Genomic DNA, 57,671 nt, shown 5'->3' on the forward strand with positions numbered 1-57,671 from the left:
ATCTATACGGTTCATTTCTGTCACTATTTGCTTGGTCGGGTCGACCTGAAGGCGATGGAAAAACGCACTGCACGAGGTTACAACCGGATTTTCTAGATATGCAAAACTGTTACCTATGTCCCCGAACGTACTGTTAACCATGTGTCCGGTCTGTACACTAAGGAGGCTGATGCAGTTACGCTCGATTTCTCCACGTGCGCTTGCCGGGCCGGCTGCATCTTCAATGTCGAGAAATAAAACTGACATGCGTCCAATTGTCTCGCTGACCTTGAGTTCGAGTGGCATTTCTGCTTTGCGCACTTCGCTCGTGGCGGTGCTGCCGCACCCCCAAGTAGGAAATTCCAGGCCATCTCGTGCAATGAGCGATGCCCCCACGAGAAGGCGAAATATGGATCCCCGATGGTTTCCCGCCCTTAAACGGGCCACTCCCTTATGTTGTGAGAGTCGTGTCCACAATGTTGTTTTGGCGCCCGCTTTCAAGGCATGGGTGCCGACCCGGACAACACGTGGGCCACTTCCGGAATGTAATCGCGTTTCGCCCCGTTCCATAAAGAAATAAACACCACGTCTAGGCCACTGCATGCGACCGGAACATTCATTCAGGCGTCGACCACCCTCAATGCTTTTCTCTAGCTCATCCAACAGCTCATAAAACCGGCGCAGGTCCAAAGCGCGATCAACGTCATACGATCGTAAGTTCGTTTTCATCGCTTGGTGTTTGGATCACGGGCAAAACGATCTAGGTTGAATGAATTTGCGAGCGGGATATTCGGTCAAGGGAAACACTCCTTGCTCCATCCAGGTCCGCTGGTTGACGATACCAAGTGATCCGGCCCACGCTCGACTTCGTGATTTGACGTATTTAGCACAGGTCACGGCGCGAGCTGACGATTATCACGAACGAGTTCGGCTTGGTGGTTGTCTTGCAACGAGGGCGGGGCGCCACATATTTCGGTTTGTGGGAAAGTGGCAAGCTAGTTACTACCGCAAGCGCGCACTTGCATTTCTGTTCAAAGAGCGATGTAAACATCGGCCCTAGCAGTTACGTAAAGGTATATTGTTATCTTAGCTCAGATACAATCCCTTGCCATGCCCGAAGTCGTTCTAAAGCTTATCTTTCCATTGCTTCTGCTTGGTGGCTTGATTCTATTTTTCTGGATTTTGGTTAAGAGACAGCGTGCAAGAAAGCGCTTTTCACCCATTGTAGAGAATATGCTCCGGACACCGGCTCAACACCTCGAAGCCGAGTTAGACGATTTATACGAGCACATGGTGCTGGGCATCAACGCCATTATCCTGCCGTCCACGGTGGCGTTCCTCACAGCTTACTCCAATCCTGTGGCGTGGATCATCGCTGGACTGATTGCCCTGGGCGGTGCATGGATTCTGCGTAAGACGATTCACAAGTCAATGCAACTCCGCCTGGCTATCGATGGCGAGCAATACACCGGTACGGAACTCAACTATTTGATGCGCGCGGGTGCATGGGTTTATCACGACATCCCGTACCGATACGGCAATATCGATCACTTGATCGTGTCGACCGGCGGTATCTTCGCAGTCGAAACCAAGACTTTTCGCAAGCCAGCGAGAGAACGTGAATTAAGCCGGCAATCAACTGTGGTTTTCGAAGGCAAGCAACTGTTGTTTCCACATTTCCAAACTGCCGCCCCGCTGAATCAGGCCTGCCGCCACGCACGGTATGTACAAGAAAGCATCGTGCGAAATCTGGGGCTGAAAGTGCCAGTGACGCCGGTAGTCGCTTTGCCCGGTTGGTTCATCGATCGCCGGACACGCTCTGATGTCTGGATAATCAACCCGAAGCGAGGTGGGACGCTAGCCACCCAGGTGCGCAAAGGTGTCATATCTCCTGAGCACGCGACTTTAATTGCAAATTACGTCGAGTCGGTTGCGCGCTCCGTCCCGGCCGGGTCAAAAAAAATGGATCCAGACGCTACAAAATACTACGACTTCTGGAACAACCGTCGTTTCGAAGATCGGAAACTCGGCTAATGAAGCACTCACCACCCCAAGGCCCGATTCAAGTAGCCGGCGTGGACGGATGTCGCGGTGGTTGGCTATTTTTCATCCTGAAGGAGCGTAAGAATTTTGAGGTTGGTATCGAAATTAGCGTAGAAAATCTGTTCCAACGCCTGAACTGCGCCGAGCTTGCGCTAATCGACATGCCCATCGGCCTACCCACGCCTGACTGTCCCATCCGCGCTTGCGATACCGAGGCACGCCGCACCCTGGGTACTCGCCGATCGTCAGTATTTCCGGTTCCAGCGCGCTCGGCGCTCAGTGCTTCCAGCTACGCCGAGGCTTGTGAGGAGAATCTGCGGGTTCTCGAGCGGAGCATGTCCCGGCAGTCCTGGGCCATCGCGCCGAAGATTCGCGAGCTGGATGATTATCTGCGCCAATGTGCGCCCGATGGACGTATCCGCGAAATGCATCCCGAAGTGGCGTTCTGGGCGCTCAACTTCGAGCAACCACTGCGGGAGACCAAGAAAAGCCGGGCCGGCGAACGGGAGCGGTTGGCTATTCTTCGTCACCATTACCCGGCGGCGCAGGAGTGTTTCGAAGCGTGCTGTCGGGCTTATCCCCGTGCCCAGGTGGCGCGGGACGACATTCTGGACGCCATCGCCGGTGCCGTGTCCGCCCGGTTCGCGCCCCACCTCGCCACACTGCCGGCGACTCCGCCTGCGGACGATGCCGGCCTGCCCCAGGAGATCGTCTATCCGGTGGTCCCCCGGGCATCGATGAATGATCCGGGCCCGCTGCCAGGCGATTTCCAGGCCGAGGCAGCGGAGTTGGTTGGGCGCATCGTCTTCGCGTGGTCGCGCTTCGAGCGGAATCTGGGTCTTACTCTTCAATACGCGCAGGGCGAACCCGACGAAGATACGTTCAAGAACGGGGGCTTCAAAGGAAGTGTTGGTGAGCAGTTGAAAGCCCTGGGTCGCATGGTCCGCGAAAATCTGGCCAATGAACCGGAGGGCATCGGCGCGTTCGAGGTTTGGCTGAAGCATGCCAGCAACGTTCGAATGAAGCGCAACGCGATCGTCCATGGCCGCTGGACCCTGTTGTCCGGTCAGCGGCTAATGCAGTTGGAGTCCACGGAGCTTCCGGGTGTGGATGCCAGCGGTAAAACCCGCTTCTCTCTGGCCAAGCTGGAAAATGAACTCCGCGATATCGAGTCGATGGACCAGGATCTGTATCAGTTACGCGTGCGCTGGCTTTCTTTGCAGGCGCCTCGTGTCCCCGCACGTGGGGGCACAAGCTGACCGGCCCGATTGGTTGGCTCTTCCAGCTTTTCCAGGCGGATCAACATTTCTGGTGAGATTCCGGCATTCTCTTTCACCACGTTGTTCAGTGCCTGTCGGCTGACGCCAAGCGCTTTGGCGCCGGCCGTCACCGAGAGACCGAGGGGGTGGAGGCAGGTCAGGCACACGTCGCGGCCGGGGTGAAGTGGGACTTTCATCAACATTGCCGAGATTCCTGGATTAACGATGGCCCACAAGGATTCGGATTCCCAGGGTCGACGCCGGTCGCGTTTTTTGGTCGGGTTCATTTCATTCGTTAAAAGACGTTCCCGCGGAAACGCGAAATTCGTGCCAAATTGCGTAATAAAGCAAGACCCGGAGGGAATCGCGGTCACGGGTTAGTTCTTGCATATCACTACGCCATGATCCTGGAGCGTCCGGTCCTTGCCGCCGGTAATAATCGCTGACTCTTCCCGCCCCATGCCGGCAAATCTCTGCGCTCGCAGCAGACGAAACTGAAAGCGCCCTGGCTCCGGCAATGCGGAGTCATTTCAGTCGTCCCGACCGCAATGAGTCGCGCAAAGTTTTGCGTAAAGCGTGATCCCGATGTTTGGGAAAGCTCGTGTCTGGACTCCGCAGCTTCAAACCCCACCTTGACATGCCATTTAAATAGATGGACTATCTATCCATTAAATAACCATCCTTTGGGTTTTCAAAAATGCAGGTCGTCCTGCCGATATCGGAACCCGCCGTGGAGGCCGTACTAACAGCGAACGCCTGAAATTCGAGTCGTCATTCGTTATCCGCCGTCGGGGGACCCCATTCGTGCGAGAAAAACCGTTGGATCAGTTGGCTGGCCTGCAGGGTGACGACCCGACGAGAGTCACGGGTGTCTTCATCAAGAATCTGACGGGACTTCGCTCGTACCTGGCCGGTTTCCTGAGCACGCCACAGGATGTCGAAGACGTGTTGCAGGACACGTACATTCGCGCGCTGGAAAGTGAAAAGCTTCAACCCATACGCTCGCCCAAGGCGTACCTGTACAGGATTTGCAAGAACCTTGCGCTCAATCACCGCCAGAAGGCGTCGGAGCGCCTGAATAGCTATATTGAGGATCTGGAAGACGTCAGTTTTCATGTCGGCGGCCGTTCATTGGACGAACAGGTGGAGAACGAACTGCAGTTCTCGCACTTCTGCCGCGCGGCCAAGTCGCTGCCTCCGCAATGTCGCAAGGTATTCGTGCTCAAGAAGGTGTACGGTTTTTCCAACAAGGAAATTTCCGAGCGGCTGGGCATAGCCGTGAGCACCGTTGACAAACATCTGGCCAAGGGGCTCATTGCGTGCCGTGATTATCTGAAACGCAAAGGCTATCGGTTTCTTTCCGCCCCCCTTGCCTCACGGGACTGACTTCGGCTCCGAGGCGCGCCCGCGGAGCCTGGAACAAGGCATCATGAGCATGATTCGTTTCACGCGAAAAATCGAAATCCAGGAACAGGCGAGTGAATGGGTTATTCGTCTGGAGAACTCCGACCTCAGCCAGTCGGACGTCGACGAATTCCTGGCCTGGCTCGACCGCGGTCCCCATCACCGCAAAGAGTTCTATGAACTGATCAGCGTTTGGGAGGGCCTGGAATCGCTCTCCAATCTCGCCGATATCATTCCGCTTGATGACCTTCGAGAGCCGCATCCACGCCAGGTCCGATTTGGCTGGATTCCTGCGCGCATGGCCAGCGCGACGGGCGCTGTCGCTCTACTCGGCGTGGTCGCCGTAGCGGTTCTGCTTGCCTCGTTGACCGGTCATGATTCGGTACCCCGTGAGCAGGTGTACCGCACGGAAGTCGGTGAATTTCATACCACCCGCCTGGCGGATGGTTCCACCCTTCATCTGAACACCAATACGCGGCTCCGAGTGGATTATTCCGACGCTTTCCGGCGTATTTACCTCGACCGCGGTGAAGTTTATTTCGATGTGGCCCGCGATGCACAGCGTCCGTTTGTCGTCAATGTGGCCAAGGGCTCGATTACGGCCGTGGGCACCGCGTTCAATATTCAGTACGAGAATGAAATTGTCGATGTAACCGTCACCGATGGCATTGTGGAGGTGAACACGTCCGCTGCAAGTGAGCTTCCGATACTGACACCGCCGCGACAGGATCGCCTCGTTCGGGAGCCAACGAAGACGTCGCTGCAGGCCGGGCAGAAACTGGAGTTCGACGCCAGTGGCATACGAACCATCGACCATATGGATTCCGAGGCAGTCGATCAGCAACTGTCGTGGCAAAGAGGCGTGCTCATCTTTGATGGCGATCCCCTCGAAGACGTCGTCAACGAGATGTCACGGTATACCGCCACGAAAATACGGATCGAGGACCCCGAGATTCGCCAGCTACAGATTGGTGGTTACTTCAGAACGGGTGAAATCGACGCCATGCTGGATGCCCTGGAATCCAGTTTCGACCTGACGGTAACTCGTATCGATCAAAACGAAGTCATCATATCCCGCTCGGATGCAGGAGACGGCTCGGGTTCGACGTTTCGATAGTTGAACCCCGCGTCCGTGCCTGAGCCACTTCAGATTCGGATAAATCAATTCGAGTAGCAGACTTTCCTTCCTGCCTTGTCTTACCTGTTAAAGCCACCGAGTACACCGCTTTATCGGGTCAAAAATCTGCGGCTGTGTACAGGGACTGAAGCGATGAGGAAAGCACTCAATCGTGCTGCGCCACGTTGGGTGGTCGCGATGCTGCTGGCTGCTTTTCTCTGTAATGCCGCCGTCGCCAGCGACAGGCTGCACCGCTTCAACGTTCCACGACAACCAGCTGCATTGGCATTGAACGCCTTTGCCCAGCAGGCGGATCAGCAGGTGCTGTATCCACTGAGCCGGGTGAGTGGCATCACGACCAACGCGCTCGTGGGTCGCTTCACGCCGACACGGGGCATTGAGATTTTGCTCGAAGGAACGGGGCTCAGGGCTGAGTTTGGAAAACACGGTGTCATCACGATTGAAAGTCGCACCACCTACTCTGCCGAGTTCGAGGAAAGCCATATGCAAAATTCTGCCACCAAATCCGGGTTGTCTAAACTCCTGGCCATGCTGTTGGGGACATTGGGCGCACAGGGCGTATCCGCCCAGGCGCCCGATGACGATCTCAGCCTGACGATCGAAGAGGTCGTCGTCACCGCCCAGCGTCGCGAACAGAACCTGCAGGACGTCCCGGTCTCGCTGACGGCGTTTACCGCGGAAATGCTGGATCAACAGAACATCGAGGAGGTCAAGGATTTCGCCAAGTTCACGCCCAACGTGAGTTTCACCGAAGACGGTGAAGTGGGTTCGAGATCCGTGGGGATCAGTATCCGCGGTGTCAGCGACTTTGCGAATACTTTTACCGGAGTCGGGGGGCTGGCCAACAGTTTCGGTATCTACCTGGATGAATTCAATATCGCCAATAACGCAACGAAGACGGCCAACCCGAACCTCTACGATCTGGCGGGTTTGGAGATACTGCGGGGCCCCCAGGGCACCTACTTCGGAAGCAACGCCACCGGCGGCGCCCTGAACCTCACGACCAAGCTTCCCCACGAGGAATTCGAAGCGGAGCTGGTGGGCGGCTACTCCCGATTCAACACCTGGGAGCTCAAATCCATGGTGAATCTGCCCGTTACCGACAGTCTGTTCCTGCGGGCGGGTGTGGCGTACACACAAAGCGATGGTTTCATCGAGAATCTGAGTCCGACCGGAAATGATGCTTCATTTGAGCACACGAGCGTGCGCGTTGCGGCAAGGTGGCTGGCTACCGATGACTTCACCGCAGACCTGTCCGTCATGCGGACCATCGAGAACGACGGTACCGACTCCAACGTGAACAGCGGCGTGCTGGATTTCAATACGCCCCGCTCGACACCCAATATTCTGCCGGTCGACCCGCTGACAAATCTGACCGACGACACCGTATTCGCGCCGGTGGAAGACATTATCCCGGTGGATTCGGGCGGCGGCTTTTTCCCCGACAACCGGCGCATCGTCAACAAGGATTTCTATGAACTCAACAAGAACCGCCAGACCATCGTCAACCTGCGCCTGAACTACACCGGCGATGGCTGGGTGTTGCGTTCGATCACCGGGTTCATGGACACGACCAGCCGGCGCCAGTTCGACCAGGATGTGACCCAGTACGCCTTTGCGGAAACGTACAACGGACGCACTGGAGATACGTTCAGCCAGGAACTCAGGTTCTCCGTTGAACGCGATACCTGGGACTGGGTCGTGGGCGCCATTTACTCCAACGATGACGCCGATGCCTTCAAGGTCAGCCCGATCGGGCGCACCGGTTTCTTCCGGTTGAATGATCGGGACAATGATCTCCTTCCAGATGGCACTCTGGCGCCGGGCCTTCCGGGCGGCTGCTTCTGCCTGAATCCGGGAGACATTATTTCCGGACCCCAGGTGAAAACGTTCGACTCCGAAAGCTGGGCCGTTTATTCGGAAGCCAACTGGCAGTTCCGGGACACCTTCACGCTGACCGTCGGCGCCCGTTACACCGAACACGACGTGAAAGTACAGGTGGCGGAGTGGAACCGCAGTCCATTTCAGACACTGCCCTTCGATCGCATCAGTGACTTCGAAGTTCCGGACGCATCGGAGTTGCGCAGCCCGCTGCGTTCGGGTTCGGCCAGTTTCAGCAGCGTGACCCCCCGGGTGGTGCTGATGTGGCAGCCCGCCGACACCCTGAACGTTTATACGTCCGTTTCAAAAGGCTACAAACCCGGTGGCCTTGTGTTCTCCGACCGAACCGGCGAACGGATACCGTTTGAAAAGGAATCGCTGTGGAACTATGAGCTCGGCGCCAAGTGGCGCGGATTCGGCAACAGGCTGTCCATCAATGCAGCCGCCTTCTACATGGATTGGCAAAACCTGCAGATGCCGTCTGTCGAGATCTTTTTCGAAGATGGCGTGATGTTCAATAATTTCCAGATCAACAATACCGAGGCCCGGTCGCTTGGCTTCGAGCTGGAGGCCCAGGCCATTCTGGGCAACCACCTGAGCGTCGGTGGGGGTGCCGGATATCTCGACGCCGAATTTGAGTCGTTCGGCGCGGATGATCCCTTCATCATTCAAAACATGGGTTTCGATATCGAGGGCGAAACGTTGCCCCGCTCGCCGAAGTGGACCCTCAACCTGTTCGCGCAGTATGACTTCACGATTCGGGGCCTGGACGGCTGGGTGCGGGCGGAATGGCTGTACCGCAGCGAGTCGACGTCGGACATCGAGGCAACGGTCTCCGGTCTGCCCATTCTGGACAACGAAGTGACCAGAGCGGCCGGGCTGGATACCCAGTTCAGCGGCGATGGTATCTCCAATGGCTTCGCGTTTCCCTGGCCGCGTGCAGATTACCCCATCCAGATCCCGAGCTTCGACGTCGTCAACGTTCGTGCCGGGCTGGCTTCCGGCGACCGCTGGAGCGTGGTCGCCTATGTCGAAAATCTGTTCGATGAAAACTACTACACGGGCACCCAGGAAAACTTCGGTTTCGGCGGGTTCCGGATTCGGCCGCACTTTCGGGTGGCTGGCATCAATCTCAAGCTGACCAGCCGCTAGCCAGCGGATCAGGTTCTCCCATTCACGACAAGAACGAGGTAATCGCCATGCATGCACTCAAAATCAAGTCGGCAATGTTCCTATGCGCCCTGTTTGCGTCCTGGCCGCTGCTGGCCAGCGATCCGGAACTCTACGGAGTCTGGGAACCCATTGAATACGTCGTGGACGGAACGGTGACGCCGCTGCGTGGCGCGATGATCGTGACGCCAGGCTACCTCGTAGCCAATGCCATATACGATGGCGATGGTGACGGCGTTCTCGAGGCCAATGCCACGTCGGGACCGATCACCGTGGCGAATAACACCATTACTTACATGCAATGGGTTCAGCTCCACTACCGGCCCAGCGGTGAAGGAAACGAGCTCCATGAAAATGTGGAGTACGACATCAACTACACCATTGAAGATGACCGCCTGATCTTCCATTTCCCGAGCGGGAACCGGTACATCAGTAAGCGGCTCGCCGGGTTGGAGGAGTAACCCGGTGCCCCGGATCAACGGCAAAGACGCTTTCAATCCGAACCTGGGGTACTTCGCATCCACGTTGACCTCGGTCCTCACGTTGGCAGGGGTCGCCATTGGGCTCGGTAACGTATGGCGGTTCCCGTACATGATGGGAGCACATGGCGGCAGCGCCTTCCTGGTGATCTACCTGGTCTTCATGCTGATCATTGCGATTCCGGCCCTGATGGCGGAATTGTCGCTCGCCAGGGCTCACCGGGGCGCGACGATCCGGGTGCTTTCCATTTCGTTCGGTCCGTTCGGCCGGGCCCTGGGTTATGCGCTGGTAGCCGGGGTTTTCATCGGAGTGTCCTACTACACTCTTATCGTGGGCAATGTGTTCTACACCACGGGCTATTCGATTCTGAACGGATTTTCAGGAGCCGATCTGGAGGAGTTTGCCGGCGGCATGCGCGCTCCCGGAACCCAGTACGCGCTGGCACTGGCCATCCTGTGGAGCGCGTTGTTCGTGATCAGCCGTGGCCTGAAGCAGGGCATTGAGCGAGTCAGCAACCTTTTCGTGCCGTTCTTCTTCGTGGTGTGCGTTTACCTGGTGTGGTTTTCGCTGAGCCGGCCAGGTGCAACCGACGCCGTGCTGACCTACCTGAAGCCGGACTTTTCGCAGATCGGCATGACGGAAGTGTTCGCCGCTCTGGGCCAGTGTTTCTTTTCGGTCGGACTGGGCGCAGCCTACGTGCTGGTTTACGGGAAATATCTGCAGGATTCATCGCGCATTCGTTCGGTCGCCCAGTACACGGCACTCAGTGACCTGGGCGCATCCCTGCTGGTCTCGCTGTTCATCGTGCCGACTGTGCTGCTGGCCGCGCAGCCATTGGACGCCGGGCCCCACCTCCTGTTCGATACCCTGCCGCGTCTGTTTTCCGTCCTCGATGGAGCACGATTCTCAGGCTCGCTGTTTCTGTTGGCGCTGTCACTCGTGGCCTATCTGTCGGTCATCGGTCTGGCGAACGTCATTATCGTGAGCCTGGAGGAAGAGCCGCTCGGAGCGAAATTGGGCCGCCAACGCCTCCTGGTTCTGATCGGTGTGCTGGAATCGATCCTGTTCATTCTCCCGGCCTGGAACACGGGCATGATCGGCTGGCTCGATCTCGTCATTGGTTCGGGGATGCCGGTGCTGGGATGTCTTTTCGCCGTATTGGCGGTGGGGTGGCGGGTCCAGCGCTCCGAAGCCTGGCGGCAGCTTTTTGCGGACGATCGGGAGCGTGCCGGAAGAACCGCTTTCTTCTTCTGGCTGCGCTGGGTCATCCCGCTGGGTCTGATTAGCGTTCTGCTGGGAACCGTATTCGATGCACTCTTCGCCTGAAACACATGTGACTGACCCCAATGCAGACGTCCAGGCCGAAGCGTCATTCGACCTGGACGGGGTACGCGACCAATTTCCGCTGTTGCAGCACGCGACCTACTTGAACAGTTGCTCCTATGGCTTGCTCAGCAAGGCAGTCGACAGCGCATTTCAGGAGTATCTCGCGGCGCGTCATCAAAAGGGCGCCCATTGGGGTTTGTGGGTCGACAAGATGGTACAAACCCGCCTTGCCCTGAGCCAGCTGCTTCAGTGCGCCCCCGAAGACGTCAGCCTGTCCTCTTCCTTGTCCGATTCGGTCAATTCGCTGGCCAGCGCTCTCGATTTCAGCGGCCAGCGCAACAAGGTGGTTGTTACCGACTTCGATTTCTCGACCACCTCGCACATCTGGCTGGCACAGCAACGGCGCGGTGCACAAGTGGTGCGCGCCCAGACGGATGCATCAGGTGTCAACATTCCGCTGGAACAGTTCGACGCCTTGATCGACGAGCAAACCAAAATTGTTTCGATCCCCATCATCTGCTATCGAACCGGGGCCAGCCTGGATGCCCGTGCCGTCGTGAAACTGGCGCACGAGCGGGGTGCGTTGGTGTTCGTGGATGGCTACTCCGTCATGGGCACCGCCCCCATTTCCGCTCCCGAACTGGGGGCGGACTTCATTGCTGGCGGGTGCCTGAAATTCCTGTTGGGGACTTCGGGGCTGGGATACATGTACGTGCGGAACAGTGAATCACAAGCGCTCACCCCAACGGCTACCGGCTGGTTTGCCCAGGAGAACCCGTTCGCCATGGACAACCAGTGCCACCAGCCCGCCAGCAATGCCCGCCGGTTCGAATCCGGTACGCCCAGCGTCAGTGCGATGTATGCCTGCACCGCCGGAATTCAGCTCCTGCTGGATGCATCTCTCGCAGCGGTCGAGCGTCAAATCGGTCGGCTCGCCGAGCAGATCGTCACAGGCGTTCAGGGTCGGGGGTGGCGCCTCGTCACCCCACCGTCGCCGGACCGCCACAGTTCGATTCTGGCCGTTGCCTCGAACGACGCGGCCGGCCTGGTGCAGAAACTGGAACAGGACCAGGTCTACGTGTCCAATCGGGAGGGCAACATCCGTATCGCTCCGCATTACTACAACAGTGACGAGGACATCGACATCCTGTTCCGTTCGCTGGAACGGAATGCCGGTCTTCTCGAAACCTGAGCTTTGGTGATTCCCCGCCGCGCTGCGTTGAGCCTGCTGTGCGCGCGGCAACCCATACGTCCAACCCCCCAAACGCAAAACGGCCCGGTAACCCGGGCCGCTCCACATCAACGCACGTCGCCAAACGCTAGAACGAATAGGTCACGTCCAGCCCATACGACCGCAGGGCGGAAGGATGGATGAAGGACCCACCGAACTCGGGTGACGGGATGACTTCCTGCAGGTACTCCTCATCGCCGAGGTTGCGGCTCCACAGGGTGAACCGCCAGTTTTCATTGCTGAGCTCGACGCGCGCATTGATGGTGCTGACGGAATCACGTTGTGCGCGGCTGAGGTCCTGGGTAATGCCGGGGCCGAAGAACACCTGCCAGATGGTCGGTGTCGCTTCGCCCTGCATCGTGTGGAACCACATCTCGCCGATGTACTGCCAGTCGACCCGGGCCATGAATTCCCAGCGCTCGCTGATGGGGAAATTGATCTGGCTGCCGAGGTTGAATGACTGCTCGGGCGCCTGCGGCAGGTCATTGCCCACCGACAGGGGCCGGTTGATGTTCTCCTTGATCTCGCTGTCCAGCAGGCCGAGGCCGCCGTACACGCGAAAGCCGTCCGAGATCTGCCAGTCGAAGTCGGCCTCGAAGCCCCTGACCTGGGCTTCGTCGATGGTGGTGACCACGCGCAGGAGGCCGTAGGGGCCGGCAAAGAATTCAAAGAACTGGTTGTCGTCGACGTCGTTCTGGAAGATCGCCGCATTGAGTCGCAGCCGGTTGTCGAACAGCATGGACTTGATGCCGATTTCAAACGAATCGGTCACCTCTTTCTGGTATTCATCGGAGATTGTCAGTCCGGCGCCAACCAGCTCACCGGGCCCGCCGAAGCCCTGGTTGTACCAGAAGTTGATCAGCGATTCGCTGCCGATGGAGTTGAAGCCGCCGCTGCGAAATCCGCGGCCCCAGCTGGCGTAGACGTTAACGCTGTCCAGCGGCGACCAGCGCCAGGTGATTTTGGGCTGCCACTCACTGAAGGTGCGGCTTCTGTCGGGGATGCCTTGTGGAAACTGCATGAACGCCGGGTTGATGGGCTGGCCGGCAAGGTTGAGGTTCAATCCCGACGACAGGACGTTGGGGACGGCATTGCTGACCGACCGATCCTCCTCGTCGTACCGCAGGGCGAACGCCATTTCCATGGTCTCGCCCAGATCGAACTCCACCTGCCCGTACGCGGCCAGTACCTGGGTGTCGTAGATGTCCCAGAACAGCGAGTCGGTCGGGTTCGGTTCGGACGGCGGAATATAGGGGGTGTGCGCATAGGGCGCGCCCTGGTCGGCGCCGTATGCGGAAACCACCTCGCGCTCGATATCCAGGTAGTACGCGCCCGCGATCCAGCGAATGGACTGGTCTTCCGATGAAGTCACGCGCAGCTCCAGGCTCAGGTCTTCCTGGTTGCGCTCCTGGTATTGATAGCCATCGCAGCGGGTCGGGCCATACGGTCCGTAGATGCCGGCGAAGTCCTCGCCGCCCGCGGACGGTGGCGGCAGGACCAGAAACGGTGCCAACGGGTCACCAAACAGGTCCGGGCGGGTGAAACTGTTGAGTACAACGCGGTCGGACTGACATTCAGGTGTCAGTTCATACGGATAGAACGACGCGCTCGAGCCCACCGAGAGCAGGTTTTCGTCCAGGTCGTTGTAGGCCGCGATGGCGGTCACGGAGATGCGGTCCAGGTCCCAGTCCGCCTTGACGGAGAATTCGCGGGTCTCCTGTTCGTTCTCGCCCGGCACGTTGAATGCATACCGCATCTCGTGCTCGTTCACATCCGCGAAATAGGTGGGGCTTCCCAGGAAAGCCACGAAACCCGGAATGCCGAACACGGCATTGAAGTTGATCGCGCCGCCATCCACCTGCCGGGTACCGGCCCGGAAATCCAGGGTGGTGCGGTCACTGACTTCCCAGATCACGCGCGCCCGGCCGCCGAATTCTTCCAGGTAGTCAACCGCATCGTCTTCACCGGTGAACACATTGTCGTAGTGTCCGTCGGTGGTTGAGTAATGCGCCGTCAGGCTGGCCGAGACGTTGTTCGTCAGCGGCCCGCTGAGATAGGCCGATGCCTTGTAGGTATCGTTGTTGCCGACCCCCGCCTGCGCGATGCCCTCAAATTCTTCACCGGGTTGCTTGGTGTTGACGATAATGGCGCCGGCCACGGCATTGCGGCCATACAATGCGCCCTGTGGCCCTTTGAGTACCTCGATCTGGGCCACGTCGATCAGCTCCCCGTTGAAGGCATTCGGGTTGGTGATCAGCACGCCGTCCACCACGTAGGCGAAGGTGGATTCCGCATCGCGAGTGGATACGATTCCGCGGATGCTCAACTGCGTATCACCCACATTGGCCGTATCCACCAGCGTGACGTTGGGGATCAGCGCGACAAAATCGCTGGGACGTTCGATGCCGCCATCGCGGATGTCCTCGGCGGTGAATGCCGACACCGCGATGGGAACTTCCTGGATGTTTTCGGCCCGCTTTCGGGCCACGACGACAATTTCTTCGAGAACTGTCTCAGCGTACGAGCTGACACAGAAGCAGATAAGAATGATAAAAACCTGGGCGCGGACGCCAGTTCCTGTCTTCATGAGACCTCCCTAACCAACCGTGAAACTGGCGAGTAGCATGGTGTTGGTCTTCGCCAGTAAACAATCTGGATTGACTTGCCTTCCCGGTTCGTTACAAGGCCTATCTTTCCGTCTGTGTACAGACCGCCAGCCTCCCGAATCTGGCGTTCCCGAATGCACTCCGCATGTGTGTCTGAAATTCCCTCGTCCGCCGCCTGATTCGCATCCGAATGACCGTGCATTCAGGTCCCGGCATCAGGGGCTTGAAGACGATCCGGCTGCGGATTGCTTGGGAATAACAGCACATCATGTATACAATTTGAAGCCTATTTAGTGAGTTAATCGCCTTCTTCGGCCTGATCTGGCCGGATGAATTGGAAAGTCGTATACAATAAAGTAGTATTAATACTGAATTTTTTGATGGAGTGCAAGGCGTATCGGTCGATAGGTTTTGCGGCAGACCGCTGTGCCTGACCAGTACTGCTTCATGACACATCTACGGAACAATTCACCCGCAACAAACCCACACATCTCAATAGGCGCCCCATGACGAATCTGCACGAACCCAAGCGAGTCTCTGCTGACCCGGATATTTTCGAGGCCTTCTACATTTCCCAGGCCTTCAAGGTCGGCAATCTGGTCTATACCTCCGGGCAGGCTGCCCTGGATGAGCGCGGTAATGTGGTCGGCCCGGGTGATTTCGATGCCCAGGCGGAGCAGACCTTCAAGAACCTGCGGCTGGTTCTCGAAGCCGCCGGATCTTCGCTGGAGCGGGTGTTCAAAGTCACCATTTACCTGACCGATATGCAGTACTTCCCGCGCATTCTCGATTTGCGCAAGAAGCACTTCACGCCGCCCTGGCCGGCCGACACCATTGTGGAGGTGCAGGCCCTGGCCCTGCCGGATTTGATGATTGAAATCGAAGCCATCGCCGTCATCGGTGAAGTGCATGACGTTTGAAGGGGGTGGCCATGACTGACCCGGGCGGCGCATCGGAAATCAGGCAGATCAAAACCGTTTGTCCCCGGGATTGTCCCGACGTGTGTGGGATGATCGCGTCGGTGTCGGGTAGCAAGGTCGTGCAAGTGAAGGCCGATCCCGAACACCCGATCACCCGGGGCTTTCTGTGCATCAAGTGCCGTAATTACGAGAACTGGATCAACCACCCCTCGCGACTGCTGCACCCGCTGGTGCGGGACAGGAAAAGTGATGATTTCAGGCAGGCCACGTGGGACGAGGCGCTCAGCCTGATTGCCGACCGGTTTCGTGAAATCTCCGACAGCGTGGGGCCGCAGGCGATTCTGCCCTATTCCTACCTGGCCAATATGGGCGTTGTCGCCAACCAGTTTCCCGACCGCCTGTGGAACAAGCTGAACACGTCCCGGGTGGGGCTGGAAATCTGCGCAGTCGCCGGAGCCGAGGCCATGGTGAGAATCCTTGGCCGTGTGCGCGGCACCGAACCCCAGCACCTGGAGAAAACCCGGTTGTACGTCGCCTGGGGCAAAAACCCCAAGGAATCCAATGTTCATCTCTGGTCGATGCTGTCCGATGTCGAAACCACCGTGGTCGTCGATCCGTTCAAATCCCGCTCCGCTGCGGCGGCGGATCTGCACATTCAGCCGAAGCCGGGTACCGATGCCATTCTGGTAAGCGGCCTTCTCAAAGTCATGATCGAAAAGGGCTGGGTCGACCGGGCGTTCATCGACGATTTCACGGTCAACTACGCTGAGCTGGAAGCCCAGGTTCGTGCGGTTTCCCTGGCGGAAGTCGAGCGTGTCACGGGGGTGCCGCGCTCGCAGATTGAAGAATTCGCCGAGCTCTACCACACCCACCAGCCCGGACTGCTCCATATCGGCGTGGGTTTGCAGCGTAATCTCAATGGCGGTGCCATGGTGGCGGCCGTGTGCATGCTGGGCGCCCTTTCCGGCCAAATCGGCACGAAAGGCGGTGGTGTTTTATATGCCAACTACGACTGGCAGCTCAACGACATCAGCTACGCAGACCTCAGAACGCAGGTTCCGCGCATGTACAACATGGTCAAGCTGGGTCGTGATCTCACGTGCAGTGATGAGATCAGGGCGCTGTACGTGTACAACCAGAACCCGGCCGCGACCTGTCCCAACCAGAATCGGGTCAGGCAGGGCTTGATGCGCGATGACCTGTTCGTGGTGGTGCATGACCTGTTCCTGACCGATACGGCGCAACTGGCAAACGTCGTGCTGCCGGCCACGTCCTTCGCCGAAACCTTCGATTTGCAGCTTTCCTACTGGCACGACTACGTGCAGGTGAGCAATCAGGTGATCGATCCCATCGGCGAGGCGCGGTCGAATCACTGGGTGATTCAGCAGTTGGCCGAAAAGCTCGGTTTTACCGAACCGTGTTTCCAGCAGACCGGAGAAGAGGTCATCAGGGAGGCCCTGGCCGGAACCGGCCTGGATTACGATGAACTGAGAAAAGGTCCGGTGCTGTGGAATGACATTGACCGGACGAGTTTCGATGACCGGAAATTTCCCACCGCCAGCGGCAAGATCGAGCTGTTTGCCTTCGATACCACCTTGCCAGACGCCGACGAGCACGAGTTTCGCTTCATCACGCCCAAAACGTACCTGATGCAGGCCAGCCAGTACGGCAACATGCCGGAGAAGCTGGGTGAATTGAAGCAGCCCTGGTTCTTCATTCATCCGGATGATGCCGGCCGGCTGGACATCGAAGAGAACATGGAACTCGAACTCTGGAACCGGCGCGGAGCGGTCAAGATGCGTGCGCGAGTATCCGAACTCACGCAGCCGGGCCTGCTGGTTAGCTACATGGTGCGCTGGGGCGCCAATGCCAATGCGACAACGCCCGATGCCGAAGCCGACATGGGCGGGAATTCAACCTTTCATTCCAATTACGTGAGTATTCGCAGAACCCCTGCGGGGTTGTGACCTGGCTGGCTCGACCGGGCATCATCGGCCCTGCGGATCATTGCCCGCATTGACTTCCGCCTGGGTGCAATTTTGATGCAATTCAAGCAAGAAAAACTGAAGTGAATGCCGCTTCCCTTCCCATTGACTTCCCGCCGCCCGAATTACTCCGACGATTTCGCATAAAACCCTGGAATATGACTGTTTACCGCCTTTTGCTTCACGCCGTATTCACGTGTTTCACCGCACACTACACGCTCCTCAATCATCACAGTTGGAGCGGTAGTCATGTTAACCAAAACCGTATTCGAATCGCCCCAGGGTCCGGCCGGGATGAATGCGCCGACCGGGCGGTTGGTAGTGCCCTCGCTGGACGCAGCCGTGGCGGCCAATTCCGCGTCTTTCGAACGCGATGAAGTGCTGGCCCGCAGACTGCGCCGTCAGCGCCGCCAGGAGCGCGCGGCCAGGCGCAGGCCCGGCGGCTGGACAGTGCGGATGTGGTGAACCCCGGTTCCCAACCGCAAGCCGGGCACTTACTCCCGGAATAAATCCACAGGGGTCCCGCTCTTCGGCTTTCGAAGAGTCTGGACCCCTCATGCTGTCGTAATCCCCCAACGGTCTGATCGACCCTGCCCGTGGAACGGGTGACGGACCGGCCTGCCAGCGGCATAATCCATTCATCCTTTCCAAGCATGAGGTGATGCCGATGCGGGTAGCGTATGTTGTCAGCCGGGTTGCTTTCCCCCTCACCGCAGGCCGGAGAACATCTCCGCAAGTCCGCGGGCCTCAGGCATGACGGGTCAGCCCGGGCGTCTGAGCCAGGCCAAAGGCTCGACCGATGCGCCGCTGCTCGAATCCACCATTGGCCATGTGCTCAACGAGGCGGTCTCCGCCTACCCCGATAACGATGCCCTGGTCTCGCTGCACCAGGGTTTGCGCTACAGCTATCGCGAATTCGCTGCAGAGGTCGACCGCTGTGCCCGCGCGCTGATCGCCATCGGGCTGCAGCCGGGGGACCGGGTGGGCATCTGGTCCCCGAATCGTGCCGAGTGGACGATTCTGCAGTTTGCCACCAGCAAGCTGGGCGTCATCCTGGTCAACATCAATCCAAGTTATCAACGCGATGAACTCGAATACGCCCTGGGCGCTTCGGGCTGTGCCGCGCTGGTGCTCGCGCCTGGTCTCAAGCACTCCGATTATCTGCAGATCCTGCGCGCCATCGCGCCCGAGCTGGACGCGTGCGAGTCCGGCCGGCTGCGCTGCCAGGCTCTGCCGGCCCTGCGCACGGTCATCCGCCTGGGCGATGAGCCGGCGGACGGGGTGTGGCGATGGGCCGACTTCCTGCAATTCGCCGATGCGGCTGGCGCGGCCGACCTGGCGCGCATCGAGCAGGGCGTGGCGGCCGGCGATGCGGTCAACATCCAGTACACCAGCGGCACCACGGGCCGGCCCAAGGGCGCCACGCTGAGTCATCGGAATATTCTCAACAACGCGTTTTTCGTTGCCGAGCTGATGCATTTCACCGAGCGCGACCGGCTGGTGATTCCGGTGCCGCTGTACCACTGCTTCGGCATGGTGATGAGCAATCTCGCCTGTGTTTCGCATGGCGCCACGATGATTCTGCCCAGCGAGTCGTTCGACCCCGGCGCGGTGCTGGCCGCCGTCGCGGCCGAGCGGGCCACCGCGCTGCACGGCGTGCCCACCATGTTCATCGCCGAACTGGAACACCCGGAGTTCGACCGCTTCGATCTTTCCACCCTGCGCACCGGCATCATGGCCGGATCGACCTGTCCGGAGGAGGTGATGCGGGCGGTGATGAAGAAGATGCACCTGGAGGAAATGCAGATCGCCTATGGCATGACGGAAACCAGCCCGGTTTCGACCCAGACCCGCGCCGATGCCCCGCTGGAGATGCGGGTCGCAACCGTCGGCCAGGTGCATCCGCACGTGGAGATCAAGATTATCGATCCCGACACCGGCCAGACGGTGGAGCGGGAGGTGGCCGGGGAGTTCTGCACCCGCGGTTACAACGTGATGCTGGGCTACTGGAACGACGAGGCGCAGACATCGGCGGCCATCGATGAGGACGGCTGGATGCACACCGGTGATCTGGCCAGCATGGACGATGAGGGCTACGTGCGCATCGTCGGCCGCATCAAGGACATGATCATCCGCGGCGGCGAGAACATCTACCCCCGCGAGATCGAGGAATTTCTCTACACCCACCCGAAAATCCGCGAGGTGCAGGTGATTGGCGTGCCGGACGCGCGTTACGGCGAGGAAGTGATGGCCTGGATTGCCCTGAGCCAGGGCGAATCGGCCACCGTGGAGGAGATCCAGTCGTTCTGTCGCGAGCGCATCGCCTATTACAAGGTGCCGCGGTTCATCAAGTTCGTCGATGACTTCCCGATGACCGTCACCGGCAAGATTCAGAAGTTCATAATGCGCGAACAAAGCATCCGCGAACTTGCCGGTCAGTGACGTTGAATGCAGGTGTTGGCGGGGCGGGCTGTAGACCTGTTAACCGCCACGGCGTCGACCCCTGGGTTGACTCCGTTGGTCGTGCCGCATGAGCCATCGCGGCGGAGTCGATTGATCGTGGCGCGAGTCACCCGACAATTGAGTTCGTAATCGTCATTTGACCCCCATAATGTTTATATAAGATCTGATAAGTCGTCTTAAGCACGACTTTATCAGGTTGAAATGAACTATCCCTTGGTTTATAACTATCTGTAATTGTCACGTAAGAATGGTCATTTGGCGACAAAAATAAACCAACTCCTGAGGAAATGGCCTCCTGGCACGGTAGCTGTGCAGTCCTGGCTGGATGAACAGGGTGTCGACCGACGCCTCTCGCATCAGTATGCGAAGGCCGGCTGGTTGGAGCGCATAGGGCACGGCGCTTACATCCGCATGGGTGACACGGTCACGTGGCGCGGCGCGGTGTTTGCGCTGCAGAAGAAATCGGTTCGTTCGGCCATCAGGCCGGGTGGCGCAACGGCGCTGAGCCTGCAAGGCTTTGGCCATCACCTGCCGTTGGGCAAAGAGACGCTCTGGCTGTGGGCCGAGCCCAGAAGTCAACTGCCCAGTTGGTTTCGGCATCACGATTGGGGTGTCGTGGTGCGTTTTCGCGCGGCCCGCTTGTTCGCGCATCCTGTCGCCGATCAGGCTTCCCAAAAACGCGACAACTTCATCATCGAAGTGTCATCCCTGGAACGAGCCGCCTTTGAAGTTGCCTACGAGGTCGATGACACTTTGTCGTTTCTGTGGGCTGCCGAGCAGCTCCAGAGCCTGGTCAGCCTGCGGCCGGAATTGATGCAGACATACTTCGAAGCATGCGTGTCGATAAAGGTAAAAAGGTTGTTGCTGTATCTCGGATCGCATTACGGACTGCAGTGGTTCGAACGCCTGAATCTATCGAGAATCGATCTTGGTAGGGGTAAGCGCCAACTGGTTAAGGGCGGTCGTTTCGACCCCCGATTCGAAATCACGGTACCCAGGGATTTAACGGATGACTGATCGTGCCGACTACGAACGGCAGGTCCGATTACTGGTGCGGGTTTTGCCTTATGTTGCTGAAGAAAAGGCATTCGCACTCAAAGGCGGAACAGCCATCAATCTCTTTTTGCGCGATATGCCTCGCCTATCCGTCGATATCGATTTGACCTACCTCCCGATTGCCAACCGTGAACAATCTCTACATGACTGCCGTGCGGCGCTGCAGCGCATTGGCCAGAGTCTCGAGACTTCATCACCACAGATAGCCACGGCGGCTCAGTCGATTTCAAGGGATCAGCTCAGGCTGCTGGTCTCGGATGGCGAGGCGCGCATAAAGGTCGAGGTCAGCCCGGTGCTTCGCGGAACGCTTCACCCCCCAATCTTCAGAGACATTCATCCCCGGGTTGCAGATCGATTTGGTTTTGCCCGTGTCGCGGTATTGGATGAGCCCGATCTGTACGGCGGCAAGATTTGCGCAGCGCTGGATCGACAGCACCCTCGTGACTGGTTCGACGTCATGCTGTTGCTACGCGAAAATGGTTTCACACGCGCCACGTTCGAAGGCTTTCTCGTTTACCTGATCTCACATAACCGAAGCATGGCTGACTTGCTGGAACCTCGACTGCAAGATCTGTCGGCCGCCTTTGAGAACCAGTTTCAAGGAATGACCGAGCAACCTGTCCTGCTCCATGATCTGGTGCAAACGCGATCTGACCTGCTGAAGTCGCTATCGCAATTATTCACTGCTAACGACAAGTCTTTTTTGCTCAGTGTGAAACAGGGCGAACCCAACTGGTCCTTGTTACCTTTGCCCGGCGTGAGTGAACTGCCTGCGGTTCGTTGGAAATTGCAGAATATTCGCGCCATGAGTCAGCTAAAACACAAGCAAGCCGTCGCGAACTTCAAGGACGTCTTGAACCGGCTGTAAGTTCACGGTATTGCCGGCCGAAGTTCAATGGGTAGTTGGCAATCCGGCCTTCGCGTGCTTTCCGCCACGCCGCTTGACCGTTCCGCCCTCGTAAACTACTCTCAAATCAGTAACCTTGATTAAAAAGGGGCGGGGTTACACGGATCATCGACTCATCAGGATGATATGCAACCGCAACCTTCAAGGGGTGCTCATATGTGCCGCCATGCCGTTTATCCCGCGCGTTCTTCCGTTCGTGCCGCATTTTTTTCGCTGATTTTTCTGACCGCCGCTTTCAGCCAGGCCGTTCTGGCGATGCCGGCGAACCCCAGGCCGATCCACGAGACCCAGCCCGACGGCACGCAGATCACCGTGTACCTGCGTGGCGACGAGCATTACAACTGGACCGAGGACGCCAACGGCTTCACCGTGCTGCGCGAGAAGGGCTGGTTCGAGTTCGCCGAGCGCGGACCGGACGGCCGCCTGCGCCCCACCGGGCTGAAGGTCGGCCACGATAATCCGGCCGCCGCCGGCCTTGAGCGCTCCATCAAGGCTTCGGCCGCGGTGCGCGCCGCCGGGGCCAAGGGCCCGGCCGCCAGTGGTTCCAGTGGTTCCGGCTCCGCGGCCCAGGGCGTTGCGCCCGCCGGCAACGTCAAGAACCTGGTGGTGATGGTCCGGTTCGCCGACCACGTTGGCCGTACCCTGCCCACCGCGGCGGACATGGACGTGCTGTTCAACGCCGTCGGCGGCGATGCCACGCTGGCGCCCACCGGCAGCGTTCGTGATGTGTATTACGAGAATTCCTACGGCCAGATGACCCTGGTCTCCGACATCAATCCCGGCATTGGCGACTGGATCACCGTCTCGCAGACCGAGGCCTATTACGCCAATGGCAACTCGGGCGACTCCACCCTGTGGCAGGCCCTGCGCGAAGCGCTGGACCAGCTCGACGCCGTCATCGACTTCAATGATTACGACCTCGACAACAATGGCCGCATCGACTCCATCGCCTTCATCCATTCCGGCTACGCGGCCGAATGGGGCGGCACCGATGCCTATGGCACGCATTATTCCGACCGCATCTGGTCGCACCGCTGGGCCATTCAGCCGCAGTGGAATTCCAACGACGGCGTGTCGGTTTTCGACTATCACATCAGCCCCGGCGTGTGGGGCACTTCGGGCTCCAACATCGGCCGCATTGGCGTGATCGCACATGAAACCGGCCACTTCTTCGGCCTGCCCGACCTCTACGACATCGACAGCAGCGGCGGCGAAGGCATCGGTTCCTGGGGCCTGATGGCCAACTCCTGGGACTTCAATTTCACTCAGCTCTGCCCGCCGCATTTCTCGCCCTGGTCCAAGGTGGATCTGGGCTGGTACACGCCCACGGTGCTCTCGCAGCCCGGCCAGTACGCGATCAACCAGGCCGAGACCCACCCCGAGGCGTACCGTATCGATTCCGGCTATCCCAGCGGCGAGTACCTGTTGATCGAAAACCGGCAGAACGCCGGCTTCGACTGCACCATCCCGCAGGGCGGGCTGGTCATCTGGCACATCGACGACACCGCCGACTACGACATCGAAGGCTATCCGGGCCAGTCCGGCTGGCCGGGTAACGGCAACCACTACCGCGTGGCGGTGCTGCAGGCCGACGGCGATTACGATCTGGAGCGCGGCAACAACCGCGGCGATTCGGGTGATGTGCACCACGCCGGCGGCGTCGATGCGATCGGCCCCGGTCCGGGGGGTGATCCCAACACCGATGCCTACAAGAACGGCAACATTATTGTCACCGGGCACGTGATTTCCGATGTCTCCGCCTCGGGTTCGTCGATGACCTTCTGCCTCAACGGCTGCAGCGGTATTCCGGCCCCGACCGGCCTGAGCGCCACCGCCCAGGGCACCAGCGCCATCGCGCTGGCGTGGAGCGATAATTCCACCGACGAGGATGGCTTCACCATCGAGCGCTCGTCCGACGGTTCGAGCTGGTCGACCCTCGCCACCACGGCGGCCAACACGACCGCCTACAACGACTCCGGCCTCGGCGCGGCCAGCACCTGGTACTACCGTGTGCAGGCCTTCAACGCGACGGAAACCTCGAGCTGGTCGAACACCGCCAGTGCCACCACCGACGACGTACCGCCGGCCGCGCCGACCAATCTGCAGGCCAGCGCAGTATCGGATTCGGCCATCGATCTGACCTGGGTGGACCAGGCGGGCAACGAGGATGACTACCGCCTGGAACGCTCGGACGACGGCAGCACCGGCTGGAGTCTTCTGGCCAACCTCGGCGCCAATTCCACGGCCTACAGCGACACCGGCCTGAACGCCAGCGAGGATTATTTCTACCGGGTGCGCGCCGGGAATGCGTTTGGCGATTCGGCCTGGTCGAATACCGCCAGCGCCACCACCGACGACCCGCCGCCGTACACCGATCACGTGGCGCAGTCGCAAAATACGTCCGAGGGTTCGGTATCGGGCGGCCTGAGCGCTACTCACAACGACGACGGCTCGGCGCAGCAGATCACCGAAACGCAGTCCAAGGGCAACCCCAGCAAACGGCGCAGTTCGCTGGCCACTCGCTACACGTTCACGATTCCCGCGGGTAACAGCGCCACCCTGTTCGCCAATGCCTGGAGCGGCGGCTCGTCGGATAACGACGAATTCGAATTCCGCTTCTCCACCGACGGCAGCAGCTTCAGCCCGGTATTCACGGTGTCCTCGACCTCCTCCGGCAACCTGCAGTCCGCGGCATTGCCGGGGAACCCGTCCGGCACGGTGTACGTGGAAGTGATCGACACCGACAACGGCCAGGGCAACAGCCAGACCGACACGGTGAACATCGACCACCTGTACATCCGGGTCGACAACCAGCCAACGTCGCCGCCGGCCGATCCCTCTGGGCTCAGCGCCAACGCGGTGGCTTACAACCAGGTGGATATCGCCTGGACCGACAACGCCAACGACGAGACCGGCTACGAGGTCGAGCGCGCGGTGGGTGGTGGCGGCTTCAGCCTGCTGATCACCCTCGGCGCCAATGCGACCAGCTACAGCGACACGTCGGTCAGCGAACTCACCACCTACACCTACCGGGTACGGGCGCTCAAGGGCGCCACCGCCTCGGGCTACAGCAACACGGCCCAGGCGACCACGCCCGAGCAGCCGGTGACGGTGCCCGCCGACCCGACCAATCTGTCGGCCAATGCCGCGGCACACAACCAGGTGGACCTGTCGTGGACGGATAACGCCAGCGACGAGACCGGCTACGAGGTCGAGCGTGCGGTGGGTGGCGGCGGCTTCAGCCTGCTGACCACCCTCGGCGCCAATGCGACCAGCTACAGCGACACCTCCGTCAGCGAACTCACCACCTACACCTACCGGGTGCGGGCGTTCAACGGCGCCAACGCATCGGGCTACAGCAACACCGCCCAGGCGACCACGCCCGAGGAGCCGTCCGGTTCAATCACGCTTTCGGCCAATGGCTACAAGGTGAAGGGCCGGCACAATGTCGATCTGAGCTGGAGCGGAGCCGCGGGCGGCAGCGTCGATATCTACCGCGATGGTTCATTGCTCACCACCACCGCGAACGACGGCGCCTATCACGACAATATCGGCGCACGTGGCGGCGCCACCTACGACTACCAGGTGTGTGAAGCCGGCAGCAGCACGTGTTCGGGCACCGCGACAGTGGTGTTCTAAAGGTCCGCGCCTACCCCTCCGGGTAAAGCGAGCCGGCCGCCTTTCGGGGCGGCCGGCTTTTTTGTGTGGCCCGGTTTTGTTTATACGGGCCAGCTTTTGCGGCGTTTTGGAGCTGTCTGACGGCCGGATGCGAGGGCTCGGAAGATGCCCCACATACAGGCTCCCATGAAGACCGCCGTGCTCACGGTCAGGTAGCCCAGAAACCACGTGATCATGGATCTCCCGGGCAGAAACATCGGCACCACCAGCGCCGTCGCTCCGAGTCCGTAGGCTGCGTGCGACCACCAGGAGTCCGCCTGGACGTTCTTGCCCGTGGCCGGCGCGGTTGCCGTGTTTGAGTGCGGGGTTTCCGGCTCAGGGTTGACGCCGTCGGGTGCGGCGGGAAGGGTCGCTGCGGTTGCTGACCGCTGGTGATCGATGGCGGCCGGAACTTTACGGGTACGGGCGCGCCGGCCGGCCATTGCCGGCAGGGTGTGCTGCTTGCTCATATGTGACCTCCAGACCTGCCGTCGTCCAGTGGGGGAACGGCAGGCCCTGTAGGGTTCAAAACTGAATTGTGGTTTTAAGCGGAGGTGTAGAGCAGCGGAGGTGCCCGGATGCCGGGGCGTGCGAAGGTTTGCCGTCCGTTGGACTCCGTGGTGATACGGATTGCCAGCTGGCCGGTGGAAAATGTGGCTTGCGGAGTGGCCGCAGCAGCCGTGGCCGCGGTGGGATCGGACTGGGGTTCGAACTGAAGCGCGCGGGCCGCGGCGCTCCACTCGGTGTCGATGACGTGAACGAGGTTGCTGTCGCCACGCAGCACATGGACGTCGATGCCAAACTGTGACGCCCGTTCGGCCGCCACCTGGGCGGTCCACAACAAGGCGAACCACAGGCCGGTCGCGGTCAGCCAATGGCGTGAAGTTCTGCGCACCATCATCGAAGAAATGTCCAATAGCCGGCAACGGTCGGCCTGGTCAGGATATGGTGCCGCACGCCGGCGCATTCAATCAAGCACACAATCACGGGCCGCCGGGCCCGTCTCGATCCCGACGCCCGTGTAACGCATGCCTGATTGAATGCGCCGGCTGCATGAACCCGATGCACTTCTGACTGCCGCAGGCTCGCCTCGGCCCGGCGCAGCTTCGCCGGTCTGGCCGCTGATCGCCATTGTTAACGCCTCACCGCTTGGATACGATAATCGTCGTAGTTTGTCGTGGTTGTCGTAATTTTTCGGAGGGTCATCCATGGAACCGGTTCGCTGCCCGTTCGACGAGGTACTGCATCACAGTCCTTCGTTACTGTTCGGCGAATTCCGCTGCCGCGTGCAGGAACCCCGGTTCACCGACACCGGACCCATCGAAAACCATCTGCTGGTGGTGCCGAGCCGGCCGGTGGAAATTCATTTCAGCCGTGGCCGCAGTGTGGTCGCCGACCGCACGCGGGTACTTTTCTACAACCGCGGTACACGGTACCGCCGCGAGGCGCTGAACCGGTACGGCGATCATTGCCTGTGGTTCGCGTTCGCGGATGACCAGTTGGCACAGCGTTGCGGCGGCCCGGCGCACCGGCCGTATCGCGATCCGGTCCGGCACCTGCCGCAGAGTGCATACCTGGAAATCCGCCGACTGTACGCGCGGGTCCGCAGAGGGGCCGCCGATCCGCTCGAAGTCGAAGACACGGCGTTCTCGCTGCTGGCGCGGCTGCTTGAGACCGGTGTCGAGACCGGACCGGTTTCGGCACGGCAGCAGCGCACCGTTACCGCCGCGGAGGCGTATCTCGCGGCGCACTACGGCGAGGCGGTGCGTCTCGACGAGGTGGCCACCGCCGTGGCTTGTTCGCCGTTTCATCTGAGCCGCTTGTTCCGCCGCCTGCGTGGCATCGGCTTGCACCAGCATCTTTCGGAACTCCGGCTGCGCGACGCGGTGGACCGGGTGTGTGACAGCGACGAGCCGCTTACCGATATCGCGATGGATCTGGGCTTCAGTTCTCCAAGCCACTTCAGCAGCCGATTCTCAGATCGCTTGGGCGTCACTCCCAGCCGGTTCCGTCAGCAGTGGATGGAAACCCGAGCAATTTCCTGAAAGCCGGATCGTCCGGGAATTCCTATCGTGTGGTTTGGAAACCACCGAGGGAATCTGTCCATGTTCAAGTCTCGTACTCTGGCGGTCGCAACCGCTCTGGCCTTGTGCCCGGCCGCTGCTTTCTCCGCTGATCCGAATTTTGTCGAAGCCGACGTCGACGTTGTCGCCACCCTCCTCACCGAGCAGCCTGGATCCAGCTTCGGCTGGGTCGCCGAGGACCTTGGCGACATCAGTGGCGACGGTGCCACCGATTTCATCGTCACCGCTCCGTTCCTGGTGGACGGCGGTGGGAATTCCACGGGCCGGATCTACCTGTACTCCGGCGCGGACGGCGCGTTGCTGGCCACACACACGGGTAACGCCGGTGAGTTGCTCGGCTTCAGCGCCAGCCTGGCCGGCAATCTCGATGGCGACGGCGTGAATGACTATGTCGCCGGCTCGCGGGTACGCCTGGTGGCCTATTCCGGCGCCGATCACTCGGTGTTGTGGGAAATCGCGCCGCCGCAGGGCATTGGCTTTGATGTCGATACCGCGGGCGACGTGACCGGCGACGGCATCGACGAGATCATCGCCGGCGCCACCGGCACGTCCGTCAATGGCGGCAACAGCGGTGCCGCGTACCTGCTCGATGGTAACGACGGATCGGTGCTGTGGCAGTTCAACGGCTCCGAGTCGTTTGATCTGGCCGGCAGCGCGGTGGGCCGGCTGGGCGATGTCAGTGGCGATGGCGTGCCGGACGTGTTGGTCGGCGTGCGCGGTGGCGGGCACAAGAACCGCGGCATCGCATTCGCGCTGTCGGGCGTCGATGGCAGCGTTCTGTACGAGATGGCGCCGGTGGGCCGCTCGGCCGTTCCGGGCGGCAGCTTCGGCACCTTCGCCACTTTCCATGCCGCTGGCGGGCGGGATGTGGACGGCGACGGCATCGGTGATGTCTTCATCGGTGATTTCGGAGCCACCCGGGGGCAGCAGAATCCGAATCGGGGCGGCGGCAATGCCAACGCACCCACCCCGGTGGGCGGCACCGGCCGTGCCTATGTGTTCTCCGGTGCGGACGGTACCCGGCTGCATGTGATCAATGCCGAGAACAACGGCGACGGCATCGGCCCGGGCCGCCTGGTCGGCGATGCCGACGGCGATGGGCTGGCGGACATCTACGTCGCTGCATTCACCTTCGGGCCGAATGCGGAAGGCAAAGCCTATCTCTACTCGGGCGCCGACCTCAGCCTGCTGCGCACCATGACCGGTACCCAGCCCGGCATCTTCCTCGGCGTTGACGCACTCGGGCTCGCCGACGTCAATTTCGACGGGATTCCCGATTACCTGCTCACCGGCTTCGAGGTGGTCCACATCATCGCCGGTAACTGAGCGGTACACCGCCCGCGCGGCGGACCCGCACGCGGGGTCCGCACAGGAGTCAGGGCCGGCTCCGATCCCACGTCTGGGGTTGGAGCCAGCCCTGATTCCTTTTGTGGACTTCTTCTTTGGTTCAGCAGAGATTCACGTGGCATTGGCTAAAGTCAGGGCCGTAAGCTGCCGCCGGGCGGGGGCTGTGCCGGCATCGGTGCTCAGCGCACCGTGCAATCGTCACCCCGACGCGCGCCCTGGCGTCCCTAATCGTTGTGGGAGACCTGACCATGTCACTGAATGTACGCACCGGCGCGATTGTGCCCGCCAGCATGCTCATCGCCTTGTTGTGCCTGCTGAGTTTTCCGGCCCAGGCGCTGTACGAGAATTACCTGTCGAATTACACCACGCCGATTCCGCCGGCCTGCGTCACCAACGTGCCGGTTCTGGACGACTTCAATTTCAGTGGCAGCGAAGTGCTCAGCGACGAGGTCGTGACCTGGATCGATACCGAGTTCGTGGAACAGGACCTGGCCATCACCGTGTGGCAGATGGGTTGCCCCGAACCCGGCCGGCGGATCTTGATGGTCACGCTCGAGCTGCTGGATGATCAGGACGGGGTGGCGGACATGGCGCTGCTTCCCTGGGCCTGGGGCAGAGTGGCCGGCGACCCGACACGCTACCGCTTTCGGCTGAATGTGGAGCCGAACACCAACCAGGCACGGGATGATGTCACCGGCCTCCTGTACGAGGGGGTCGAATCCACCTTCATCATGGATACCCCGGCGCCGCTGGCGGAGGACTTCAATGCGGACCAGATCATGCTGGCCGGCCAGTACAACGGAGCCTTCGAACTGGAACTGGAGGACCCGGAGGGCTTTACCTCCATCGTGCAGATCCCGCGGTACAAGGGCACGCTCACCGCTCCGGACATGACGCTGACTGGCCGTCTGTCCGGCAACTGGGTGACCCCGGGCGCGGCCGACCAGGGTTTCGTGCTGGCATTCGAAGAACTGGCCGAGGAATCCGAGGGGCTGTTCTTCCTTTCCTGGTACACCTACGATGGCGCGGGCGATCTGCTGTGGCTCACCGGCGCCGCCACCTACGACCTGCAGGCCGCCGCCGTCAGTTTCGATATCGAACTGGTGACCAATGGCCAGTTCCTGGGCGGCAAGCCAGCCGACCGGCAGGTGGTCGGTAGCGGCACGATCAGCGCGTTCGACTGCTACGACCTCGAGTTTGTTTACGATCTTTCCGCCCTCGGGCTGGGCTCGGCCATCATCCCGCTGCGCCGGTTGTTCGCGCTCGAAATCCAGGGTTATGCCTGCGGTGATTCGGCCACTCGCATCGAGCACATCAACGACGGCGGATAAGGCTGTGTCATGATGGTCCCATCGCCACCGGGGGTACCGGCATGCTGGACCGTCTGCAGTTTCTGCTCAATCGCATCAGGGAACGCCTGTGGGTCAGGCCACTGATCATGGCCGTGCTGTCCGTTTTCGCCGCGTTCGTCGCCAAATCGGCGGACCATGTGGCGTTTCTGCAGTCGGTGCCGGAAGTTTCGTTCGACTCCCTGAAAACACTGCTCTCCGTCATCTCCTCGAGCATGCTCGTCATCGCGACCTTCTCGGTCGCTTCCATGGTTTCGGCATACGCTTCGGCCAGCGGCACGGCCACGCCACGAACCTTTCCGCTGATCCTGGCCGACGATGTATCCCAGAATGCGTTGTCCACCTTCATCGGAGCCTTCATTTTCAGCATCGTGGCCCTGGTCACGCTGCTCAACAGCTATTACGACACGGCCGGCCGCTTCGCGCTGTTCGTGCTGACCCTGGCGGTGTTCGCCGTCGTGATCCTCACCTTCGTCCGCTGGGTCGACCGAATCGCCCGGCTGGGCCGTCTGGGCACGACAGTGGACAAGGTCGAGGCCGCGGTTCAGGCAGCCGTTAATCGCCGCAGAAAACGCCCCTGCCTCGGTGGCGTTCCCCGCTCATCGGCACCCGGTGAAGAGGCCGGGGTGGCGGTTTTCACGGATGACATCGGCTATATCCAGCGGATCGACATGGAGGAACTGCAGCACTGCGCCCGTGCGCATGGCCTGCGGGTGTCGATCGATGCCCTTCCGGGAACCTTCATGACCCCGGACCGCCCGCTCGCCCGGGTGAGCGCGGATTCTGACGAATCAGACGAAGCCGAAAAATCGGACAAACCGGATCAATCGGACGAACCCAAGCGACCGACCGTCGAAGACATCGAACGTATTCGACGGGCGTTTGTGATCGGCCACGATCGGCTGTTCGATGATGACCCCCGGTTTGGCATCATCGTGCTGGCGGAAATCGCCAGCCGCGCCCTGTCGCCGGCGGTGAACGATCCGGGCACGGCCATCGACATCATCGGCACCCTGGTGCGCTTGTTGATGGCCTGGAACGAGGAACGCTCCGAAGACGATGACGACGGCCCCGAATACGATCGTATCCGGGTGCCGCCGATATCCGTGGACGATTTGTTCGACGACGCGTTTACCGGCATCGCACGCGACGGGGCGGGCACCATCGAGGTGGCCACCCGGCTGCAGAAAGCCTTCAGAACGCTGTCCTCGACGGATCGTGCCTCGCTGTCGTCGGCCGCCAATCACCACAGCCGGCTGGCGCTGGAGCGCGCGCGCCTGAAGATGAGCCTGCCGGCAGACTTCGAAAAGCTCCAACAGGTCGCCAACGGCAACTGAGCGTTACGCCGCGCCCCATCGAACGACCGGAATGACCGGGGTCTGAGAATGACCGGGGTCAGAGTAAAGGGACAGAGTAAGCTCTTCTTTACTCTGTCCCTTTACTCTGACCCCAACGCTTAAGCTTTTCCTTACTCTGTCCCTTTACTCTGACCCCAACGCTTCCCGAGGCTTCGGGGTCGGGCAGGCGCGTGACGCATTAGCGGCTAGAAGGCCGGGCACTGGCTGCCGAGCAGTGTTGTCAGGCGGCTGTAGTTGCGCGTTCCGCTGCCGTAGCCTTCGACCTCGGAGCTGAATTCGAACACCAGTGTGTCGCAGTCGGTCCAGGTCAGCGTCCAGGTGCCCCAGGTTTCCAGCGTGACATCGTTGGGGTCGAAGGATCCGCCCCAGGGCGTGAAGCCGGTCGGGTAGAGCACCTCCATCGTCACCGTTCTGTCGTCGGCCTGCGCCATGCCCAGCATCCACATCTGCTCGCCGTCGATCACCGCGTTGAATCACGCGCCGGCCTGACCGGAGAATTGCTCCGGATCCAGCGTTACGATGTGGACCTCGCGGTAAGCCGGGAGGGGACCGGCTGCCCTGTGTCCCACCCTGCACCGGCGCGGTGCCGTCGAAGTCCTGAGGCCGGGGCCGGGGGTGGTCGATTACCGCGGTGAACGCCTGCGGCAGCGGGCCGACCGGTTCCGGCAGGTCGAGTTTACAGACCAGTTGATCCCAGATGCGCAGGTCCGGATCCTGGGCGAATCTATCACCGGGGTGCACGAAAAGCAGCAAGGCCAGCCAGGCGATGGTGCAATGCCGCATTGAGTGGGTATCGGTCGATGCATGCACGGACATGGCGGGACCCCATCGTATTGACGGAGAAATGTGATGACTTCGGAATCAGCCTGAAGCATCGATACTCCACTGTCCATAGGGAACATTTTGAGGGATTACAGCGCACGTCGCGGTTGTTGTTGTGACCGCGCGCGTACCCGGATACCCCGTTTGGTCCCAATCGCACAGAATGTATCGGGATTTTGTGAGGCGATTGCCGCCTACTTATCGGGCCAGCAGGCCTCCGTCTGCCAGTCCACCAACAGCTGCGTCAGCGCGATGCGGCTGGCCGAGAAGGAATGGTCGTCTTCAAGGATTCGATCGGTCAGGTGCCGGGCGCCGGCTTCGTGCAGTGCGGCGAGCAGCGGCTGGTGATGGTTCTTGGGGGGGACCGCTTCATCGCGGGTGCCGGCGACGAGCAACAGCGGCCGGGTGGCCAGTGCCGGGGCTCGCAGGGTCAGGTCCCAGGCTTCCGCCTGGTCGACGATTTCACTCACCATGGCGTGTGCATCCCCGCGGATCGGGCCGCCTTCGGCATCCATGTCGGCGCCGAGCATGGACGCGAGCTGGCCGCGGAATTCCGGATCGGCAGCCGCCTGACGACCGAACGGACCCACGTTGGCGCCGGCCAGGAAGGCGAAGCAGGTGATGTCTGGATCACTCGCGGTCGTAACCGCGCCCACGAAGCCGCCGAAACTGTGGCCGACCAGGGCCACACGCGCGGGGTCGGATCGGTGCGCTGCTGCCCACGCGGGATCGCGCGCCAGCGCCACCGCGCGGGCCACGTCTTCAAGCGCGTTGGCAACGGAGAACGGACCGCCGCTGCCCCAGCTGCCCCGGTAATTGAAATAGAGCACATTGCTGCCGGCCCGCCGCAGGGCCTGGGCAAGATCCAGGTTGCGCTCGTTGCCGGCATAGCCGTGCAGCAGCACCACGGTCGGATGCGGCCCCGGGCCGTTGGCCACGTACATCAGCCCGTTGAGCTTGTGCCCACCGCTTTGGAAGGAAAGTTCGTGCATCGCCGGCGGGTATTCGGCGTCGATCGCGACGGTATCGTGGGTGGCCGGGTGGCGGTTGGATTCCTGCGCCGTCGCCGTGTTGGCCACGGCACTCAGAGTGGCGAGTACGAGCAGGAATCCGGCACTCACTTTCGTTGGCATCGTCATTCTCCGCGGCTGACGAGCCAACATGGTAGCCGATTGGCCGCAGGGTGCGACGCCGTGATCGCGGCCGGATGGGTCTACAGCTCGTTCTTGAAGAACGCTCCGTTCTGCATGATGGCGCGCAGGTGCGCGCCCTGATCCTGCAGCAGGTTGAGGTCTTCGAGGGGATTGCCATCGACGACCAGCAGATCCGCCAGTGCGCCGGGCGCGACGACGCCGAGCCGGCCTTCCTGCATCAGGATGCGGGCATTGACGGAAGTCGCGGACTTCAGGATTTCGACAGCGGGCAACACTTCAGCGCGGATCAGGAACTCCTCGGACTGTGCTTCGTTCAGCTCGCCCATCAGGTCGGTACCAAAACCCATTTCGACACCGGCCTTGCGGCAGAGGTCGAGCATATTGACGCCACCCTCATTGACCAGGCGCAGCTTTTCCATGATGACCGGGGAAAGTCCCATGTCTTCGCCCCGCTTGGCCGTCTCCGAGTAGGCGACCAGGGTCGGCACCATGAAGGCGCCCTTCTCGGCCATGAGTTCAGCCGTGGCCTGATCGATCAGGTTGCCGTGCTCGATGGTGCGCACGCCGCACTCGACCGCGAACCGGGTGGATCGCGAGGTATAGGAATGCGCGCACACATACTTGTCCCAGGCCTGCGCTTCGTCCACGGCGGCGCGTACCTCTTCCTCGGAGAACTGGCGCCCGTGCAGCGGGTCGTAGGGTGAGCCGACGCCGCCCGAGACCAGCAGCTTGATGTGGTCGGCGCCCTTGCGCAGTTCGTCGCGTACGGCACGGCGCATTTCCGGCACGCCGTCGACGATGCGGGTGAGGAACTCCATGGCGTTGTCGCCGGCGGAACAGGCACAAGGCACGGCCGAGTCGGTCAGCTTGCGCTGGTCGCCGTGTCCGCCCGTCATGCTCATCGCCCGGCCACCGATGAACAGCCTCGGCCCGGGTACGACACCTTCCTCGATCGCACGTTTGGCGCCGAAGTCGCCACCGGCGACATCGCGCACGGTGGTGAACCCCCGCGACAGGATTTCGCGCAGGCGCCCGGTGGCATGGAGCGCCATCAGGGTGTGCGGCATGTCCGCGGTATGGGCGTAGTTGATGAAAGCGGAGTAGATGTGCACGTGCGCGTCGATCAGGCCCGGCATCAGGGTGCGGCCGCCGATGTCGAAGACGGTGGCGTCTTTGGCTCGGATGGGCGATTCGGAGACCTCTTTGATCTCGTCGTTCTCCACCGCTACGTTCATGCCCGGCTTTCGTTCGTCCGAGACCCCGTCGAATACGGCGCAGTTTTCAAAAATCGTGATGCTCATGGATGACCTTTTCGATGAATTGGGTTAAGCACGTTGCACATGCGGCGCTAGTGCCGGTGCTGCGCGCTGATGGCGGTGGCCGGAAAGGCAATGCCGCTGTGGGACAGACCGGAGTGGATCAGCATCGCCAGCGCGTTGAGGGTTACCGCGAAGGGGTCGATGAGTGGCACCGAAAGTCCGCGGGCGTCGAGCGCCTCGCCCAGCCGGGCGCTGAACGGTGCGAAACCCGTGCAGCACAGAATCAAGGTATCCGCGCCATCGCTCTCCACGGCCTGAACCGCGGCCTCGGTCAGCGCCTGTAAAGTGTGACCGGATTCCGCTTGCAGTTGTTCCGGCGGAATGTCGACTTGCCGGCATGAGGCCAGTCGGGCGTTTAGCCTCGTGCGCCGGGCGTATTCGTGAAAATAACGCGACGAGAAATCGGTGGTCACCAGCAGGCTGAATCGGCGGCCCAGCAGGGTGGCGACCTGCATCGACGTGATGCCGGGTCCCAGAACCGGAATCGACACCGTTTCGCGCAGCACCTCGATGCCGGGGTCGGCCATGCAGTCGACCATAAGGCCGTCGATGCCCTCGGCCTCGGCCTCGAGCGCGTTGCGCACCAGTTCCGGCACGGCGTACGACAGCGCCGTCATGGATTCGTGGGCTTCGACTTCGGGTGGCCGGGCCGGAGCCGCGACACTCAGGTCGAGGTCGTCCCGGCCGTAGCGCGTGCGCAGTTCGCCGGCCAGCGCCTGCAACTCCGGCTCTGGTACGACGAAAGCTTCGAGCACCCGCACCTGCATGCTTATCCCTCCGCGGAAACCCGCGCCGGCTCGCCGGAGTCGGCGGCCGAGGCCGCCAGCGAACGGCGCAGTTCTTCCGTCGCGGTGGTGTCGATGACGGGTTCGTCGGCGTCGCTGAGGACTACACCGTAAACGGAGCGGGCCGCGTCCCGGCTGACGTAGCCGTTGAGCACGTCTTCCAGCACGGCCTCGGGGTCGCGTTCCAGCGGGTTGCCGTAGCCGCCTCCGCCACCCGTGCGGGCGACAACGCGGGTGCCTTTCTCGAGCACGATCCCGGAAGCCTTCAACAGGCCGGAGGTGGGTGATTCACCGGGCGGATACACGGTCACGTCGGGGATGGCGCCGTCGTGGCCGCCGAACAGGCCCCACTGGGGCGTCTTGGTGCGCTCGAAGTGGGTCTGGAAATTCAGTTGCTCGAGGGCTTCGAATTCCTTGACGGTGTTGAGCCCGCCGCGCCATTGGCCGGCTCCGCCGGTATCGGTTCCCAGCCGCAGCGAATGCACCAGAATCGGGCAGCGGGCTTCCTGGGTTTCGATCGGTACGTTGCGGAAATCGCCGGCCACCGAGTGGGTGATCGCGCTGACCCCGTCCAGCCCCTTGCTGGCGCCCCAGCCACCGTTCATCGATTCGCCGGCCAGCCAGAACTCATCGGTCTCGGTATTGCGCCCGTAGCACTCCCAGTTCCAGGAATCGCCGGGCAACCCGGCCGCGACCCGGTCCGGGATGGCCGGCGCCAGCGCCTTGAGGATCAGGTCCAGCAGCAGCATCACCGGCACTGGCCGCATGCCGGCGACCGGCTCCTGCGACCAGTAGATCGAGCCCTTCTCGGCGATGGCGTCGACCGTCTTGAAGCTGCCATGGTTCACCTCGGGTGTCGCGCTGGGATACAGAAACGCCAGCGCCAGCTTGGCCATGGCCTTCGTGGATGGCAGTCCGACGTTGATGTTGCCGTCGTGCTGGCGGTCGGAACCCGTGGTGTCCACGGTCAGGCGGTCGCCGTCGACGATCACCTTCACCTTGGCCCACACCGGATCGTCGGTCACGCTGTCGTTGTCGTTGCAGCCTTCCGCTTCGTACACGCCGTCCGGGATGCTGGAAATGAAGGCCCGGAACTTGGCCTCGGTGGCCTCGAAAATTTCCCCGGTGGCCTGGCGGATCACGTCCAGTCCGAAACGCCTGATCAGGCCGAGAAAGCGCTTCTCGCCCATGCGGGCGGCGGCCACCATGGCGTTCATGTCGCCCATCAGGGTTTTGGGCGTGCGCGAATTGAGTTTGAACAGGTCCACCATGTCGGTGACGAGTTCGCCGCCCGACATGATCCGCACGGGCGGAATGCGCAGGCCTTCCTGGTAGATTTCGGTGGTGCCTGCCGGGTGTCCCGGAGTGGCCGCTCCCACGTCTTCCCAGTGCGCGCGAATGGCGCCGAAGCCCACGGGCTGGCCCTCGTGCACGTACACGCAGACGATGTCGACATCGTTGAGGTGCGCGCCGACCATGTAGGTGTCGTTGACGGCGAAGACGTCGCCAGACTTCATGTTCTCCAGGCCGAACTTGTCGACCACGGCCTGCACCGCCGCTTCCAGGCCGCCGGTGAAATACGGCGTGCCAGGCGCCTGCGCCAGCAGTTCCACGTTCTCGTTGTACAGCGAAACACCGTAGTCATGGCATTCGTAGATCACTGGCGAGTAGGAACTGCGGTTCAGCACCGCGCTCATGTCCTCGGCCGTCGCGTAGAACGCGTTGCGGATGACTTCGGTGGTAATCGGATCGATTTTGGCGTTCATGACTTCGAACCCCCGGTCTTGGTTATCAGCAGGTTGCCCATGGCGTCGACTTCGACTTCCCAGTCGGGTGGCACGACCGTGGTGCAGGACAGCTCGACGATGATCATCGGGCCGGCGCGTTTCTCGCCCTGCTGGAGATTCGCACGATCGACGAACGGCGTCTCCCTGCGCTGGCCGGCGAACACCACCTCGCGGGTCTTGTCCGGCGCGGCCGCGTCTTCGTCGGCGAGCAGCGCGGGCTGCTCCTGATCCTGCAGGGCATTCAGGCCGCGGGCCTCGACCCGGATGTTGGCCACCTGGGCTTCCTCCTGCGGGTTGGAATGCCCGTAGTTCTGCAGGTAAAGCTCATCGAAGCGCGCCTTGAGCGCCGCCGCGTCGTCAGCCCCGAGCGCGACGTCGTCGGGTACCGGCACGCTCAAAGTGTACTCCTGGCTGATGTAACGCATCTCCAGGTAACGCAGGAATCGCATCTGGTCTTCGGCCACGCCTTCGTCCTTCAGCAGATCGGCGAGCCGGGTCTCCATGTCGGTGTAGCCCTGGTTGACGGCTTCCCAGTCGAGGCCCGACAGGCGCAGGTTGATCGGCTGCGACTGGTCGTGGCGGATGTCGGCGTTGAGCATGCCCCAGGCGGAAAACTGGCCGGCAACGTTGGGCACGATGACCCTGCCGATCTCCAGTTCCTCGGCGATCAGCATCGCGTGCATGGGCCCGGCGCCACCGAAGGCGATCAGGGAGAACTCGCGCGGATCGATGCCCTTGCTGATGGTCATCGTGCGTATGGCATTGGCCATTTTCGAGTTGATGACGTTGAGAATTCCCTCGGCCATCTCCTCGATACCGAATTCGAAACTGCGGGCGAATTCGCCCACCACGGTGCGGGCCGCCTCCTCGTCGAGCTTCATGCGCCCGCCGAGGAAGGTGTCGGGGTCGATGCGACCGAGCACCACGTTGGCGTCGGTGACGGTCGGCTCCGTGCCGCCCCGGCCGTAGCAGGCGGGCCCGGGCTGCGCGCCGGCACTCTTCGGTCCCACGCGCAGGGCGCCGGACTCGCTCCAGGCGATGCTGCCGCCGCCGGCGCCGACCGAGTGGATGTCCACCATCGGCGCACGGATCGGAAAGCCCTCGAAATTGGTTTCCAGCACGACGGATTCCTTGCCGTCGACCACCAGGCTGACTTCGAAACTGGTGCCGCCCATGTCGATGCAGATCATGTTCGGCTCGTCCAGTTTCCGGCTGAGCACGCCCGAGCCGACACAGGCGCCCACCGGCCCGGACATCAGGGTCAGCAGCGCCTTCGATTCGCTTTCCCCGGAATCGATCAGGCCGCCGTTCGATTGCATCAAAAAGACCTTGTCGTCGTAGCCGCGGCCGGTGAGGGCGGTTTCGAGCTGGCCCAGGTAGTTTTTCAGAATCGGCGACACGTAAGCGTTGATCACCGCCGTGCTCGTGCGCTCGTACTCGCGCCACTCGCGGCAGATCTCGTAGGAGGGACTGACGAAAATTTCCGGAGCCTCGCGACGCAGGAACTCCGCGGCCAGCCGCTCGTGCTCGGGGTTGATGTAGCTGTGCAGGAAACACAGCGCAACCGATTCGATTTTCGCCTGCCGCAGTTTGCCGACGATCTTCCTGAGGTCGGCTTCGTTGAGCGGCGTCACCACTTCACCCCGGGCGTTGAGCCGTTCTTCGACCTCGAAGGTGTGTCGTCGCGGCACCAGCGGTTCCGCATGTGTGTAATGCAGGTCGTACATGCGGCTGCGGTTGCTGCGCCGGATCACGTAAACGTCGCCGAAGCCCCGGGTGGTGATCAGTGCGGTGCGCGCGCCCTTGCGTTCCAGGAACGCATTGAGCGGGGCGGTGGTGCCGTTGATGAAGAGTTCGATTTCGCCGTAGTCGTCGATGACTTCGTCCAGCGCGTTGATCACGCCGGCCGAATACTCGCCGGGAACCGAAGGGGTTTTGGCGATCAACATGCCGCCACGCGCATCGTCGAACGCCACGAGGTCGGTAAACGTTCCGCCGATATCGACGCCGACTCGAAGTCTGTTTTGCTGGGTCATGCTGAGGTCTGGCTCCTGATTGATTGTCCGTCTGTTCGGGGTATCGCGTTCATTCGCCGTCAGTCCAGCCCGTTCCGTGCCCGGGCTTCCTCGGCGAACCGCTGCAGTACTTCATCGAGGAAGTCCGTGAATTTTTCCGGCGACTTGAAGTAGGCCGCTGACGTGCTGCGGACCAGGAGTTCGTCGATTTCCGCGAAGAACGGATCGGATTTCAGTTCGGGCTTGAGTTCGAGCAATCGGCGCAGCGCCTCGATGAGTCGATGGCTGGAGACCACCACGGATTCTTCGATGCCGGCCCGTGCCGAACTGGCCAGGAAGCTGGTATACGTGAACCAGTCGTCGGTTTTCTGCTGGGACATCACTCGACTCCGTATTGGTTTCGATAGACTTTCTGGGCCCGGTTGGGCTTCTCTGCGCTCACCGGCGGCAACATGCGTTCCGCGTGGCCGATCGGGATGATCAGGTCAACCCGGCACGACGACGGCAGTCCGAGGATGGTCCGGATACCGCTCATGGCGGAAATCATCGTGAACTGGGCACCCAGTCCGAGCGCGGCCGCGGCCAGCAGTACATTTTCGCCGGAAGCGCCGGCATCGACCGCCGTGCAGCGATCACCGACCTTGCCGACCGAGGCGTGCGCGAGTTCCAGGTCGGAATAAATCACCAGCAACAGCGGTGACTCCGGTTGCAGCGATGGTGAGATCTGACGAATGGCCTGAATCACGTTCGGATCGTCCACCAGGATGCAGTGGCGATAGGGGCGATTGGAAGCAATGGGAGCCCAGCTCGCCGCGTAAAGCAGGCGATCGACGTGTTCTTCGGAAACCGGTTCGTCGGTAAAGTCGCGGCACGCCCGTTTGCGGGTCAGCGCTTCAAAAAAATCCATGGCATTTTCTCTTTGGTCTCTGCGATTCGGTGTTGCGGGTTCGGTGTGCTCTCTCTCTGGTGGTGACTTCAGGGCGCTGGCTCGTTGGCCGCCGGGGCATCCTTCACTGTTGGCAGTGTGTCGAGACCGGTGACCGCGGTCAGGCGGCGCAGTGACAGCAGCGCCAGCACGATCACCAGAAGCAGCATTGCGATGGCGGCGGTTCCCACCTGGTCCAGGCCGAATTGGGTTACCGTCACGCCCCCCACATACGCGCCCAGTGCGGCGCCCAGCGTCATCGACGCGCCCGCCGCGGCGGCGAACCGCCCTTTCGGATCGGCCAGCGACATCAGGGCCTGCAGGTACGGCACCGCCAGCAGCATGGCCGCGTTGAAAAAGGGCACGGTGGCAATGAAGACCACGGCACTCGTAACCGTCCCGAGAATGCCGGCAATGACGATCTTTACACCGACGCCCGCGATGATCGGAATGCGGTAACCCAGGCGCGTATCGAGCGCGTGAGCCAGGGCAGGGCCGCTGACCGTAATGACGGCGGCGGCGGACAGGATCATGCCGATGTCGGTCAGCGACAATCCCGTGCGCAACCCGATGCGCTCAATGAAGGTCCAGATGGCCGAGCTGCCTCCGACCAGCACCACCAGTGCGAGCAGGGCCAGCAGCCCACTCAGGCCGGAGGTCGTGCCCGATGAAGCCGTTTCTTCCTTCGTTTCAGCGCCATCCTTTGACTTGGCCGAAGGCATCCACGGCACAAAGCAGGCGCCGACCACGGTGGCGAAGCACAGGGACAACCACACGCCGGCGGCGCCGTAGCGCTCGATGGCGAACGGGACCACGAAAAAGGTGACCGCCGCGAACAAGGTGTAGCCGCCGTTGAGCAGGGCGAAGGACCGGGCCGGGGAAGTCGACCGTCCGGCCAGTCCGAAGGCGGCGGAAATTACCAGTCCCTTGCCGATGCCCGCCACCGCGCGCACCGCGGTCAGGGTGGCGGCGCTGTCGAGCACGCTGGATACGGCGTTGGCGGTGATCAGCAACGTGAAGCCGATGCCGCATAGCGTGCGCACGTTGAAGCGGTGGATCCGGAGCGCCACGGTATACGAGGCGATGGCCACGGTCGTGAACTCGACGGCGGCGATGGTGCCGGCGGTTTCGGCGCTGAATCCGAAGCTGTCGATCACGGCGCCCACCCACAACGGCACGGCCATCTGCGAGGTAAACGCGGTACAAGCGACCAGCACCAGCATGATGCTGGTGCGCGTGTCGAGGTTGATGCGCCCCGCGGCCTGTGGAACGGGAGCGGTCAAGGCGTATCGGGATCGGGTGGCAGGGATGCGGGATCGGCTTTGGCGCCATCCTCGACGAACTGGATTACTTCGTCCGAGTTGGATTCGATGTGCTCACGCATGAGCCGCACGGCGGCCTCGTGGTCGCCGGAGCGGATGATGTCGAGAATCTCCTGGTGCTCATCGTGGCTCTTGTGCTGCACCGAGGGCGAAATGGCCTGCTGCAGTCGGAAGTAGCGGTCGGTGCGCAGCAACAAGCCGTTCAGCGTTTGCATGGTCAAGGTGAGCTGCGACGGCTCGTACAGGGTCATGTGGAAATCGATATTCAGCTGCATCCAGTCATCGCTGTTTGTGGTTGCCAGGGATTCGTGGACGATTTTCTCGGCGCGTTGCAGGTCCTTTTCGGTGATTCGTGGCAAAGCATTCTCGAACAGAAAGCATTCGAGCAGCGACCGCAACTTGTAGGTTTCCCGCACTTCGGCCAGCGAGATTTCGGCGACGAAGGCACCCTTGTATTTCTGCCGCGTGATCAGTCCTTCGGCTTCCAGGGTGAGCAGTGCCTCGCGCACCGGCGCCCGGCTCACCCCCAGATCTTCGGCGATGGCATCCTGCCGGATGTGCTCGCCGGCCGGGAGGTGTCCGGACATGATCCACTGGCGCAGCACGTCCGAGACCTGCTTGGCGACGGGTTCCAGGTTGATGGATGCAGTCTGCATGCCGGTCACGTTCCGGCCCGCCGGATCCGGGCCCCCGATGAGTGAATATCGCGCATTTGGATATTGTACATTGGATCCAATTCGCCCTACAATCCCACGGAGCGCGACGGTCGTCGGCCGTGGCGTGGACGAACCGGGTTGTAAGTTTCTGTAACGGGGAAGGGAAGATGAATTTCAAGACGATCGTGTCATTTTGGGCGCTGTTGGGCGTTCTTTCGCTGCAATTTGCCAGTACTGCCGTTGCCCAGGAGCGTTCGGGAGCAGCGGGTTCCGCGGGGGCGCTCGAGGAAATCGTGGTCACCGCACGTAAACGCGCGCAGAGCATCCAGGATGTCTCGATGTCCATCACCGCATTCTCCGGTGAGCAGGTGGAAGAGTTTCGAATCATCAACGCGCAGGACCTGTCCTGGTTTACACCGGGCCTGTTCGCGACCGGGTCGCGGGGCGACGCGGATCCGCTTTACACGATTCGAGGCATTGGCCTGAACGATGCCTTCAGCAACAACAATCCGACCGTCGGTGTCTACTTCAACGAAGTCAATCAGCCGTACACCCCGATGATGGCCTTCCAGTTGTTCGACCTCGATCGGGTCGAGGTGCTGAAGGGGCCGCAGGGCACACTGTACGGGCGGAACACCACCGGTGGCGCGATCAATGTCTTCAGTCGGCGTCCGGGTGAAGAAGTCAACGGCTATGTGCGCGGCGATGTCGGCAATTACGATCGTTATGAGCTGGAGGCCGCGGTTGGCGGGCCGCTGTCCGATCAGTTGGGCGGTCGCATCTCGTTCCTGACCATCCAGCAGAACGAAGGCTGGGTCACCAACGCGTTCAACGGCCAGGAAATCGGCGAGCTTGACCAGACCGCCGTTCGCGGCACCCTGGACTGGAATCCCAACGACGATGTGAATGTCCTGTTCGTTGGCTACTACGCGCGTGACAAGTCGGACAGCGCCGCGCGCGAGCATGTCGGTTTCGCCGACGGCGCGTTCAGTCCCAATCTCTGCGCGCCAGCACTGCGGGGCGAACGGGACGAAAGCCAGTGCGTGAGCTTCCTGGGTTACTCCGACCCCTTCCCGGACCGTTACACGGTGGAGAACAGTTCCATCTTCGGGCAGGAGTCCGACGGTGAGTCCTTTGGGGTTTCACTGGCGGTCAACTGGCAGATCGGCGACATGACCCTGAGTTCAGTGACGGGCTACTCCGACTACGACCGGGTTTACACCGAAGACTCCGATGGCACGCCGATCATCATGATCGACACGCAGTCGACCAACGAGATCGAGGTCTTCTCGCAGGAACTGAGACTGGCGGCAACTACCGAAGGCGGCCTCGACTGGGTGGTCGGTGCGTACTTCACGGACGACGAAATGTTCTTCGACTTCCAGCAGGCGCTCGACGAACACATATTTCTGACCCGCATTTCTCAGAACTTCACCCAATCCACGACCGCGTGGGCCGTATTTGGCTATGCCACGCTGCCGCTCTCGGACCGCTGGTCGCTGGTGGGCGGGTTGCGCTATACCGACGAAGAAAAGGATTTCGATTATTTCGGTTTTGACCACGACCCGTTCGGCACCACCACCATGCCAGCGATTGGCGTGGTTCCGGTGCCCGAGTATCACGACTCAATCTCGCACGATGCCTGGACCGGCGAGTTGGGCCTCGAGTATCACATCTCCGATGAATCCATGGTGTACGCGAACGTCTCCAAGGGCTTCAAATCGGGCGGCTACAAGGGTGCCGTTTCGTTTACCGAAGCGGAATTGGAGCCGTTCGAGCCGGAAACTCTGTACGCCTACGAAGTGGGCATCAAGTCGACCCTGGCGGACGGTTCCGTCCGGCTCAATGCCGCGGCTTACTACTATGACTGGGAAGATTTCCAGGCCTTCGTCACCGAGATTCGTGGTGGCGTGCCGGTACTGGTGCTGAGTAACGCCGGCGATGCCGAAGTGACCGGGGCCGAGGTCGACCTGCTGTGGCAGCCGACCGAACGGCTGCAGCTCGGGGCCGGTCTCAACTGGATGGACACGGAAATCACCAAATACAACGCCATACCGGGGACCGGCGACAATGCCGGCAACAAACTGGCGAACTCGCCGGACCTCATGTTCAACGGCCGTGCGCGTTATGAATTCCCGGTCGGTGACGGCGGCTGGACCGGCTTTGTCGCCGCGGACGCCATGTATCGGGATGACGTGTTCTTCTCGCTCGGCAACAACGGCCAGAACTCCCAGGATGCGTTCTGGTTGTGGAACGGCAGAATCGGTTTCATTTCCCCCGATGGGCATTGGGACGTTTCGGTCTGGGGCAAGAATCTCGGCGACAAGTTCTACATTACCCAGTCCTACGACAACACCGGCGGCATCTTCCCGTCACAGAACTTTCTGGGCATGCCCCGTACCTACGGCGTGAGCGTCAAGTACAGTTTCTGAAGCCGGAATCTACCTGATACAGGGGCCGGGCATCGTCCCGGCCCCGTCCGTTACACGCAGTCCTCATTCCCCGGCGTGATGTCCACTGCCAGGTCGGCCTGGCGCGTGAATTCGGCGCCGAGGATGTGCTTCCCGGTGTCTGTGAGCCGGACTCGGGCGCTCGCAGTTTCACTGCATGCGGCGGACCCGGTTCAGTCCAGACTGCGGCCGATGACCTTCAGCAGCGACATCCGGTCTCCGTCGAGGGTCGCCACGGCCATGGATTCTTCGCGCAGGACCTTGCCGTCACGCACCGCACGGGTGACGACCTGCACGAAGGCGCGGCCGTCACAGGCGAAGGTATCGAGGGGTGGAAGCTCCATCGCGACCGAATCGTATTCGGCTTGTATGTTGCGGAAGTGCCGGGCCAGCGCGTCGAGGCCCTGTCCTCGCAGATCGCCGTTGACGATCAGGCGGGCATCGGCGCTGAAGTGGTTGCCAAAAGCTTCCGGGGTGAAACCATCGGGGCGGGTGATCGCGGTGTTCCACCACTCGAACATTCGAACGATTGGGTTGTCATTCATCAGGTGATCCATACGGGAGAAAAAATGGGTCGCTCTCGGGCCGGCGGTGACATGCGGGATGGCGGTTGCCGGTCAACCGGGTTTACGGTGAGCGTCTGCAGACGCAGAGTGTAGCGCGTGATCCGGTGCGCTGCGAGTCGCTTCGCGCGACGCAATTGAATGGGAGGATTTCATGCGCTATCAGCCACTGGGAAGCAGCGGTATCGAGGCATCCGTGGTCGGGTTCGGGGCATGGGCGATCGGCGGGCTCTGGTGGGGTGGCGCCGATGAAGCCGAATCCATCAGTGCCATACATGCCGCCCTGGATGCGGGTATCAATCTGATTGATACCGCACCGATTTACGGTTTCGGCCGGTCCGAGGCGCTGATTGGCAAAGCCATCGCCGGTCGCCGGGAAAGCGTTGTCATCGCTTCGAAGTGCGGGATGCGTTGGGACGGCGTGGAAAGCGGACAGTTTCACGTCGAGGCGCCCGTGCCCGGGTCGAAGGACTCCGTGAAAATCTACCGGGACCTGAAACCGGCCACGATTCGCCGTGAAATCGAGGTGTCGCTCGAACGTCTGGGTACCGATTACATCGATCTGTATCAGACTCACTGGCAGGATGACACGACGCCGGTCGAGGACACCATGGCCTGCCTGCTGGACCTCCAGGCTCAGGGCAAGATCCGGGCGATCGGCGTGTCCAATGCGTCTTCGGACCACATGGATGCGTATCGGCGGTTTGGCGCCATCCACTCGGATCAGGAACGGTACTCGATGCTGGATCAAGGTTCCGCGAAAGCCAACCTCGAATACTGCCGGGCCCATGATCTGGCCTTGCTGGCCTACTCGCCCCTGGCCCATGGACTGTTGACCGGCAAGGTCGACCTCGGGCGTCAATTCGCCGAGGGGGACTTCCGGCGCGGGCATGCCGATTTCACGCCGGAGAAAATCCGCTCGATTCAGTCGCTGCTCCGCCGTCTGGAGCCGGTCGCCGCCGACAACGGCCTGACCCTCGCGCAACTGGCGATACGCTGGACCGTTCAGCAGCCCGGGTGTACGCACGCCTTGTGTGGAGCGCGCAACGCGGGGCAAGCGAGTGCGAACGCGCATGCCGGCGAGTCGTTGCTGGATGCGGCGTCGATGGAAACCATTGCGCTGGCACTGGACGAGTACGCCGTCGGGAATCCGTCCGGCTGATCGCGGCGTTTTATCTGCCGCCGAAAAGACCGGCAAACGGTCGGCCTGGTAGCCAGCGATGCTCCGGTTTCGCGAGCGGTGCCCGGTCCCTGAACGAATATTTGCGGGTTGCCGCGATCCCGCTAGCGCCTGACCGCCTGCCCCGGATACACCCCCTCCTGCGGTTCGCCTTCCCGCACGACGAACGTGCCGCCGACCAGCACGTGTGAAATCCCGGCCGAGGGCCGGGCCGGCTCGCTGAAGGTGGCGCGGTCGGTGACGGTCGCGGGGTCGAAGACCACCAGGTCGGCGTCGGCACCGATTTCGATGCGGCCCTTGCGGCGCATCTGCGGGGCCACGTTCTCCAGTCGCCGGGCCGGCAGGTAGCTCATCTTGCCCAAGGCTTCCATCAGGCTGAGCGCGCCGAGGTCGCGCACGTAGCGGCCCAGCACGCGGCTGAAGGTGCCGGCGCCGCGCGGGTGGGCGCGGCCGTTCTGGTACATCATGCCGTCGCTGGCGATCATCACGCCGGGGTGGGCGACCGCGGCGGTCACGTTCGCCTCTTGCATGCCATGGCCGACGATGATGGTCTGCGGGGCTTGCTCGCGGATGCGCTGGAAGCGCGCCTGGTCCAGGCGCTCGCCGGTCTCCGGCAGTTCGATGTCGGTGTAGTCCAGACCCAGCAGGCGGGTGAAATCGCCGTCGAAGATGGCCGCGCCGATGAAGGTGGACCAGGCGGTGTAGGGGTACACCTCGGTGGTGACGTCGACCCCGCGGGTGCGGGCGCCGTCGATCATGTCGAGTAGCAGCGGCACCTGGCTGCCACCGCTGCTGCCGATGTGCACGATGTGCAGGCCGGCGCCGGTGGCGGCGGCGTTGGCCAGCAGTTCCTGGATGGCATCCACGCTGCCGCCCAGGTCTTCCTCCGACATGAAGCGCGAATGCACGAAGGCGGAGACGCCGTTGTCGGCGGCCAGTTGGAACAACCGGTAAATTTCCTCGCGCCGCGCTCCGGCCGTGTAGTTGATGCCGAAGCCGATGCCCAGCGCGCCGTCGTCCAGGCCGGACTGCAGGCGCGTGCGAATGGCGTCGAGCCGTTCGGTGTCGGCCGCCGCTTCCACCCAGCTCCGGTCGTGGGCGATGGTGTCGGTGGAATCGTTGCCGAGCAGGCCGCCGGCGAGATCGTCTTCGCTGAGTCCCCGTGCCTCGAGGTCGACGAAAGTCGCCACCCGGCTGAGGATGTGGCTGACGGTGGCGCCGTAATTGATCACCGCCTTGCCTTCGCGGGCCGCGTACCAGGTACCGATCGGATAAGCGCCGAGTTCCATTTCGAGCTGGGTGGTCACGCCGTCCCGCGCCTGCAGCCAGGCCTCGAATTCTCGCTGCCCGTGCGCGTGCAGGTCGATGAAGCCGGGGGCAACCACCAGGCCTTCGGCGTCGACCACCTCGCCACCTTCCAGCGGCTCGCGCGACAGCGCGGCGATGCGTCCGTCGCGGATGCCGATGTCGCGCACCGAGTCCAGGCCGTTGGCCGGGTTCATCACCCGGCCGTTGCGGATCACCAGGTCGTAGTCATCCGCGCCGGCCGGCGGGGCCAGCCACAGCGCCGCGGCGCACAGGCTGAGGACGATCAGTCGATGACGAAGGATGTGGGTCGGTTTCATGCATTCGCTCCTCGGCGTTTTGCGCGGCCACCCCGGCTGGATTTCCGGGACCGATCGTGAAACGCTCTGTTGTCGGAAGATACCCTGTCTAACGGAGAGCCCCATCATGCGCCTGAAGTCCCTGCCCGACGACGCCAAGGTCTACGATCTGTTCGCCCGGCGTCCCGCGACGTTCCAGCCGTTCGTGGACGTGTGCGAAAAAATCATGCGCGGACCCTCTTCGCTCACGGCGGGTCAGCGCGAATTGATCGGAACCTTCGTCTCGGCACTCAACCAGTGCCCATACTGCCACGATGTGCACAACGAAGCGGTAAAGGCACACGGTCTGGACGCCGAGCTGGCGAAGCAGGCGAAGGAAGATCTCGATTCCGCCGCCATCGATCCCCGGCTCAAGCCGCTGTTCGCGCTGGTGCGCAAGAGCACCGAGTCCGCCTGGCGGGTCACCGACGCCGATTTCGACGCGGCCTACGAGGCCGGTTGGGACGACGACGCCATCCAGGACGCGGTGCTGGTCGCCTGCCTGTTCAACTTCATGAATCGCCTGGTGTCCACCCTGGGCATCGAAGCCGATGCCGACTACCTGTCGGGCGCCGGTTCGCGGCTGCGCGACGAGGGCTATGCCGGCTCGCTGGAACAGGCGATCGAATAAGGTCCGGTGCGGGTGGGCCGCGCTCGCGCTCATGCCGGTTCGGGATCGCGCGCCATGCGCCACACGCCCCAGGTGCACAGCGGCACGATGAAAATCAGGATGAAGGCCCAGCCGGGCCGCCGCCATTTCTCCCCACGCCGCGCTCACGGTGCACAGCCCGCTCAGGCCAGCCACTGGGCGATGCCCACGCCGATGAAACTGGCGATCACGTAACCCAGGGTGCCGCACAGGATGCCGGGCGTCACCAGTGAGCGCCAGCCGCGGCCACCGGCCAGCGCGGCGGCGGTCGGCGGACCGCTGGCGCAGGCCAGTGAGGCGATCACCGCTTCGGCCAGGTCGACCCGGAACACGCGGGCGCTGACCATGACGAAGATGAAGTGGGCGGTGAGCACGAATATCGCCAGCAGCACGATGGACAGCGCCGAATCGAGCAGGGCGCCGATGTCGCAGCCCGCGCCGATGACGACGAAAAACACGTACATGAACAGCATCGCCGTGCTCATCTGGCCGCTGAGCCGTTCCAGCGGGCGATGGAACACGTTGGCGATGACGATGGTGATGGCGGTGATGATCAGGATCGCGTAGCTGGCGATGCCGAGTGCTTCGGCCAGCCAGAAGCTGAGCTGGCAGATCGCCAGGCTCAGGGTCAGGCCGAAGGCGATGTGCACGGGTTTGAAGGGCTCTTCCGCCTCGGGATCGTCCCCGTCCGGGGCATCGTGTTCGCCCGCCGTGTCGCCGGTGAGCGTCTCGGGCCGGTGCTCCGGCAGCCACCGCCGGGCGAAGGTCAGAGACGGCAGCAGCGCCATCAGCATGATGTAGGTGTTGCCCACCACGTTGTCGGCCGCGTTGCCGGCGGCGAACAGGGTCGGCTCCAGTTCGAACACCGTGCCGACGGCCACGTAGTTCATCGAACCGCCGATGTAGGTCGCGATCATGGCCCCGGTCATGCCCACCGCGCCCTCGCCCAGCGGCAAGGTGTAGAAACCGATCAACGCGCCGAGGATGGTGCCGACCGCGCCGAAGGCGAAAATCTTCAGCATGGTGCCGGTCTCACGAATCATCCGGCGCAGGTTGGCGTGGTACAGCAGCATCGGGATGGCCGCCGGCACCAGGTACTCGAAAACCACGTCGTAGGTGGGGGCCGCGCGCGGTATCAGACCGGTGTTCGAGAGCACGATGGCGATCAGGATGATCAGGCCGACGCCGGACACCCGCTGACCGATGCGGGTGCGGTCGGCCCACAGGCCGAAGCCGGCCAGGCCGATCAGAACGGCCCACAGGGCGAAGGTCGCCCCGGCCGGGATCAGCGGCGTCACGAGCCGGGCCGCCTCAAGGGCCGAGTTCCTCGAAGGTCACATTGAGAATGGGATAGTGCTGCCAGTCGCGATAGTCGTAGTGCCACCATTCCTCCGGATACACGGTAAAGCCCTCGGCCTCCATCGCGGAGCGCAGCCGATCGCGGTGGCGGCGTTGTTCTTCGCTGCCGCCCGTGTAATCGGAGTGGGCACTGTGGGAAAACTCATCATAGCCGCTGGGCATGCTCACGGGTAAACCCGTGCCGAGGTCGAACAGCGTGAGGTCGACCGCGCAGCCGCGGTTGTGCCGCGACCCGTCCGCCGGATCGGAACCCTGCGCATCATCGATGCCGTATGCTGACCCGGACCGGCGTGGGGGGTTCGCTTTTCCCCACCCGGTACGTCTAGTCAGTATACGGGATGATTGGAGAGCGGTGATCTTCGGATCCGGATCCAGGTGAGAGATTCAACGGCCAAAGTGTTGCGTTTCCGGCCCCGGCGCGGGCGCGGCGGCCACACCGCGCCCGACCTGGGCTCGCGGGAACTCGTGCTCGAGTGGTTCGAGCGGCACCGCGCGCCCTTGCTGCGCTACGCCCGGCGGGTGCTGCCGGCCCGGGAGAGCGCCGAGGATCTGGTGCAGGATGTATTTTGCCGCCTGCTGGATCATCCCGACCTGGCGTCCCTGAACAATCCCCAGGCTTTTCTGATGGCCTCGGCGCGCAATGCGGCCATCGACCGGCTGCGCAAATTGCGTCCGCAGGCCGATGTCGCGGACCTGGATTTGCGTCCTGCCGGCGGCGCGCCGCTGGATGAGACGGAGCTGGCTTCGGCCATCGGAAGCGCATTGGAGTCCCTGCCCGATCGCTGCCGCGAGGTGTTTGTATTGCGCCGCTTCAAGGGCATGGACACGGCGGCGGTAGCGCGCCGGATGGGAATTTCAAAACGCATGGTGCAAAAGCACGTGGCGGCCGCGCTGGCGCATTTCGATGCGCATCTGCGGGCGCCGGATTGAGTGGGAACGACAGTGACGAAAGCGAATCGCGAAGGTGGCGGCGGAACAGAGCGGCGGGATGAGCAGACGCTGTGGAACGCGCTCGGTCTATACCCCGTCGAGCTGGATCCGAGTGCCGCGGACCTGATGGTCGAATCCATCCCGCCCCGGCGGTTCTGGCTGCGGCCGGCGCTGGCCGTGGCGGCGCTCGCCGTGCTGGTGGTGACCGCCCTGGTCTGGCATCCCTGGCCGCAGGCCGGTCCCGTTCCGGAGTTCCACCAGTCCGGTCCGGCCGAGCGACTCGTGGTGCGCCTGATCGATGGCTCCCGTATCCAGCTCAACGCCAATACGCGGATCGCGGTCAGCCTGGATGAAACGGGCCGGCAGGTCACGCTCGATCGCGGTGAGGCCCTGTTCGATGTCGCACCCGACCCGGCCCGGCCGTTCACGGTGGTCACCTCCCGGGGCGAGGCACAGGCCCTGGGCACCGTGTTCGATGTGGCCCTGGAGCGGGATGACTTCATCGTAACGGTGGTCGAAGGGCGGGTGCGGGTCAGGCCCGCCAACCGGATGCCGGGTTTTTCGGATGCCCAGATCGCAGGCGCGAACGAGCAGATGACGATCGATGCGCGCGGGCGCCTGCGCGCACGGCGCCTCGACGACCTGCAACCGGTGCTTGCCTGGGTGGACGGCAAGCTGGTGTTCCGCGGCGAGCGCCTGGCGCAGGCGGTCGAACGGCTCAATCGGCACAACCGCCGCCAGATCAGCATTGCCGACCCGGCCCTGACGGCTCTGCCGGTTTACGGGGTGTTCAACATCGGTGACACCAAAGGTTTCGTCGCCGCGCTGCAATCGGCCTATGGAATCCGCGCCGAGGACGGTGGCGATCAGCCCATCCGCCTCACGAGTGCCGGCACCGCCGAATAAGTCCCGGTCCCTCATCACGACCCGCTCCGCGGCAGTCGCGGACCAGCCGGTTTTCATTCTTGCACCGTCAGGGTTCGCTTTTGTCCGCCTGCCGCGTCTACACAGGTAAGGCGCCACGAACCGGGTGCCGCAGTAACCAGTTATCCACGGGAGGAACCTGAGCGATGAGAATCCGATTCGCCGGCTTGTGTGCTCGCGCGCTGACGACCCTTTGCATTCTGCTTGCCACATCCACGGCCCTGGCCCAGGAAGTGCGCGTCGACATACCGCCGCAGAGCCTGGATTCGGCGCTCAAAGCGTTTTCCGACGCCACCGGCATGCAGTTCATCTATGTCGAAGCCGACATCGGATCGGTGCGCACCCGCGGTGTTTCCGGAACCCTGACGGCGGATGCCGCGCTGCAGCGGCTGCTGGACGACACCGGTCTGCAGCATGAATACGCCAACGACAATACCGTGCGCCTGTTCCGCCCCGAGGCGGCGCCCCCGGCGTCGGCGCCTGAAGAGGCCCGGAACGATCCCCCGGTGCGCACCCTGGAGGAAATCGTCATCACCGCCCGCAAACGGGAGGAAAGCCTGCAGGACGTTCCCATTTCGGTGCAGGTGGTCAGCGGTGAGGAAATCCGCGAGCAGAACATCGTCAATCTGCAGGATCTCAGCGCCCAGGTACCCAACCTGTTCGTGACGGAGTCCTACGTGGGTGATGCCGTCTACGTTCGTGGCATTGGTTCGGGACAGAACAACCTGGGTTTCGAGCAGGCCGTCGGGCAGGTCATCGATGGTTTTTTCTACGGGCGCAGCCGCTATTCGCGCTTCGCCTTCATGGACGTGGAACGGGTCGAGGTCCTCAAAGGCCCGCAGGGCGCGCTGATCGGCAAGAACACCACGGCCGGCGCGATCAATATCACCACGGCCCGGCCCACGCGTGAGTTCGAGGCGTGGTTGCAACCCACTTACGAATTCGAAGGCGCCGAGGGCTGGTCGGTCGAAGGCGCCATTTCCGGCCCGTTGTCGGATTCGGTCGCGGGCCGGCTGGCCTTCAGTGTGATTGATCGCGACGGCTTCATCCACAACACGTTTACCGGTCAGGATGATGTGCGCGCCAATGACTGGTCAGCGCGCGGTTCGCTGCTGTGGGACATCGCCGACAACGCCGATCTGCTGTTGCAGTACCAGACCGGCGAGATTCGCCACGATGGTGGCAACAATCAGCTCTCGTTCTGCGATTTCACCTCGCAGCAGGTGCCGGGCGCACCCGTTAACGTCAATTTCACGGCCATTTTTGCCGGCATCGCACCGGACGACTGCACGGCCAACTATGAACGCACCGCCACGGCCGGGAAGTTTGGCGAGAACGTGGAGGGCAAAAAAACCGACTTCGATTCCGTCACCGCGACTCTGAACTGGGATTTCGACCGGGTCCAACTCACTTCTCTGACCGGTTTCGCCCGCTACGATTATCGCGACGAACAGGACGGCGACCGCACCTATGTCGATGTTCTCACCAACGATACGTTTGGCACCCTGCCGGAGTTCGCCGAGGACTACGAGCAGTTCAGCCAGGAACTGCGGATTTCCTCCGCTGTCAGCGATCAGCTGGACCTGATCGCCGGTGTCTACTTCCTGGACAAGACCCAGGAGACCGAGTACATCGTTCATTTCGCCAACCTCGCCGGCCAGGCGATCTCGCGCAATACCTTCACCCGGGAAGAAGGTCGCACCTATGCGGCCTTTGCGCAGGTGGACTATGCATTCAACGACCGCTGGTCGCTGACCGCCGGAGCCCGCTTCACCTACGAGGAAAAAGAAGCGCGCAGCGTGCAGGTGCCGACCGAACTGTATACCTACATTCCACAGGACTGCACTCTGCCGGCCGCTGGCGCCTGTTATCGCCACGACATTTCCGATGATCTGAGCGAAAACGATTTCTCGCCCAATCTTTCGGTGCAGTGGTATCCGACCGGCGATTCGATGTTTTACGCCAACGTTGCCCGTGGATTCAAGGCTGGCGGCTACGACCACGTTCTGGTGTCCGACGAGGCGACCGATCCGAACATTCTCGAGCGCTTCGTGTTCGATCCCGAGGAAGTGCTTTCCTACGAACTGGGTACCAAGCTCACGCTCGCGGATGGCACCGCGCAACTCAATGCGGCCTTGTTTCGCAGCGAATTCGACGACCTGCAACTCGGCGGCTTTCTCAATTCCACCGAAGTCATCAATACCGTGACCAATGCCGGTTCGGCCATCACCCAGGGCGTGGAGCTTGAACTGCGCTGGCGTCCGCTGGATCGATTGACCCTGTTCGCCGCGGTTGCCTACCTGGACAGCACTTACGACGAGTACACTGATGCGCCGTGTTACACCCTGCAGGTGACCGGTTGCGTCAACGGCCGCCAGGACCTCTCGGGCGAGCCCCTCCAGTTCGCCACCGACTGGAAGGGCACGGCCAATGCCGAATACGTTTGGACCTTGCCCGGCGGCATGGACGTGATCGGCTGGGTGCAGTATGCCTTCGTTGATGATTTTCCCCTGCAGGCCGACCTCGACCCCAAGCTGTGGCAGGACGGCTATGGCAAAATCGATGCCCGTCTGACCCTGGCCAGCGCGGACGGAAACTGGCAGGTTTCGCTGATAGGTCGTAATCTCACCGACAAGCTGACCTCGAATTACGGCGACGACGTGCCCGGCCAGGCCGGCACGGTGTGGCGCAGCGTGGATGCGCCGCGCTCGTTCGCGGTGCAGGCCCTGTTCCGGTTCTGAGAACGATCCGGTACCGGATTGCCGGCAACCGAACCACCGGTCGCGGCCGGCTTCGAGGTGAACACGCCGGCCTTCGGGGCCGGCGGCTCGACAACGGGGAGATCGCATGCATGCAGTGACGGGCGCACGGCCCGGAGTGTTTTATGGCTGGTGGAACGTGGCCGCCAGCTTTGCCGGGCTATCGCTGAGTTACGCGATGTTCACGGTGTTCTCGTTCGGCACCTACGTCGGTCCGCTGCAGGCGGAATTCGGCTGGGACCGCGGGCCGATGTCCCTGGCGCTCACCATTGCCAATGCCACCGTGGTGCTGGCCTCGCCGTTGCTGGGGCTGCTCATCGACCGGCTGGGCGCGCGCCGCGTGATGGTGGTGTCGGTGGCGCTGCTGGGCTTGTGTGTGCTGTCGATGCGCTGGCTCACCGGCGACATTCGCCATTACTACCTGATGCACATCCTGCTGCCACTGCTGGGCGCCGGCACCCTGCCGCTGTCCTACTCGCGCATCATCGTGGCGTGGTTCGAGAAGCGCCGTGGCCTGGCGCTGGGTATCGCGCTGTCCGGTTTTGGCGTGGGTGCGGCGCTGGTGCCGGCCTTCGCGCAATGGATGATCGACCAGGCGGGCTGGCGTGAGTCCTATCTCATTTTCGGCGGATTGATTCTGCTGGTGTCATTGCCGCTGACCGCCTTCGTGTTGCGCGACCGGCCGTCCGACATGGGCGAGCTGCCGGACGGTCGCCGGCCGCTGCAGGAGCCGAACCCGGCGGCACAGGCCGCGGTAGCCGCCGGTGCCGCACCCGAAGCCGAAGTTCTTGCCGGGATGAGCCTGGGCGAGGCCATCCGCACGCGGCCGTTCTGGTTTCTGATCGTGTCCATCGCATTGATCGGCATCGGCATCACCAGCATCCTGGCCCACCTCGTGCCGATGCTCATCGGCCGTGGCGTGGCGCCCGCCACCGCGGCGCTGGCCATGAGCCTGCTGGGGCTGGGTCTGATCTTCGGACGCATCCTGTCCGGCTGGCTGATGGACCGGTTCTTCGCACCGTACGTGGCGGCCGGTTTCCAACTCGGGATGGTCTGCGGGCTGGTTCTGCTGGCGCTGGATTTCTCCGGCCCGCTGGCCTTCATGGCCGGTCTTTCCGTGGGTCTGGCGACCGGTTCGGAAATCAGCGAGATCTCCTACCTGGTCTCGCGCTATTTCGGACTCAAAGCCTTCGGGCTGATCAACGGCATCCTGTTCGCGTCGTTCCAGCTGGGCTCGGGGATCGGTGCCTACGCGATGGGCGCCTGGTACGACCACGCGGGCAATTACCTCGACGCTCTGTGGGTGGTGACCGGACTGGTGGTAATCAGTACGATCCTGATCGCAACCCTGGGTCCGTATCCCCGCCAGGCGTCGAGACCCGCCGTGTAGAAATAGATCGTGCCCGTCCGGTTTTGCCCCGGGCGGTCGCAACGGCGGGAAATCAGAAGATCAGCAGGTCTTTGTGGTCCGAGTCGGACTGGGTGGACACGACTTCGGCGGAAATTTCCGACTGCACCGTGCCAAAGGCGTTAAAGCGGATTTCATTCGGGTCGCTGTTGACGATGTAACCGCTGGGCATGGTAAAGACCTGTTCGACTTCCAACTGTACCGTGGAGGACCGCATCGCCGGTATCTCCAGGCGAATGGACTGCGCTCCCTCAGGCCCGCTGTCGTCCACGTGCAGGATCACCTCGGTGTGATACATGCGCGCGGTCTGACGGGCGCGTGTCACCGTGTCATAAACGGCGTCGACTGCCTGGTCGAGTGCGGCAGCACGGTGCAGTTTACCGAGCAGAACGGGAGTGAACGAGAAAAGGATGGCGATCACGCTGACGACGAGCAGCCATTCCAGTGCGGTAATGCCGGCATCGCGACATCGCGGCGACGTGCGCAGAAAGGTACAGCCGGATTGAGTATCTGGTGTCACGGACATCGTGGTTTGCACCCTTTGGGCATGTCCGATACTGACCGCCGGGTGTTCCTTGTCCCGGTCTGGAGCCCCTTCGGCGCGCGCTCTTCAACGGCCGGCCTGAGATCCCTGGTGGCGTACGGCGTGTTACACCGGCATGTTCCCCGCGATCATGCTACTACAGACGTTGTAAAGAGACTAGTTTTAATGCGTCTTTTACGGCAGGCACAAGCCTTCGCCATATCTGTGGCGGGCGCGTGCAGGCTGCGGATAGAAATCTCCAGCCCGGTCCTGGAGTTGTTTCTCTCAGCGGTAGCGCAGGTTCTCTCGGGACAGTTCGGACACCGCGGCCTTGCCCATCAGTTTCATGCCGCGTTCGATCTCGGCCTGCAGCAAACCCAGCGCACGCTCCACGCCGGGCTGGCCGGCCGCGGCCAGTGCGTACAGGTAAGCGCGTCCGCCCGAGCATGCCGTCGCCCCGGCGGACAATGCCTTGATCACGTGGGTGCCGCGGCGAATGCCGCCGTCGCAGATGACCTCGATGCGATCGCCGACCGCATCGACGATTTCGGGCAACTGGTCGAAGGGGGCGCGCGAACCGTCGAGCTGGCGGCCACCGTGGTTGGATACCATGATGGCATGCGCGCCCATATCCGCCGCGCGACGTGCATCGGCCACCGACATGATGCCTTTGAGTACGAAGGTGCCTCCCCAGTCGGCCGCGATGCGCTCGGCCTTGGCCCAGTCCAGGGTCGGATCCAGCATGGAATTGAAGTAGTCCGAAACCGTGACCGAGACCTTGCTGCCCTGCGGCACGTGGTCCTTCAGGTTGCTGAGCTCGAAGCGCTCGCGGAAAAAATGATTGAGCGCCCAGCC

Annotated in this window: 47 protein-coding genes (1 of these 47 running past the window's edge); 26 read left to right on the forward strand and 21 right to left on the reverse strand. The window is 62.0% G+C overall.

Annotation, left to right across the window (positions count from 1 at the left end; all coding sequences use genetic code 11):
• On the reverse strand, positions 1–708 hold a 708-nt coding region (locus V3330_RS09915; RefSeq protein ID WP_354695259.1), incomplete at its 3' end, for a GIY-YIG domain-containing protein.
• Positions 709–1,089: 381 nt separating this feature from the next.
• On the opposite strand from V3330_RS09915, the gene V3330_RS09920 reads away from it, so the two are divergent.
• Together V3330_RS09920 and V3330_RS09925 are read left to right on the forward strand one after the other, a co-directional pair.
• Complete coding sequence (locus V3330_RS09920) at positions 1,090–2,013, forward strand: nuclease-related domain-containing protein (RefSeq protein ID WP_354695260.1); 924 nt, start codon at positions 1,090–1,092, stop codon at positions 2,011–2,013.
• Positions 2,013–3,281: a DUF429 domain-containing protein gene (locus V3330_RS09925; protein WP_354695261.1), complete on the forward strand. Its 1,269-nt coding sequence runs from the start codon at positions 2,013–2,015 to the stop codon at positions 3,279–3,281. Before V3330_RS09920 ends, V3330_RS09925 begins: the two co-directional genes overlap by 1 nt.
• On the opposite strand, the gene V3330_RS09930 is transcribed toward V3330_RS09925, so the two are convergent.
• Complete coding sequence (locus V3330_RS09930; RefSeq protein ID WP_354695262.1) at positions 3,215–3,655, reverse strand: HigA family addiction module antitoxin; 441 nt, start codon at positions 3,653–3,655, stop codon at positions 3,215–3,217. The two genes, V3330_RS09925 and V3330_RS09930, sit on opposite strands and share 67 nt — an antisense overlap.
• Before the next feature lie 430 nt (positions 3,656–4,085).
• Between V3330_RS09930 and V3330_RS09935 the strand changes: the two genes are divergently transcribed.
• The 6 genes from V3330_RS09935 (at position 4,086) to V3330_RS09960 (ending at position 11,872) form a co-directional block, all read left to right on the forward strand.
• Positions 4,086–4,667 (forward strand): RNA polymerase sigma factor, encoded by a 582-nt coding sequence (locus V3330_RS09935; protein WP_354695263.1) that lies wholly within the window; start codon positions 4,086–4,088, stop codon positions 4,665–4,667.
• A 43-nt stretch (positions 4,668–4,710) separates the two neighbouring features.
• Complete coding sequence (locus tag V3330_RS09940; protein WP_354695264.1) at positions 4,711–5,802, forward strand: FecR family protein; 1,092 nt, start codon at positions 4,711–4,713, stop codon at positions 5,800–5,802.
• Positions 5,803–5,955: 153 nt separating this feature from the next.
• Positions 5,956–8,856: a TonB-dependent receptor gene (locus V3330_RS09945; RefSeq protein WP_354695265.1), complete on the forward strand. Its 2,901-nt coding sequence runs from the start codon at positions 5,956–5,958 to the stop codon at positions 8,854–8,856.
• Between the two features lie 47 nt (positions 8,857–8,903).
• Positions 8,904–9,335 (forward strand): hypothetical protein, encoded by a 432-nt coding sequence (locus V3330_RS09950; protein ID WP_354695266.1) that lies wholly within the window; start codon positions 8,904–8,906, stop codon positions 9,333–9,335.
• Positions 9,336–9,339: 4 nt separating this feature from the next.
• On the forward strand, positions 9,340–10,680 hold the full coding sequence (locus tag V3330_RS09955) for a sodium-dependent transporter (protein WP_354695267.1): 1,341 nt from the start codon (positions 9,340–9,342) through the stop codon (positions 10,678–10,680).
• 7 nt (positions 10,681–10,687) lie between these two features.
• The gene (locus V3330_RS09960) at positions 10,688–11,872 is read left to right on the forward strand and encodes an aminotransferase class V-fold PLP-dependent enzyme (protein ID WP_354695268.1); all 1,185 of its coding nucleotides are present in this window, start codon (positions 10,688–10,690) and stop codon (positions 11,870–11,872) included.
• Positions 11,873–11,999: 127 nt separating this feature from the next.
• On the opposite strand, the gene V3330_RS09965 is transcribed toward V3330_RS09960, so the two are convergent.
• A complete protein-coding gene (locus V3330_RS09965; RefSeq protein ID WP_354695269.1) occupies positions 12,000–14,399 on the reverse strand; it encodes a TonB-dependent receptor in 2,400 nt (799 codons plus the stop codon).
• A 624-nt stretch (positions 14,400–15,023) separates the two neighbouring features.
• Here V3330_RS09965 and V3330_RS09970 point away from each other — a divergent pair.
• The 7 genes from V3330_RS09970 (at position 15,024) to V3330_RS10000 (ending at position 25,487) form a co-directional block, all read left to right on the forward strand.
• A complete protein-coding gene (locus V3330_RS09970) occupies positions 15,024–15,437 on the forward strand; it encodes a RidA family protein (RefSeq protein WP_354695270.1) in 414 nt (137 codons plus the stop codon).
• A gap of 11 nt (positions 15,438–15,448) precedes the next feature.
• The gene (locus V3330_RS09975; RefSeq protein WP_354695271.1) at positions 15,449–17,404 is read left to right on the forward strand and encodes a molybdopterin-containing oxidoreductase family protein; all 1,956 of its coding nucleotides are present in this window, start codon (positions 15,449–15,451) and stop codon (positions 17,402–17,404) included.
• 267 nt (positions 17,405–17,671) lie between these two features.
• Positions 17,672–17,887: a hypothetical protein gene (locus V3330_RS09980; protein WP_354695272.1), complete on the forward strand. Its 216-nt coding sequence runs from the start codon at positions 17,672–17,674 to the stop codon at positions 17,885–17,887.
• Positions 17,888–18,175: 288 nt separating this feature from the next.
• Positions 18,176–19,864, forward strand: coding sequence for an AMP-binding protein (locus tag V3330_RS09985; RefSeq protein ID WP_354695273.1), 1,689 nt, complete (start codon positions 18,176–18,178; stop codon positions 19,862–19,864).
• Between the two features lie 276 nt (positions 19,865–20,140).
• A complete protein-coding gene (locus V3330_RS09990; protein ID WP_354695480.1) occupies positions 20,141–20,902 on the forward strand; it encodes a type IV toxin-antitoxin system AbiEi family antitoxin domain-containing protein in 762 nt (253 codons plus the stop codon).
• Positions 20,895–21,809 (forward strand): nucleotidyl transferase AbiEii/AbiGii toxin family protein, encoded by a 915-nt coding sequence (locus V3330_RS09995; RefSeq protein WP_354695274.1) that lies wholly within the window; start codon positions 20,895–20,897, stop codon positions 21,807–21,809. The genes V3330_RS09990 and V3330_RS09995 overlap by 8 nt, the downstream gene beginning before the upstream one ends.
• A gap of 195 nt (positions 21,810–22,004) precedes the next feature.
• Positions 22,005–25,487 (forward strand): M6 family metalloprotease domain-containing protein, encoded by a 3,483-nt coding sequence (locus V3330_RS10000; protein WP_354695275.1) that lies wholly within the window; start codon positions 22,005–22,007, stop codon positions 25,485–25,487.
• An 80-nt stretch (positions 25,488–25,567) separates the two neighbouring features.
• Here V3330_RS10000 and V3330_RS10005 read toward each other — a convergent pair whose 3' ends face one another.
• Both V3330_RS10005 and V3330_RS10010 read right to left on the reverse strand, forming a co-directional pair.
• Positions 25,568–25,975, reverse strand: a complete 408-nt coding sequence (locus tag V3330_RS10005; RefSeq protein WP_354695276.1) for a hypothetical protein — start codon at positions 25,973–25,975, stop codon at positions 25,568–25,570.
• A gap of 74 nt (positions 25,976–26,049) precedes the next feature.
• Positions 26,050–26,406, reverse strand: a complete 357-nt coding sequence (locus V3330_RS10010) for a hypothetical protein (protein WP_354695277.1) — start codon at positions 26,404–26,406, stop codon at positions 26,050–26,052.
• A 307-nt stretch (positions 26,407–26,713) separates the two neighbouring features.
• On the opposite strand from V3330_RS10010, the gene V3330_RS10015 reads away from it, so the two are divergent.
• The 4 genes from V3330_RS10015 (at position 26,714) to V3330_RS10030 (ending at position 31,622) form a co-directional block, all read left to right on the forward strand.
• A complete protein-coding gene (locus tag V3330_RS10015; protein ID WP_354695278.1) occupies positions 26,714–27,550 on the forward strand; it encodes a helix-turn-helix transcriptional regulator in 837 nt (278 codons plus the stop codon).
• Positions 27,551–27,610: 60 nt separating this feature from the next.
• Entirely contained in the window at positions 27,611–28,915 is a 1,305-nt protein-coding gene (locus V3330_RS10020; protein WP_354695279.1) for an integrin alpha, read from the forward strand.
• A 269-nt stretch (positions 28,916–29,184) separates the two neighbouring features.
• The gene (locus V3330_RS10025) at positions 29,185–30,267 is read left to right on the forward strand and encodes a hypothetical protein (protein WP_354695280.1); all 1,083 of its coding nucleotides are present in this window, start codon (positions 29,185–29,187) and stop codon (positions 30,265–30,267) included.
• A 41-nt stretch (positions 30,268–30,308) separates the two neighbouring features.
• Positions 30,309–31,622, forward strand: coding sequence for a DUF2254 domain-containing protein (locus V3330_RS10030; RefSeq protein ID WP_354695281.1), 1,314 nt, complete (start codon positions 30,309–30,311; stop codon positions 31,620–31,622).
• 206 nt (positions 31,623–31,828) lie between these two features.
• Here the strand turns inward: V3330_RS10030 and V3330_RS10035 are convergent, their stop codons facing one another.
• The 10 genes from V3330_RS10035 to V3330_RS10080 form a co-directional block, all read right to left on the reverse strand.
• Entirely contained in the window at positions 31,829–32,107 is a 279-nt protein-coding gene (locus tag V3330_RS10035; protein ID WP_354695282.1) for a hypothetical protein, read from the reverse strand.
• 552 nt (positions 32,108–32,659) lie between these two features.
• Positions 32,660–33,598 carry an alpha/beta hydrolase family protein gene (locus tag V3330_RS10040; protein ID WP_354695283.1) on the reverse strand — a complete coding sequence of 313 codons (939 nt, stop codon included), beginning with the start codon at positions 33,596–33,598 and terminating at the stop codon, positions 32,660–32,662.
• 80 nt (positions 33,599–33,678) lie between these two features.
• A complete protein-coding gene (locus V3330_RS10045; protein ID WP_354695284.1) occupies positions 33,679–34,920 on the reverse strand; it encodes a metal-dependent hydrolase family protein in 1,242 nt (413 codons plus the stop codon).
• Positions 34,921–34,967: 47 nt separating this feature from the next.
• Positions 34,968–35,705 (reverse strand): aspartate/glutamate racemase family protein, encoded by a 738-nt coding sequence (locus V3330_RS10050; protein WP_354695285.1) that lies wholly within the window; start codon positions 35,703–35,705, stop codon positions 34,968–34,970.
• A 2-nt stretch (positions 35,706–35,707) separates the two neighbouring features.
• A complete protein-coding gene (locus tag V3330_RS10055; RefSeq protein ID WP_354695286.1) occupies positions 35,708–37,489 on the reverse strand; it encodes a hydantoinase B/oxoprolinase family protein in 1,782 nt (593 codons plus the stop codon).
• The gene (locus V3330_RS10060) at positions 37,486–39,546 is read right to left on the reverse strand and encodes a hydantoinase/oxoprolinase family protein (protein WP_354695287.1); all 2,061 of its coding nucleotides are present in this window, start codon (positions 39,544–39,546) and stop codon (positions 37,486–37,488) included. The genes V3330_RS10055 and V3330_RS10060 overlap by 4 nt, the downstream gene beginning before the upstream one ends.
• A 59-nt stretch (positions 39,547–39,605) precedes the next feature.
• Complete coding sequence (locus tag V3330_RS10065; RefSeq protein WP_354695288.1) at positions 39,606–39,905, reverse strand: DUF6092 family protein; 300 nt, start codon at positions 39,903–39,905, stop codon at positions 39,606–39,608.
• On the reverse strand, positions 39,905–40,432 hold the full coding sequence (locus V3330_RS10070; protein ID WP_354695289.1) for a nitroreductase family protein: 528 nt from the start codon (positions 40,430–40,432) through the stop codon (positions 39,905–39,907). Before V3330_RS10070 ends, V3330_RS10065 begins: the two co-directional genes overlap by 1 nt.
• A gap of 68 nt (positions 40,433–40,500) precedes the next feature.
• The gene (locus V3330_RS10075; protein WP_354695290.1) at positions 40,501–41,733 is read right to left on the reverse strand and encodes an MFS transporter; all 1,233 of its coding nucleotides are present in this window, start codon (positions 41,731–41,733) and stop codon (positions 40,501–40,503) included.
• Positions 41,730–42,428 carry a GntR family transcriptional regulator gene (locus tag V3330_RS10080; protein ID WP_354695291.1) on the reverse strand — a complete coding sequence of 233 codons (699 nt, stop codon included), beginning with the start codon at positions 42,426–42,428 and terminating at the stop codon, positions 41,730–41,732. Before V3330_RS10080 ends, V3330_RS10075 begins: the two co-directional genes overlap by 4 nt.
• A 167-nt stretch (positions 42,429–42,595) precedes the next feature.
• On the opposite strand from V3330_RS10080, the gene V3330_RS10085 reads away from it, so the two are divergent.
• Positions 42,596–44,860: a TonB-dependent receptor gene (locus V3330_RS10085; protein ID WP_354695292.1), complete on the forward strand. Its 2,265-nt coding sequence runs from the start codon at positions 42,596–42,598 to the stop codon at positions 44,858–44,860.
• A gap of 191 nt (positions 44,861–45,051) precedes the next feature.
• Here the strand turns inward: V3330_RS10085 and V3330_RS10090 are convergent, their stop codons facing one another.
• Positions 45,052–45,423 carry a hypothetical protein gene (locus V3330_RS10090; RefSeq protein WP_354695293.1) on the reverse strand — a complete coding sequence of 124 codons (372 nt, stop codon included), beginning with the start codon at positions 45,421–45,423 and terminating at the stop codon, positions 45,052–45,054.
• A 172-nt stretch (positions 45,424–45,595) separates the two neighbouring features.
• On the opposite strand from V3330_RS10090, the gene V3330_RS10095 reads away from it, so the two are divergent.
• Positions 45,596–46,603: an aldo/keto reductase gene (locus V3330_RS10095; RefSeq protein WP_354695294.1), complete on the forward strand. Its 1,008-nt coding sequence runs from the start codon at positions 45,596–45,598 to the stop codon at positions 46,601–46,603.
• Positions 46,604–46,725: 122 nt separating this feature from the next.
• Here V3330_RS10095 and V3330_RS10100 read toward each other — a convergent pair whose 3' ends face one another.
• Positions 46,726–48,246, reverse strand: a complete 1,521-nt coding sequence (locus V3330_RS10100; protein WP_354695295.1) for an amidohydrolase family protein — start codon at positions 48,244–48,246, stop codon at positions 46,726–46,728.
• Positions 48,247–48,352: 106 nt separating this feature from the next.
• Here V3330_RS10100 and V3330_RS10105 point away from each other — a divergent pair, with 106 nt between their 5' ends.
• Positions 48,353–48,895: a carboxymuconolactone decarboxylase family protein gene (locus tag V3330_RS10105; protein WP_354695296.1), complete on the forward strand. Its 543-nt coding sequence runs from the start codon at positions 48,353–48,355 to the stop codon at positions 48,893–48,895.
• A gap of 161 nt (positions 48,896–49,056) precedes the next feature.
• Here the strand turns inward: V3330_RS10105 and V3330_RS10110 are convergent, their stop codons facing one another.
• Both V3330_RS10110 and V3330_RS10115 read right to left on the reverse strand, forming a co-directional pair.
• Positions 49,057–50,211: a DUF819 family protein gene (locus tag V3330_RS10110; protein ID WP_354695297.1), complete on the reverse strand. Its 1,155-nt coding sequence runs from the start codon at positions 50,209–50,211 to the stop codon at positions 49,057–49,059.
• A 13-nt stretch (positions 50,212–50,224) separates the two neighbouring features.
• A complete protein-coding gene (locus V3330_RS10115) occupies positions 50,225–50,656 on the reverse strand; it encodes a M15 family metallopeptidase (RefSeq protein WP_354695481.1) in 432 nt (143 codons plus the stop codon).
• Here V3330_RS10115 and V3330_RS10120 point away from each other — a divergent pair.
• The 4 genes from V3330_RS10120 (at position 50,648) to V3330_RS10135 (ending at position 56,275) form a co-directional block, all read left to right on the forward strand.
• Positions 50,648–51,202 (forward strand): RNA polymerase sigma factor, encoded by a 555-nt coding sequence (locus tag V3330_RS10120; protein ID WP_354695298.1) that lies wholly within the window; start codon positions 50,648–50,650, stop codon positions 51,200–51,202. The genes V3330_RS10115 and V3330_RS10120 overlap by 9 nt on opposite strands.
• 12 nt (positions 51,203–51,214) lie before the next feature.
• Positions 51,215–52,108, forward strand: coding sequence for a FecR family protein (locus V3330_RS10125; RefSeq protein ID WP_354695299.1), 894 nt, complete (start codon positions 51,215–51,217; stop codon positions 52,106–52,108).
• Between the two features lie 164 nt (positions 52,109–52,272).
• Positions 52,273–54,867 (forward strand): TonB-dependent receptor, encoded by a 2,595-nt coding sequence (locus tag V3330_RS10130; RefSeq protein ID WP_354695300.1) that lies wholly within the window; start codon positions 52,273–52,275, stop codon positions 54,865–54,867.
• Between the two features lie 106 nt (positions 54,868–54,973).
• On the forward strand, positions 54,974–56,275 hold the full coding sequence (locus V3330_RS10135; RefSeq protein ID WP_354695301.1) for an MFS transporter: 1,302 nt from the start codon (positions 54,974–54,976) through the stop codon (positions 56,273–56,275).
• A gap of 52 nt (positions 56,276–56,327) precedes the next feature.
• Here V3330_RS10135 and V3330_RS10140 read toward each other — a convergent pair whose 3' ends face one another.
• Both V3330_RS10140 and V3330_RS10145 read right to left on the reverse strand, forming a co-directional pair.
• Positions 56,328–56,819, reverse strand: a complete 492-nt coding sequence (locus tag V3330_RS10140; RefSeq protein ID WP_354695302.1) for a pilus assembly FimT family protein — start codon at positions 56,817–56,819, stop codon at positions 56,328–56,330.
• A 282-nt stretch (positions 56,820–57,101) separates the two neighbouring features.
• A protein-coding gene (locus V3330_RS10145; protein WP_354695303.1) for an alpha-hydroxy acid oxidase crosses the window boundary here: on the reverse strand, positions 57,102–57,671 show its 3' end. Its footprint extends 606 nt past the window's final position; 570 of the gene's 1,176 nt are visible here — the last part of the coding sequence; its start codon lies beyond the right edge, outside the window; the stop codon is at positions 57,102–57,104.

The sequence above is a fragment of the Elongatibacter sediminis genome, from assembly GCF_037892215.1.
Lineage (GTDB): Bacteria > Pseudomonadota > Gammaproteobacteria > Xanthomonadales > SZUA-36 > Elongatibacter > Elongatibacter sediminis.

Excerpts from the sequence above, each read along its gene's own strand:
- V3330_RS09920 (WP_354695260.1), top strand. The coding sequence starts at position 1,090 with ATGCCCGAAGTCGTTCTAAAGCTTATCTTTCCATTGCTTCTGCTTGGT.
- V3330_RS09925 (WP_354695261.1), top strand. The coding sequence starts at position 2,013 with ATGAAGCACTCACCACCCCAAGGCCCGATTCAAGTAGCCGGCGTGGAC.
- V3330_RS09940 (WP_354695264.1), top strand. The coding sequence starts at position 4,711 with ATGAGCATGATTCGTTTCACGCGAAAAATCGAAATCCAGGAACAGGCG.
- V3330_RS09945 (WP_354695265.1), top strand. The coding sequence starts at position 5,956 with ATGAGGAAAGCACTCAATCGTGCTGCGCCACGTTGGGTGGTCGCGATG.
- V3330_RS09950 (WP_354695266.1), top strand. The coding sequence starts at position 8,904 with ATGCATGCACTCAAAATCAAGTCGGCAATGTTCCTATGCGCCCTGTTT.
- V3330_RS09970 (WP_354695270.1), top strand. The coding sequence starts at position 15,024 with ATGACGAATCTGCACGAACCCAAGCGAGTCTCTGCTGACCCGGATATT.
- V3330_RS09975 (WP_354695271.1), top strand. The coding sequence starts at position 15,449 with ATGACTGACCCGGGCGGCGCATCGGAAATCAGGCAGATCAAAACCGTT.
- V3330_RS09980 (WP_354695272.1), top strand. The coding sequence starts at position 17,672 with ATGTTAACCAAAACCGTATTCGAATCGCCCCAGGGTCCGGCCGGGATG.
- V3330_RS09985 (WP_354695273.1), top strand. The coding sequence starts at position 18,176 with ATGACGGGTCAGCCCGGGCGTCTGAGCCAGGCCAAAGGCTCGACCGAT.
- V3330_RS09995 (WP_354695274.1), top strand. The coding sequence starts at position 20,895 with ATGACTGATCGTGCCGACTACGAACGGCAGGTCCGATTACTGGTGCGG.
- V3330_RS10000 (WP_354695275.1), top strand. The coding sequence starts at position 22,005 with ATGTGCCGCCATGCCGTTTATCCCGCGCGTTCTTCCGTTCGTGCCGCA.
- V3330_RS10005 (WP_354695276.1), bottom strand. The coding sequence starts at position 25,975 with ATGAGCAAGCAGCACACCCTGCCGGCAATGGCCGGCCGGCGCGCCCGT.
- V3330_RS10010 (WP_354695277.1), bottom strand. The coding sequence starts at position 26,406 with ATGATGGTGCGCAGAACTTCACGCCATTGGCTGACCGCGACCGGCCTG.
- V3330_RS10015 (WP_354695278.1), top strand. The coding sequence starts at position 26,714 with ATGGAACCGGTTCGCTGCCCGTTCGACGAGGTACTGCATCACAGTCCT.
- V3330_RS10020 (WP_354695279.1), top strand. The coding sequence starts at position 27,611 with ATGTTCAAGTCTCGTACTCTGGCGGTCGCAACCGCTCTGGCCTTGTGC.
- V3330_RS10025 (WP_354695280.1), top strand. The coding sequence starts at position 29,185 with ATGTCACTGAATGTACGCACCGGCGCGATTGTGCCCGCCAGCATGCTC.
- V3330_RS10030 (WP_354695281.1), top strand. The coding sequence starts at position 30,309 with ATGCTGGACCGTCTGCAGTTTCTGCTCAATCGCATCAGGGAACGCCTG.
- V3330_RS10040 (WP_354695283.1), bottom strand. The coding sequence starts at position 33,598 with ATGCCAACGAAAGTGAGTGCCGGATTCCTGCTCGTACTCGCCACTCTG.
- V3330_RS10045 (WP_354695284.1), bottom strand. The coding sequence starts at position 34,920 with ATGAGCATCACGATTTTTGAAAACTGCGCCGTATTCGACGGGGTCTCG.
- V3330_RS10050 (WP_354695285.1), bottom strand. The coding sequence starts at position 35,705 with ATGCAGGTGCGGGTGCTCGAAGCTTTCGTCGTACCAGAGCCGGAGTTG.
- V3330_RS10055 (WP_354695286.1), bottom strand. The coding sequence starts at position 37,489 with ATGAACGCCAAAATCGATCCGATTACCACCGAAGTCATCCGCAACGCG.
- V3330_RS10060 (WP_354695287.1), bottom strand. The coding sequence starts at position 39,546 with ATGACCCAGCAAAACAGACTTCGAGTCGGCGTCGATATCGGCGGAACG.
- V3330_RS10065 (WP_354695288.1), bottom strand. The coding sequence starts at position 39,905 with ATGTCCCAGCAGAAAACCGACGACTGGTTCACGTATACCAGCTTCCTG.
- V3330_RS10070 (WP_354695289.1), bottom strand. The coding sequence starts at position 40,432 with ATGGATTTTTTTGAAGCGCTGACCCGCAAACGGGCGTGCCGCGACTTT.
- V3330_RS10080 (WP_354695291.1), bottom strand. The coding sequence starts at position 42,428 with ATGCAGACTGCATCCATCAACCTGGAACCCGTCGCCAAGCAGGTCTCG.
- V3330_RS10085 (WP_354695292.1), top strand. The coding sequence starts at position 42,596 with ATGAATTTCAAGACGATCGTGTCATTTTGGGCGCTGTTGGGCGTTCTT.
- V3330_RS10090 (WP_354695293.1), bottom strand. The coding sequence starts at position 45,423 with ATGAATGACAACCCAATCGTTCGAATGTTCGAGTGGTGGAACACCGCG.
- V3330_RS10095 (WP_354695294.1), top strand. The coding sequence starts at position 45,596 with ATGCGCTATCAGCCACTGGGAAGCAGCGGTATCGAGGCATCCGTGGTC.
- V3330_RS10100 (WP_354695295.1), bottom strand. The coding sequence starts at position 48,246 with ATGAAACCGACCCACATCCTTCGTCATCGACTGATCGTCCTCAGCCTG.
- V3330_RS10105 (WP_354695296.1), top strand. The coding sequence starts at position 48,353 with ATGCGCCTGAAGTCCCTGCCCGACGACGCCAAGGTCTACGATCTGTTC.
- V3330_RS10130 (WP_354695300.1), top strand. The coding sequence starts at position 52,273 with ATGAGAATCCGATTCGCCGGCTTGTGTGCTCGCGCGCTGACGACCCTT.
- V3330_RS10135 (WP_354695301.1), top strand. The coding sequence starts at position 54,974 with ATGCATGCAGTGACGGGCGCACGGCCCGGAGTGTTTTATGGCTGGTGG.
- V3330_RS10140 (WP_354695302.1), bottom strand. The coding sequence starts at position 56,819 with ATGTCCGTGACACCAGATACTCAATCCGGCTGTACCTTTCTGCGCACG.